63 protein-coding genes, 1 pseudogene and 1 riboswitch (2 of these 65 cut by a window edge) are annotated in these 54,032 nt (G+C 75.0%); of the genes and pseudogenes, 24 read left to right on the forward strand and 40 right to left on the reverse strand.

Annotated features, from left to right (window positions below; translation table 11 throughout):
* The 9 genes from HLA93_RS12155 to HLA93_RS12195 form a co-directional block, all read right to left on the reverse strand.
* Positions 1–41: the 5' end (the start) of an efflux RND transporter periplasmic adaptor subunit gene (locus HLA93_RS12155; RefSeq protein WP_222194631.1), read on the reverse strand. The gene continues 1,183 nt to the left of window position 1, outside the view; only the first 41 of its 1,224 coding nucleotides appear in the window; the start codon lies at positions 39–41; the stop codon falls past the left edge of the window.
* A gap of 98 nt (positions 42–139) precedes the next feature.
* Positions 140–811 (reverse strand): sigma factor-like helix-turn-helix DNA-binding protein, encoded by a 672-nt coding sequence (locus HLA93_RS21810; RefSeq protein WP_222194632.1) that lies wholly within the window; start codon positions 809–811, stop codon positions 140–142.
* Positions 808–1,296, reverse strand: a complete 489-nt coding sequence (locus tag HLA93_RS12165; protein ID WP_222194633.1) for a hypothetical protein — start codon at positions 1,294–1,296, stop codon at positions 808–810. Before HLA93_RS12165 ends, HLA93_RS21810 begins: the two co-directional genes overlap by 4 nt.
* A 4-nt stretch (positions 1,297–1,300) precedes the next feature.
* Positions 1,301–1,831, reverse strand: a complete 531-nt coding sequence (locus HLA93_RS12170; protein WP_222194634.1) for a gamma carbonic anhydrase family protein — start codon at positions 1,829–1,831, stop codon at positions 1,301–1,303.
* A gap of 55 nt (positions 1,832–1,886) precedes the next feature.
* A complete protein-coding gene (locus tag HLA93_RS12175; protein WP_222194635.1) occupies positions 1,887–2,213 on the reverse strand; it encodes a hypothetical protein in 327 nt (108 codons plus the stop codon).
* A gap of 31 nt (positions 2,214–2,244) precedes the next feature.
* Positions 2,245–2,442 (reverse strand): helix-turn-helix transcriptional regulator, encoded by a 198-nt coding sequence (locus tag HLA93_RS12180; RefSeq protein WP_222194636.1) that lies wholly within the window; start codon positions 2,440–2,442, stop codon positions 2,245–2,247.
* Between the two features lie 15 nt (positions 2,443–2,457).
* Positions 2,458–2,862, reverse strand: coding sequence for a hypothetical protein (locus tag HLA93_RS12185; RefSeq protein WP_222194637.1), 405 nt, complete (start codon positions 2,860–2,862; stop codon positions 2,458–2,460).
* 87 nt (positions 2,863–2,949) lie between these two features.
* Positions 2,950–3,840: an NAD(P)H-hydrate dehydratase gene (locus tag HLA93_RS12190; RefSeq protein WP_222194638.1), complete on the reverse strand. Its 891-nt coding sequence runs from the start codon at positions 3,838–3,840 to the stop codon at positions 2,950–2,952.
* Positions 3,821–4,573 carry a histidine phosphatase family protein gene (locus tag HLA93_RS12195; RefSeq protein ID WP_222194639.1) on the reverse strand — a complete coding sequence of 251 codons (753 nt, stop codon included), beginning with the start codon at positions 4,571–4,573 and terminating at the stop codon, positions 3,821–3,823. The genes HLA93_RS12190 and HLA93_RS12195 overlap by 20 nt, the downstream gene beginning before the upstream one ends.
* A 121-nt stretch (positions 4,574–4,694) precedes the next feature.
* Here HLA93_RS12195 and HLA93_RS12200 point away from each other — a divergent pair, with 121 nt between their 5' ends.
* Both HLA93_RS12200 and HLA93_RS12205 read left to right on the forward strand, forming a co-directional pair.
* Positions 4,695–5,276 carry a YdeI/OmpD-associated family protein gene (locus HLA93_RS12200; RefSeq protein ID WP_222194640.1) on the forward strand — a complete coding sequence of 194 codons (582 nt, stop codon included), beginning with the start codon at positions 4,695–4,697 and terminating at the stop codon, positions 5,274–5,276.
* 101 nt (positions 5,277–5,377) lie between these two features.
* Complete coding sequence (locus HLA93_RS12205) at positions 5,378–6,721, forward strand: FAD-binding oxidoreductase (protein ID WP_222194641.1); 1,344 nt, start codon at positions 5,378–5,380, stop codon at positions 6,719–6,721.
* A 33-nt stretch (positions 6,722–6,754) separates the two neighbouring features.
* Here the strand turns inward: HLA93_RS12205 and HLA93_RS12210 are convergent, their stop codons facing one another.
* The 5 genes from HLA93_RS12210 to HLA93_RS12230 all read right to left on the reverse strand — a co-directional run bounded on the left by HLA93_RS12210 (position 6,755) and on the right by HLA93_RS12230 (position 10,988).
* Complete coding sequence (locus tag HLA93_RS12210) at positions 6,755–7,759, reverse strand: C40 family peptidase (protein ID WP_222194642.1); 1,005 nt, start codon at positions 7,757–7,759, stop codon at positions 6,755–6,757.
* Positions 7,760–7,890: 131 nt separating this feature from the next.
* The gene (locus HLA93_RS12215; protein WP_246626412.1) at positions 7,891–8,370 is read right to left on the reverse strand and encodes a hypothetical protein; all 480 of its coding nucleotides are present in this window, start codon (positions 8,368–8,370) and stop codon (positions 7,891–7,893) included.
* 91 nt (positions 8,371–8,461) lie between these two features.
* Positions 8,462–8,767 carry a hypothetical protein gene (locus HLA93_RS12220; protein WP_222194643.1) on the reverse strand — a complete coding sequence of 102 codons (306 nt, stop codon included), beginning with the start codon at positions 8,765–8,767 and terminating at the stop codon, positions 8,462–8,464.
* A gap of 201 nt (positions 8,768–8,968) precedes the next feature.
* Complete coding sequence (locus tag HLA93_RS12225; RefSeq protein ID WP_222194644.1) at positions 8,969–10,411, reverse strand: glycine hydroxymethyltransferase; 1,443 nt, start codon at positions 10,409–10,411, stop codon at positions 8,969–8,971.
* 18 nt (positions 10,412–10,429) lie between these two features.
* A riboswitch (ZMP/ZTP riboswitch) is annotated at positions 10,430–10,511 on the reverse strand.
* Positions 10,512–10,601: 90 nt separating this feature from the next.
* A complete protein-coding gene (locus HLA93_RS12230; RefSeq protein ID WP_222194645.1) occupies positions 10,602–10,988 on the reverse strand; it encodes a hypothetical protein in 387 nt (128 codons plus the stop codon).
* A gap of 166 nt (positions 10,989–11,154) precedes the next feature.
* Here HLA93_RS12230 and HLA93_RS12235 point away from each other — a divergent pair, with 166 nt between their 5' ends.
* On the forward strand, positions 11,155–11,445 hold the full coding sequence (locus HLA93_RS12235; protein WP_246626413.1) for a hypothetical protein: 291 nt from the start codon (positions 11,155–11,157) through the stop codon (positions 11,443–11,445).
* A gap of 45 nt (positions 11,446–11,490) precedes the next feature.
* Here HLA93_RS12235 and HLA93_RS12240 read toward each other — a convergent pair whose 3' ends face one another.
* The 3 genes from HLA93_RS12240 to HLA93_RS12250 form a co-directional block, all read right to left on the reverse strand.
* Positions 11,491–12,879: a metallopeptidase TldD-related protein gene (locus HLA93_RS12240; protein WP_222194647.1), complete on the reverse strand. Its 1,389-nt coding sequence runs from the start codon at positions 12,877–12,879 to the stop codon at positions 11,491–11,493.
* A complete protein-coding gene (locus HLA93_RS12245; RefSeq protein ID WP_222194648.1) occupies positions 12,876–14,387 on the reverse strand; it encodes a TldD/PmbA family protein in 1,512 nt (503 codons plus the stop codon). The genes HLA93_RS12240 and HLA93_RS12245 overlap by 4 nt, the downstream gene beginning before the upstream one ends.
* An 81-nt stretch (positions 14,388–14,468) precedes the next feature.
* Positions 14,469–14,807 (reverse strand): UBP-type zinc finger domain-containing protein, encoded by a 339-nt coding sequence (locus HLA93_RS12250; protein ID WP_222194649.1) that lies wholly within the window; start codon positions 14,805–14,807, stop codon positions 14,469–14,471.
* Positions 14,808–14,985: 178 nt separating this feature from the next.
* Here HLA93_RS12250 and HLA93_RS12255 point away from each other — a divergent pair, with 178 nt between their 5' ends.
* The 3 genes from HLA93_RS12255 (at position 14,986) to HLA93_RS12265 (ending at position 16,828) form a co-directional block, all read left to right on the forward strand.
* A complete protein-coding gene (locus HLA93_RS12255; RefSeq protein WP_222194650.1) occupies positions 14,986–15,792 on the forward strand; it encodes an MBL fold metallo-hydrolase in 807 nt (268 codons plus the stop codon).
* Positions 15,793–15,914: 122 nt separating this feature from the next.
* The gene (locus tag HLA93_RS12260) at positions 15,915–16,394 is read left to right on the forward strand and encodes a hypothetical protein (RefSeq protein WP_222194651.1); all 480 of its coding nucleotides are present in this window, start codon (positions 15,915–15,917) and stop codon (positions 16,392–16,394) included.
* Positions 16,395–16,441: 47 nt separating this feature from the next.
* Entirely contained in the window at positions 16,442–16,828 is a 387-nt protein-coding gene (locus HLA93_RS12265) for a cupin domain-containing protein (RefSeq protein WP_222194652.1), read from the forward strand.
* 9 nt (positions 16,829–16,837) lie between these two features.
* On the opposite strand, the gene HLA93_RS12270 is transcribed toward HLA93_RS12265, so the two are convergent.
* A complete protein-coding gene (locus HLA93_RS12270; RefSeq protein ID WP_222194653.1) occupies positions 16,838–18,130 on the reverse strand; it encodes an amidohydrolase family protein in 1,293 nt (430 codons plus the stop codon).
* A gap of 71 nt (positions 18,131–18,201) precedes the next feature.
* Here HLA93_RS12270 and HLA93_RS12275 point away from each other — a divergent pair, with 71 nt between their 5' ends.
* The 3 genes from HLA93_RS12275 to HLA93_RS12285 are packed head-to-tail and all read left to right on the forward strand — an operon-like array spanning position 18,202 to position 20,179.
* Positions 18,202–18,879 carry a DedA family protein gene (locus HLA93_RS12275; RefSeq protein ID WP_222194654.1) on the forward strand — a complete coding sequence of 226 codons (678 nt, stop codon included), beginning with the start codon at positions 18,202–18,204 and terminating at the stop codon, positions 18,877–18,879.
* Positions 18,876–19,556 carry an HAD family hydrolase gene (locus HLA93_RS12280; protein WP_222194655.1) on the forward strand — a complete coding sequence of 227 codons (681 nt, stop codon included), beginning with the start codon at positions 18,876–18,878 and terminating at the stop codon, positions 19,554–19,556. Before HLA93_RS12275 ends, HLA93_RS12280 begins: the two co-directional genes overlap by 4 nt.
* The gene (locus HLA93_RS12285) at positions 19,553–20,179 is read left to right on the forward strand and encodes an alpha/beta hydrolase family protein (protein WP_222194656.1); all 627 of its coding nucleotides are present in this window, start codon (positions 19,553–19,555) and stop codon (positions 20,177–20,179) included. The genes HLA93_RS12280 and HLA93_RS12285 overlap by 4 nt, the downstream gene beginning before the upstream one ends.
* 76 nt (positions 20,180–20,255) lie before the next feature.
* On the opposite strand, the gene HLA93_RS12290 is transcribed toward HLA93_RS12285, so the two are convergent.
* The 5 genes from HLA93_RS12290 to HLA93_RS12310 form a co-directional block, all read right to left on the reverse strand.
* Entirely contained in the window at positions 20,256–21,539 is a 1,284-nt protein-coding gene (locus tag HLA93_RS12290) for an SRPBCC family protein (RefSeq protein WP_222194657.1), read from the reverse strand.
* A gap of 212 nt (positions 21,540–21,751) precedes the next feature.
* Positions 21,752–22,609 carry an FAD binding domain-containing protein gene (locus HLA93_RS22040; protein ID WP_222194658.1) on the reverse strand — a complete coding sequence of 286 codons (858 nt, stop codon included), beginning with the start codon at positions 22,607–22,609 and terminating at the stop codon, positions 21,752–21,754.
* On the reverse strand, positions 22,606–25,113 hold the full coding sequence (locus tag HLA93_RS12300; protein ID WP_246626414.1) for a xanthine dehydrogenase family protein molybdopterin-binding subunit: 2,508 nt from the start codon (positions 25,111–25,113) through the stop codon (positions 22,606–22,608). Before HLA93_RS12300 ends, HLA93_RS22040 begins: the two co-directional genes overlap by 4 nt.
* Positions 25,110–25,664 carry a (2Fe-2S)-binding protein gene (locus HLA93_RS12305; RefSeq protein ID WP_222194659.1) on the reverse strand — a complete coding sequence of 185 codons (555 nt, stop codon included), beginning with the start codon at positions 25,662–25,664 and terminating at the stop codon, positions 25,110–25,112. Before HLA93_RS12305 ends, HLA93_RS12300 begins: the two co-directional genes overlap by 4 nt.
* 249 nt (positions 25,665–25,913) lie before the next feature.
* Positions 25,914–27,131 (reverse strand): MFS transporter, encoded by a 1,218-nt coding sequence (locus HLA93_RS12310; protein ID WP_308128087.1) that lies wholly within the window; start codon positions 27,129–27,131, stop codon positions 25,914–25,916.
* Positions 27,132–27,232: 101 nt separating this feature from the next.
* Between HLA93_RS12310 and HLA93_RS12315 the strand changes: the two genes are divergently transcribed.
* Positions 27,233–28,027: a hypothetical protein gene (locus tag HLA93_RS12315; RefSeq protein ID WP_222194661.1), complete on the forward strand. Its 795-nt coding sequence runs from the start codon at positions 27,233–27,235 to the stop codon at positions 28,025–28,027.
* Between the two features lie 6 nt (positions 28,028–28,033).
* On the opposite strand, the gene HLA93_RS12320 is transcribed toward HLA93_RS12315, so the two are convergent.
* Positions 28,034–28,909, reverse strand: coding sequence for an ABC transporter permease (locus HLA93_RS12320; RefSeq protein ID WP_222194662.1), 876 nt, complete (start codon positions 28,907–28,909; stop codon positions 28,034–28,036).
* On the reverse strand, positions 28,906–29,895 hold the full coding sequence (locus tag HLA93_RS12325) for an ATP-binding cassette domain-containing protein (RefSeq protein WP_222194663.1): 990 nt from the start codon (positions 29,893–29,895) through the stop codon (positions 28,906–28,908). The genes HLA93_RS12320 and HLA93_RS12325 overlap by 4 nt, the downstream gene beginning before the upstream one ends.
* A 38-nt stretch (positions 29,896–29,933) precedes the next feature.
* Between HLA93_RS12325 and HLA93_RS12330 the strand changes: the two genes are divergently transcribed.
* Positions 29,934–30,596, forward strand: a complete 663-nt coding sequence (locus HLA93_RS12330) for a TetR/AcrR family transcriptional regulator C-terminal domain-containing protein (protein ID WP_222194664.1) — start codon at positions 29,934–29,936, stop codon at positions 30,594–30,596.
* Positions 30,597–30,616: 20 nt separating this feature from the next.
* Here the strand turns inward: HLA93_RS12330 and HLA93_RS12335 are convergent, their stop codons facing one another.
* The 4 genes from HLA93_RS12335 to HLA93_RS12350 are packed head-to-tail and all read right to left on the reverse strand — an operon-like array spanning position 30,617 to position 35,564.
* Positions 30,617–31,921: a multidrug effflux MFS transporter gene (locus HLA93_RS12335; protein WP_222194665.1), complete on the reverse strand. Its 1,305-nt coding sequence runs from the start codon at positions 31,919–31,921 to the stop codon at positions 30,617–30,619.
* A gap of 45 nt (positions 31,922–31,966) precedes the next feature.
* The gene (gene mftF / locus HLA93_RS12340) at positions 31,967–33,526 is read right to left on the reverse strand and encodes a mycofactocin biosynthesis glycosyltransferase MftF (protein WP_222194666.1); all 1,560 of its coding nucleotides are present in this window, start codon (positions 33,524–33,526) and stop codon (positions 31,967–31,969) included.
* Positions 33,523–34,089, reverse strand: a complete 567-nt coding sequence (locus HLA93_RS12345) for a cysteine hydrolase family protein (protein WP_308128088.1) — start codon at positions 34,087–34,089, stop codon at positions 33,523–33,525. The genes mftF and HLA93_RS12345 overlap by 4 nt, the downstream gene beginning before the upstream one ends.
* On the reverse strand, positions 34,086–35,564 hold the full coding sequence (locus HLA93_RS12350; RefSeq protein ID WP_222194667.1) for a purine-cytosine permease family protein: 1,479 nt from the start codon (positions 35,562–35,564) through the stop codon (positions 34,086–34,088). The genes HLA93_RS12345 and HLA93_RS12350 overlap by 4 nt, the downstream gene beginning before the upstream one ends.
* 136 nt (positions 35,565–35,700) lie before the next feature.
* On the opposite strand from HLA93_RS12350, the gene HLA93_RS12355 reads away from it, so the two are divergent.
* A complete protein-coding gene (locus tag HLA93_RS12355; protein ID WP_222194668.1) occupies positions 35,701–36,027 on the forward strand; it encodes a PadR family transcriptional regulator in 327 nt (108 codons plus the stop codon).
* Positions 36,024–37,016, forward strand: a complete 993-nt coding sequence (locus HLA93_RS12360) for a hypothetical protein (RefSeq protein WP_222194669.1) — start codon at positions 36,024–36,026, stop codon at positions 37,014–37,016. Before HLA93_RS12355 ends, HLA93_RS12360 begins: the two co-directional genes overlap by 4 nt.
* A 71-nt stretch (positions 37,017–37,087) precedes the next feature.
* Here HLA93_RS12360 and HLA93_RS12365 read toward each other — a convergent pair whose 3' ends face one another.
* Positions 37,088–37,339, reverse strand: coding sequence for a type B 50S ribosomal protein L31 (locus tag HLA93_RS12365; protein WP_222194670.1), 252 nt, complete (start codon positions 37,337–37,339; stop codon positions 37,088–37,090).
* Positions 37,340–37,517: 178 nt separating this feature from the next.
* Here HLA93_RS12365 and HLA93_RS12370 point away from each other — a divergent pair, with 178 nt between their 5' ends.
* Positions 37,518–38,519 (forward strand): ABC transporter substrate-binding protein, encoded by a 1,002-nt coding sequence (locus HLA93_RS12370; RefSeq protein WP_222194671.1) that lies wholly within the window; start codon positions 37,518–37,520, stop codon positions 38,517–38,519.
* A gap of 55 nt (positions 38,520–38,574) precedes the next feature.
* Here HLA93_RS12370 and mftE read toward each other — a convergent pair whose 3' ends face one another.
* The 6 genes from mftE to mftA all read right to left on the reverse strand — a co-directional run bounded on the left by mftE (position 38,575) and on the right by mftA (position 43,340).
* Positions 38,575–39,270, reverse strand: coding sequence for a mycofactocin biosynthesis peptidyl-dipeptidase MftE (gene mftE / locus HLA93_RS12375; RefSeq protein WP_308128089.1), 696 nt, complete (start codon positions 39,268–39,270; stop codon positions 38,575–38,577).
* A 71-nt stretch (positions 39,271–39,341) separates the two neighbouring features.
* Positions 39,342–40,034 (reverse strand): potassium channel family protein, encoded by a 693-nt coding sequence (locus HLA93_RS12380; protein ID WP_246626415.1) that lies wholly within the window; start codon positions 40,032–40,034, stop codon positions 39,342–39,344.
* Positions 40,027–41,430 carry a TrkH family potassium uptake protein gene (locus HLA93_RS12385; RefSeq protein WP_222194673.1) on the reverse strand — a complete coding sequence of 468 codons (1,404 nt, stop codon included), beginning with the start codon at positions 41,428–41,430 and terminating at the stop codon, positions 40,027–40,029. Before HLA93_RS12385 ends, HLA93_RS12380 begins: the two co-directional genes overlap by 8 nt.
* A 250-nt stretch (positions 41,431–41,680) precedes the next feature.
* Positions 41,681–42,916, reverse strand: coding sequence for a mycofactocin radical SAM maturase (gene mftC / locus HLA93_RS12390; protein WP_222194674.1), 1,236 nt, complete (start codon positions 42,914–42,916; stop codon positions 41,681–41,683).
* A complete protein-coding gene (mftB, locus tag HLA93_RS12395) occupies positions 42,913–43,218 on the reverse strand; it encodes a mycofactocin biosynthesis chaperone MftB (RefSeq protein ID WP_222194675.1) in 306 nt (101 codons plus the stop codon). Before mftB ends, mftC begins: the two co-directional genes overlap by 4 nt.
* Before the next feature lie 8 nt (positions 43,219–43,226).
* On the reverse strand, positions 43,227–43,340 hold the full coding sequence (gene mftA / locus HLA93_RS22045) for a mycofactocin precursor MftA (protein WP_222194676.1): 114 nt from the start codon (positions 43,338–43,340) through the stop codon (positions 43,227–43,229).
* Positions 43,341–43,463: 123 nt separating this feature from the next.
* Here mftA and mftR point away from each other — a divergent pair, with 123 nt between their 5' ends.
* Together mftR and HLA93_RS12410 are read left to right on the forward strand one after the other, a co-directional pair.
* Positions 43,464–44,057, forward strand: coding sequence for a mycofactocin system transcriptional regulator (gene mftR / locus HLA93_RS12405; protein WP_308128090.1), 594 nt, complete (start codon positions 43,464–43,466; stop codon positions 44,055–44,057).
* 91 nt (positions 44,058–44,148) lie between these two features.
* Positions 44,149–45,300 carry a GGDEF domain-containing protein gene (locus HLA93_RS12410; RefSeq protein WP_308128091.1) on the forward strand — a complete coding sequence of 384 codons (1,152 nt, stop codon included), beginning with the start codon at positions 44,149–44,151 and terminating at the stop codon, positions 45,298–45,300.
* An 18-nt stretch (positions 45,301–45,318) separates the two neighbouring features.
* Here the strand turns inward: HLA93_RS12410 and HLA93_RS12415 are convergent, their stop codons facing one another.
* Complete coding sequence (locus HLA93_RS12415; RefSeq protein ID WP_308128092.1) at positions 45,319–45,918, reverse strand: hypothetical protein; 600 nt, start codon at positions 45,916–45,918, stop codon at positions 45,319–45,321.
* Between the two features lie 86 nt (positions 45,919–46,004).
* Between HLA93_RS12415 and HLA93_RS12420 the strand changes: the two genes are divergently transcribed.
* The 4 genes and pseudogenes from HLA93_RS12420 to HLA93_RS21000 all read left to right on the forward strand — a co-directional run.
* Positions 46,005–46,727 (forward strand): mycothiol-dependent nitroreductase Rv2466c family protein, encoded by a 723-nt coding sequence (locus HLA93_RS12420; RefSeq protein ID WP_222194678.1) that lies wholly within the window; start codon positions 46,005–46,007, stop codon positions 46,725–46,727.
* A gap of 11 nt (positions 46,728–46,738) precedes the next feature.
* Entirely contained in the window at positions 46,739–47,203 is a 465-nt protein-coding gene (locus tag HLA93_RS12425) for an SRPBCC family protein (protein ID WP_222194679.1), read from the forward strand.
* A gap of 43 nt (positions 47,204–47,246) precedes the next feature.
* Entirely contained in the window at positions 47,247–47,825 is a 579-nt protein-coding gene (locus HLA93_RS12430) for a winged helix-turn-helix domain-containing protein (RefSeq protein WP_222194680.1), read from the forward strand.
* Positions 47,825–48,958, forward strand: a pseudogene (locus HLA93_RS21000) (MFS transporter); the annotation flags it as partial. The gene HLA93_RS12430 and the pseudogene HLA93_RS21000, both read left to right, overlap by 1 nt.
* Positions 48,959–48,991: 33 nt before the next feature.
* Here the strand turns inward: HLA93_RS21000 and HLA93_RS12435 are convergent.
* Positions 48,992–50,194 (reverse strand): cysteine desulfurase-like protein, encoded by a 1,203-nt coding sequence (locus HLA93_RS12435; RefSeq protein ID WP_222194681.1) that lies wholly within the window; start codon positions 50,192–50,194, stop codon positions 48,992–48,994.
* Positions 50,195–50,286: 92 nt separating this feature from the next.
* Here HLA93_RS12435 and HLA93_RS12440 point away from each other — a divergent pair, with 92 nt between their 5' ends.
* The 3 genes from HLA93_RS12440 (at position 50,287) to HLA93_RS12450 (ending at position 51,657) form a co-directional block, all read left to right on the forward strand.
* Positions 50,287–50,517, forward strand: coding sequence for a hypothetical protein (locus HLA93_RS12440; protein WP_222194682.1), 231 nt, complete (start codon positions 50,287–50,289; stop codon positions 50,515–50,517).
* A gap of 10 nt (positions 50,518–50,527) precedes the next feature.
* Entirely contained in the window at positions 50,528–51,052 is a 525-nt protein-coding gene (locus tag HLA93_RS12445; RefSeq protein ID WP_222194683.1) for a GNAT family N-acetyltransferase, read from the forward strand.
* 257 nt (positions 51,053–51,309) lie between these two features.
* On the forward strand, positions 51,310–51,657 hold the full coding sequence (locus HLA93_RS12450; RefSeq protein ID WP_222194684.1) for a hypothetical protein: 348 nt from the start codon (positions 51,310–51,312) through the stop codon (positions 51,655–51,657).
* Positions 51,658–51,699: 42 nt separating this feature from the next.
* Here HLA93_RS12450 and HLA93_RS12455 read toward each other — a convergent pair whose 3' ends face one another.
* Positions 51,700–53,100 (reverse strand): bifunctional 3-(3-hydroxy-phenyl)propionate/3-hydroxycinnamic acid hydroxylase, encoded by a 1,401-nt coding sequence (locus HLA93_RS12455; protein WP_222194685.1) that lies wholly within the window; start codon positions 53,098–53,100, stop codon positions 51,700–51,702.
* Positions 53,101–53,165: 65 nt separating this feature from the next.
* Between HLA93_RS12455 and HLA93_RS12460 the strand changes: the two genes are divergently transcribed.
* A complete protein-coding gene (locus HLA93_RS12460; protein WP_222194686.1) occupies positions 53,166–53,561 on the forward strand; it encodes a DUF3224 domain-containing protein in 396 nt (131 codons plus the stop codon).
* 35 nt (positions 53,562–53,596) lie between these two features.
* Here HLA93_RS12460 and HLA93_RS12465 read toward each other — a convergent pair whose 3' ends face one another.
* Positions 53,597–54,032, reverse strand: partial view of an L-lactate permease gene (locus HLA93_RS12465; protein ID WP_222194687.1) — the 3' portion only. The gene runs 1,451 nt beyond the window's last position; only the last 436 of its 1,887 coding nucleotides appear in the window; its start codon lies off the right edge, out of view — the gene reads right to left on this strand; it ends in the stop codon at positions 53,597–53,599.

Consider the following 54,032-nt stretch of genomic DNA (forward strand, 5'->3'; position numbering starts at 1 on the left):
AGCGTGGCGTTCAGGACCAGGGTTCGACGACTTCTGCGCACCGGGGCACCGTGCTGGGTGCTCGTGTGCTGCGCCCCAGGTGCGGATGTGCGTCAGCTGTCCTCGGCGGGCCCGCGACCGGCCCGTGGTGACCGCCGGTTCAGACGGTCGACGCCACGACCACCAGGACGGTGAGCACGAACGCCAGCGCGGCGAGCAGGCCGGCGCGGTGCCGGCGGCGGCCGCGGGCCCGGGCCCGGACCTGGTCGGCGAGGTCCGCCGGGACGCCGGCGACCTCGGCCGCCTGCACGGCGAGGTCGCGCCGCAGCCGGGCCTCGACGTCCCCGCCGTCCGTCTGCTCGGCGTAGCGGGCCAGGCCACGCTCGGCCGCCACGGCCACGTCCTGCACCGGGCGCGCCAGCTCGGTGGCGGCCTCCTCCGCCGACAGTCCCTCGCCGTACCGGAGCACCAGCACGGCGCGGGTCAGCGGTGGCAGCCGGGCCAGCGTCGCGGCGGTCGGCGAGCGCCGGGCCGGCGCCGCCGCGGCCAGACCGGGGAGGCCGGCCGTGCCGGACAGCAGCGGGCTGTCGGCCAGCGCCTCGCCCAGCTCCAGCCGGCGCCGCCAGCTCAGCTGCTCGGTGAGCAGCGCCCGCCGCGCCACCCGGGCCGCCTGCTCCGGCCCGGCCCACTGCCGCCGGGCGGCGTCCAGGGCGGTCAGCAGCAGGTCGTGCGCCTGCGCCGGGTCCCCGGTGAGCAGGTGCGCGGTGCGCAGCAGCCCGGTGGCCTGCGCCGCGACGAACGCCTGGAACGCCGCGTCGTCGCCGGCGCTCACGTGGTGGGCGCCGGGTCCGGCCAGCCGGCCAGGTGCCCGATCCAGGCCAGGGCCAGCCAGGCGCCGCTCAGCGACCCGGTCGTCGTCCCGTCGGTGACGGTCAGCCGCCACTCCGCCTCCGGGTGCCGGGGACGCGCCGAACCGGTGCCGGGGACGGCCGCCACCACCCGCCACGCCTCCACCGGCAGCCGGCGGGGCGGCCGCCCGGCCGGGGCAGCCCAGACGCCCTCCTGGGTCGCCTGCACCTGCTCGGCGGTCGCGTCCTCCGGCCAGCGCAGCCGGACGACGCCGAGGTCCAGGTACGCCGCCGGGTCGGCCGGCAGCGACCAGCTGACCCGGCGGGTGCCGAGTGCGGCGTCCGCGCCCAGGGTGACCACGGTGGAGACCGCGTGCAGCACCGAGCTCAGCGCGCGACCGGCCCGCACACCGGGCGCCGGGTCCTGCACCGTCCAGTCGACCCGGCGGCGCAGCTCGTCGGCGCTCATCCGATCACTGCACCCGGCGGACGGCGCGGTGCTGGTCGAGCCGGTCGGTGTAGCTCTTCGCGTTGAGCACGATCGCGGCGCGGTCGTCCTCGGTGGTCTCCCGCCGTACCTTGGCCGGCACCCCGGCCACCAGCGAGTTCGGCGGGATCTCCGCGCCCTGCATGACCACCGCGCCGGCGGCGACGATCGACCCGGAACCGATGTGCGCGCCGTTGAGCACGGTGCTGCCCATGCCGACCAGCACGTCGTCGTCCACCCGGGCGCCGTGCAGCACCACGTTGTGGCCCACGGTCACGCCGCGGCCGATCACCAGCGGGTGGCCGGGGTCGCTGTGCAGGGTGGAACCGTCCTGCACGTTGGAGTCGGCGCCGATCTCGATGACCTCCGAGTCGGCGCGGGCGATCGCGCCGTACCAGATGCTGGCGCGGGGGCCCAGGGTCACCTTGCCGACGACGACCGCCGTCGGGGCGACGAACGCCGTCTCGTCGATGTCCGGGGCACCGGAGTCGAGGGCTCCGATGTAGCTGTCAGCCACGTTGCTGCACTCCTCACCGAGGTCGCGGGCGGTTCCCGCTGCTGGGCGCAGCAGATCACACCGGCTCGTCGGCCCCCCACTCGGCGACGAAGTCGGCCGGGGACCGCTGCGCCAGCTCCCGCTGGACCTGGGCCAGCATGTCCCCGGGCACCGTCGGGTCGCCGGCGGGGACCCGCAGCAGCTCGGCACCGTCGACTCGCCGGGTCACCACCACGTCGTGCAGGGACGGCGAGGGGAGCAGCCCCCAGGCCAACTCGGCCGCGAAGGCCGCCGCCAGCCGGGCGCCGCGCAGCACCCGCCCACCGGGCCGGGGCTGCAGGGTCGCCTCGTACACGTCGGCGGCCCGGACGCCGTCCGTCGTCCCGCTCTCTGGGTCGGTCACCGGCCCAGCCTGGCCGAGCCGGGGCGCGGCGTCACTCCCCGTCCGGGTCGAACACGTCCTCGATCCGGCAGCCGAAGACCGCCGCGATCCGGAAGGCGAGCGGCAGGCTGGGGTCGAACCGGCCCTTCTCCAGCGAGATCACCGTCTGCCGGGAGACGCCCAGCTCCTCCGCCAGCCGGCCCTGCGACCAGCCCCGGGACTGGCGCCGGTCGGCCAGGTCGTTGCGCACTCCGGCCGCCCGCGGTCAGGCGGCGCGGCGGCGCAGCACGGTGAGCCGCACCGCGACGTCGGCGAAGGCGAACAGGATCAGCCACGCCAGCACCGATGAGGCCGCCAGCTCCAGGCCGGAGACCGCCAGGGCGGCCGACCCCAGGCCGGCGACGAGGATCAGGTCGAGGAAGGAGGCCGACGCGCTGCGCTGCCACCACTGGTGCTCGACCGTGTCCTCCACGTGCTCCGGCGGGTCCTCCCCGGTCACCCCGGAGAGGAAGACCAGCCAGCCGAGGCCGTATGCCGGCCCGGCCGTGCAGCAGGCGAAGACGACGGCGCGCAGCCAGAACTCGTCGGGCTCGAAGAGCCCCGCGAGCAGACCGATCCCGCCGGCGACCAGCAGGCCGGTGAGCGCCGCGGCGACGTGGCGAGCGAGCATGGACGACCCCCGAGTGACAAGCGTGCTTGACAGGAGGTGCAGCTCACCAGCCGCTGGACACCCTGTCAAGCACGGTTGACCCGAACGTCAGAGATCGACCTCGGCGATCACCCGCGGGATCTCCGGCGGCAGCTCCCGGGCCAGGAAGCCCAGCCGGCCGACCCGGGCGGCCAGCCGCTCACCGGCGCGGCCGTGCAGGTGAGCCGCCCACACCGCGGCCTGCTCCGGTGCCGCGCCGCGGGCCAGCAGCCCGGCCACCACCCCGGCGCGCACGTCCCCCGACCCGGAGACGCCGAGCCCCGCGCCGCCGCTCTCGTCCTCCCAGAGCCGGCCGTCGGAGCCGGCCACCCAGCTGGTCACCCCGCCGAGGCCGACCGTTGCCTGCGCCTGCTCGGCGAGCCGCTGGGCCGCACCGGCCGGGTCGTCGTCCACCTCGTCGTGTTCCACGTGCAACGCGATGGCGAGCTCGGTCGGGTTGGGCGTGAGCACGACCCGGCCGCCCAGGTGGTGCAGGCAGCTGGGGTCTGCGGTGACCGCCGCCAGGCCCAGTGCGTCCAGCGCGACCGGTCCGTCCAGCTCGGGCAGCAGCCGCTCCACCAGCTCCCGGGTCTCCGGTTCGTCGGCCATCCCCGGCCCGATCAGCACCGCCGAGGCGCTCTGCGCCAGGTCCAGGAACAGCTCGGCCGAGTTGCCCCGGATCGCGCCGGCCTCGGTGGACGGGACACCCCGGACCAGCGCTTCCGGCAGCGAGATGGAGACGTGCGGGGCGACCTTCGACGGGACGACGACCTGCAGCTTCCCCGCCCCCGACCGCAGTGCGGCCTCGGCGGCCAGCAGCACGGCGCCGACCGTCTCGGTGCTGCCCCCGACCACCAGGATCGAGCCGCGGGCCTCCTTGCCACCGGTCGGCTCGGGCAGCCGCCAGCCCCGGAGGACCTGGGGGGTGACGAGCGTGCTGTCACGCTGGGGACGGGGCATCGGTCTCCTCGGTCACGGGCGCACCGGAGTCCCGGTCGCCGGTCAGGTGGTGGACGTCGTTGAAGCCGAGGAGGGCGTAGCGCCCGTCCCCGGTGAGCTCGTAGCGGGTGACCGAGGTGTTGGCGACCTGCTCGGTGCGGTCGATCTCCAGCAGCTGCTGCTCGGTGAGCTCCTCGAGCACGTACCGGAACACCATGATCACCGCCTGGTGGGCGACGCAGAGCAGCCGGTCGCCGTCGTGCCGCAGCGCCTCGGTGGCCAGCAGGCTGCGCACCCGCAGCGCCACGTCCGCCCAGCTCTCCCCGCCCGGCGGCCGGTAGTAGAACTTGCCCAGCAGCTCCCGGCGCTCGGCCTCCTCCGGGTGCTCCTCCCGGATCCCCGTCCGGGTCATCCCGTCGAACACCCCGAAGTCGCGCTCCCGCAGCCGCTCGTCGTGCCGGATGGTCAGGTCCAGCCCGCCCGCCGCGACCGCCCGCTCGGCGGTGTCCAGCGCGCGGGCGAACGGCGAGCTCAGCACCGTCGTCGGCCGCTCGTCCACCGGCAGGCTCCCCAGCCAGGCGCCGAGTGCGTCGGCCTGCTGCTGCCCGGTCTCCGACAGCGGGACGTCGGGGTCGCGGACGTCGAGCTCCAGCCGCCCCGAGCCGGTCTCGTGCGCCTGCGCGTCGGCCAGGTTGCCCAGGCTCTCGCCGTGTCGCACCAGCCAGAGCGCGTGCGGCCCGGGTGCCTGTGCCATCGCCGTCCCGTCTCTCGTGCGGCGCTCCTGGGCAGCGCCGTCCGGTCAGCGGTAGCCGACCACCTCCCCGACCAAACCGCGACCTCTGGACGCCGCCCGGCGGACTGCGCACGATGACCGGGTGGCCGACGAGAGCACGTTCGAGACCCGGGCGTTCGCCACCGCAGCGGAGTTCGACGACTGGCTGGCCGCCGAGCACGACCGGGCGCCGGGGCTGTTCCTGCGGATCGCCAAGAAGTCCTCGGGGATCCCCTCGCTCACCGCCGCCGAGGCGGTGGAGGTCGCGCTGTGCCACGGCTGGATCGACGGCCGGGCCAACCGGGTGGACGACGACTGGTTCACCGTCCGGTACACACCGCGGCGGCCGAAGAGCGTCTGGTCGCAGAAGAACGTGACGACGGTCGGCCGGCTGATCGCCGAGGGCCGGATGCGCCCGGCCGGGCTGGCCGCGGTGGAGGCCGCCCAGGCCGACGGCCGGTGGGACCGCGCCTACGCCGGCCCGGCGACGATCACCGTGCCCGACGACCTCGCCGCCGCCCTGGCCGCGGAGCCCGCCGCGCAGGAGGCGTTCGCCGGGCTGGACGGGGGCAACCGGTACGCCGTCCTCTGGCGGGTGCACACCGCTGCCACGCCCCAGACGCGCGCCAAGCGGATCGCGGCCTGTGTCCAGCTGCTGGCAGAGGGTCGCCGCATCCACGGGTGACTGCGTGTCCCCCGGACCCGGCGGCGCGACCCCTTCCCCCGGCCTGCACCGGGCGGTAGGACGGCCCGGACCCACCGTGAGACCCCATGAAGGGACCTGTCGTGACCGCCACGACCACCGAGCTCACCGGCACCGTCCACCGCCCCGGCGACCCCGGGTACGCCACCGCCGTCGGCGGCTTCAACCTGACCGTGGTGCACCAGCCGGCGGTCGTCGTCGAGGCGCGCTCCCCCGCCGACGTCGCCGCCGCCGTGCGGTACGCCGCGCGGGCGTCGCTCCGGGTGACCGTGCAGAACACCGGCCACGGGGCCCGCCGCCCGGCCGGCCCCGACACCCTGCTGCTGCGCACCGGCGCCCTGGACTCGGTCTCCCTCGACCCGGCCGGCCGCACGGCCACCCTCGGGGCAGGGGTCACCGCCGGTCCGCTCATCGCGGCCGCGGCCGAGCACGGCCTGGCTCCGGTGACCGGTGCCGCACCGAGCGTGGGTCTGGTCGGCCTGTCCGCCGGCGGCGGCATCGGCCCGCTGGCCCGGGCGCTCGGCTTCGCCGCCGACCGGGTCCGCAGCCTGGAGGTGGTCACCGCCGACGGGGAACAGCGGCACGTGGACGGCGCCACCGAGCCCGACCTGTTCTTCGCCCTGCGCGGCGGCGGCGGTGGCGTCGCCGTGGTCACGTCGATGACCGTGGAGCTGGTCGAGCTGGCCGGGTTCTGGGGCGGCGCCGTCTTCTTCCCCGGCGCCGACGCCGCGGCGGTGCTGCACGCGTGGCGCAGCTGGGCGCCGACGCTGCCACCGGAGGTCACGACGTCGATCGCGTTGCTCCGGCTGCCTCCGCTGCCTCAGCTGCCCGAGCCGCTGCGGGGGCAGTTCGTGGTCCACCTGCGCATCGCCTCGACCGGGTCGCCCGAGGAGGGGGCAGCGCTTCTCGCCCCGATGCTGCGGGTCGCCGAACCGCTGCTGGACACCGTGGCGTCGCTGCCCTGCACCGCGCTGGCCTCGGTGCACATGGACCCCACCGACCCGGCGCCCGTCACGGAGGCCGGCTGCCTGCTGGGCGAGTTCACCGCCGAGGCCGCCGACGCCCTGCTCGCCGAGGCAGGACCCGGCACGCAGACGCCGCTGGTCCTGGCCGAGGTGCGGGCCCTCGGCGGTGCGATGGCGACGGAGCCGGCGGTGCCTAACGCGGTGGGTGGACGGGACGCCCGGTGGTCGCTCTACACGGTCGGTTTCGCCGCTCCCCCGGTCGCCGGCGCGGCGTCCGCGGCTGCGCTCGGACTGGTCGAGGCGATGCGACCGTGGCGCTCAGGCGTCCAGTACAACCTGGCCGGCGGCCGCGACCTGGTGGAGGCGTGGCCGGCCGACGTCCTGGCCCGGTTGCAGCAGATCACCCGCGACCGCGACCCGCAGCGCCTCCTCGCCCCGGCCCAGCCGGTCCCGCTGCCCTGAACGCGGCTCCGGTGACCTGGCCCGGCGCCCGGGTCAGCCGGTGACGCGGCGGGCGCTGACGTAGCCGCCCTTGTCCACGCTGGTCACCGCGACCGGCTTGCCGGTGACGCTGGCGTGCACCATCTGGCCGTTGCCGATGTACATGCCCACGTGGCTGATCGGGGAGTAGAAGAAGACCAGGTCGCCGGGCTGCAGCTCGGCGCGGGAGACCGCGACGCCGATGCCGGACTGGGCGCGGCTGGAGTGCGGCAGCGAGATGCCCGCCGCGGCGTAGGCGTACTGGGTGAGGCCGGAGCAGTCGAACCGGTCCGGGCCGCTGCCGCCGGGCAGGTACATGTCGCCGACTTGGGCGAGCGCGGTCCGCACGGCGACGCCGGCCGCCTCGGTCGGTGCGGGGGCGGGGGCAGCGGTGACGTCGGGGCCGGAGAGCACGTTGTGCACCCGCACCTGGTCGGTGACCGAGAGCCGGGCGAAGTCGGCCTCGTAGCCGGCCAGCTCGTCCTCCAGCTGCTCCTTCTGGTTCTCCAGGTCGGCAGCGGCGGCGTCCGCCGCGGCGGCCGCGGCGGTGGCGTCGGCCTGCGCCTGCTCGGCGGCAGCACGAGCGGCGGCCGCCTGCGCGACCACGGCGTCGGCGTGCGAGGCGAGCTGGTCGAGCGTGCTCATCTGCGCGATGAGGTCGTCGGCCGACCCGCTGGTCAGGAAGGCGGCGAGCCGGCCACGGGTGGTGCCCACCATCCCGGTCTGCGCGATGGACCGCAGCTGCGGCTCCAGCGCGTCCAGCTCCGCCTGCGCCTGGGCGGCGGCACCGGCCGCGGCGGCGGCTGCGGCCTGCTGCTGCTCGGCGGTCGCGGTCGCCTGGTGCACCTGCTCGTCGAGCGCACTGAGCTTCTGCCCGGTCTCGGTGACCGCCTGCCGTGCCTGCGCGGCGGTCGTGGGGGCGGCCGAGGCCGTGGACGGGAGCAGTGCGACGCAGGCCCCGGCGCTCAGCGCGAGCGCGGCAGCACGGGTCCACCCCCGTCGCGTGGTCGTGCGAGTCATCGGACCTCCGAGTGCGCGCGTCGCGCCCGGGGAGGGGCGACACGTCCCGCGCGCGTCGGAACCGAACGTAAGGAGACGGCTGCGACGCGATGTGACCGCCGCGCCGGGGGACGATCGGTCCGCTGACCTGCTCAGTCCCAGAGGCCCCGTGCGCCACTCCCGCCCCGCGCGTTGCCGATGATCCGGTCGGCGACCGCACCGGTGGCGAAGGAGTAGACCGCCTTGTGCAGCACGTCGACGACCTGGTCCCGGCGCGACCACGTCCACGGCGGCGCCCCGACCCCGGTGACGTTCTCCAGCGTCTGGTCGACGGCCAGCCGCACCGAGGTGTGCCAGGCCGAGGCCCGCACCCCGCGCAGGCCGGCGGCGGACCAGACGCCGCGCAACGCCCCGACGGCCGCACCGGTGCCCCAGTGCATGAGGTGGTTGCGCACCGGCGGACGGGCCGACTCGGGCAGCCGCCGCCCGGTGGCGAGCGCCGTCAGCGTCCGGGCCGGCACGTAGGAGTCCGGCCGGCCGGTGAGCTGCTGCTCCAGCTTCTCCCCCGCGGTCATCACCGCCACGCCCGCCAGCCCCGCCACCGCGCCACGCACCGCTGCTCGTCGCCACATGCGCTGCGACCTACCCCCGGGGCGCGCCCGGCAAAGACGACGAGCCGCCCACCGGTTCCCCGGTGGACGGCTCGTCCCGTGCTGGTGGCGGTCAGCCCGCGGCGGGCTCCGAGGACTCGAGCGCCTCGACCGCGGCCACGTCGCGCAGGATCGCGGCGAGCTCGGCCGACGTCCACGCCTCGCAGCAGTCGCAGGTGCCCGTGGTGGAGAAGCTGCGCAGCCCGAGGCTGCCGCCGGCCTGGTCCTCGGCGAGGGCGAGCTGACCGTCCTCGGGGTTCCGGTGGCACCGGCACGACGAGGCACACATGCCCAGGCCCCAGCCCGAGACGATCACGGCCGGGCCGTTCTCGTGCACCCGCCCCAGCTGGAAGATGGAGGGCTTCTGGCGGTACGTCATGTCGGTCTCCCCTCGCCGTCCTGCCGTGGAGGCAGGGGGTCGTGTTCGGCGTTCGGGGAGAAGTAGACAGGAACCAGGTTTCATGTCCGCGTCACCGGGGCATGAAACGCGGTTCGGCGAATCGGTCGTACACAATCGCACCACCGGTCGCGCCAGCTCCACCGGTCCCGCCTGCACCTCCCACCCCGGGTGCGTCGCGGTTCAGCCCTGTCGGCCCAGGTCGAGGGTGACCTCCGGGTACAGCGGGTGGGCGTCGACCAGCTCGGTCGCCCGGGCCCGCACCCGCTCGGCCACGGTGGCGTCGAGCCGGTAGCGGACCTTCGAGTCACCCTCGGGCCGGGTGGCGGTGAGGACGTCGACCAGCAGGTCGCCCACCTCGGCCAGCTCGGCCTCCCGCAGGCCCCGGGTGGTCAGCGCCGGGGTGCCCAGCCGGATGCCGCTGGTGTACCAGGGGCCGTTCGGGTCGGCCGGCACGGAGTTCCGGTTGGTGACCAGTCCGGCGTCCAGCAGGGCCGCCTCCGCCTGCCGCCCGGTCAGCCCGAAACCGCCGACGTCCACGAGCACCAGGTGGTTGTCGGTGCCGCCGGTGACCAGCCGGGCGCCGCGGCGCAACAGCTGGTCGGCCAGTGCCCGGGCGTTGGCCACGACCTGCTCGGCGTAGCCGGCGAACTCCGGACGGCGGGCCTCGGCCAGCGCCACCGCCTTCGCGGCCATCACCTGCGGCAGCGGGCCGCCGAGCACCATCGGGCAGCCCCGGTCGACCGACGGTGCGTACTCCTCGGTGCACAGCACCATGCCGCCGCGCGGACCGCGCAGCGACTTGTGCGTGGTGGTGGTGACCACGTCGGCGTGCGGCACCGGGTCGAAGTCCCCGGTGAGCACCTTCCCGGCGACCAGCCCGGCGAAGTGCGCCATGTCCACCAGCAGCGTGGCGCCCACCTCGTCGGCGATCTCCCGCATGGCGGCGAAGTCGACCCGGCGTGGGTAGGCGGAGTAGCCGGCGACCAGGACCAGCGGCCGGAACTCGCGGGCCCGCTCACGCAGCGCGGCGTAGTCGATCAGCCCGGTCGCCGGGTCGGTGCCGTAGCTGGACTGCTCGAACATCTTCCCGGAGATGTTCGGCCGGAAGCCGTGGGTGAGGTGGCCGCCGGCGTCCAGCGACATGCCCAGCATCCGCTGGTCGCCCAGCACCCGGCGCAGCCGCGCCCAGTCGGCGTCGGTGAGCGCGTCGACGTTCTTGACCCCGGCCTCGGCCAGGGCCGGCGTCTCCACCCGGTGGGCCAGGATCGACCAGAAGGCGACCAGGTTCGCGTCGATGCCCGAGTGCGGCTGCACGTAGGCGTGGTCGGCACCGAACAGCTCGCGGGCGTGCTCGGCGGCCAGCCGCTCGACGGTGTCGACGTTCTGGCAGGCGGCGTAGAACCGGCGTCCGGGCGTGCCCTCGGCGTACTTGTCGCTGAACCAGTTGCCCATCGCCAGCAGCACGGCCGGCGAGGCGTAGTTCTCGCTGGCGATGAGCTTCAGACTGGAGCGCTGGTCGGCGAGCTCCTGCCCGATCGCCTCGGCGACCCGGGGCTCGACCTGGGCGATGACGTCCAGGGCGTTGGCGAAGGCGGCGGTCTCGCGGGTGACGGTGCTGGTCACAGGGGTCTCCTCGATCGCGACGGGAGCCCAGGCGCGCGGCGTTCTGCGGAGCCGCTCCCCGGTGGTGGCCCACCTGTCAGCGCCAGTCACGGCCCGCGGGGAGCCTAGCGACTGGGAGCAGCGCGCGGCACACGCCCCGTAGGTGGCCGCCGTCGGTGGCCGCCGCGATCCGCGGCCCCGGAGTCGCGGCTCACGAGAGCAGCGAGCGCAGCCAGGTGACGAGTCCCAGGAAGAGTCCGCTCGTGACCATGAGCACCAACAGGGCCTCGATCGTCACGTAACTGCGTTCGTCGAAGCCACCGCGCCGCCTTCCCCTCCTGCCCAGCCAGACGACGACGCAGAGCGCTACAAGGCCGAGGGCGACCGTGATGGCGATGGGGCGAATGGCCGGTCGCGCTACGTAGCCGCCCCCGATGGCGAACAGGAAGCCGAAGAAGACGGTCAACAAGCCAGCGATCGTGCGAGTGGCCACGTCACGCCAGAAGGCGCTGTCCCGGACCCATTCCCGTGGCCAGTGCCACGGCTTGCTGGATGGCTTGGTGGACGCCCCGGTAGTCGTCTCGTCGCGCGAAGTCACACGACGATCATGTGCCGCTGCTCTCCCCGGTCGCGTCACCACAACGCGAAATGCCGTTGTGATCGGCCGACTCCGCCAACTGAGGCCCCTCACACCACACCCGCCACGCACGAAGGCCACGGGATGTGGACGTCGGCGTCTGGGCGGGTAGGGGTGGCGCATGTCGATGAGCGCACCGTTCGACCCGGTCCAGCCCAGCAACGACGACCAGGGCATCCCCGCCGCGGATGCCGGCCAGGGAGCCCCGCCGCCCGCCGAGGGGTTCGGCATCGGCGGGGAGGAGCCGGACACCCCGGAACAGACCGGCGCCGACTCACCTGCCGCACCGCAGAGCGACACCCCGTTCCAGACCCCTGACCCCGATGAGGTCGGGCCCGAGGCGACCGGCAACCCGGTCGACCCGGCGGTGGCCACGAACTCCCCGGACCCCGGGCAGACCGGCCGCGACCAGCGCTGACCCGGTGGGCGGTCGGGGCGCCCAGCCGGTCGCCCCGACCGCCGCTCAGCTGGCCGGGCTGACCGAGCTCATGTTGAAGTCGGGCACCCGCAGCATCGGCATGGCCGCGCGGGTGAACCAGTCGTTCCACTCCCGCGGCAGCGTCCGCTCGGTGCGGCTGGCCTCGGTGGCGCGGCCCAGCAGGTCTACCGGCGACTCGTTGAAGCGGAAGTTGTTGACCGCGCCGGTGACCTCGCCGTTCTCGACCAGGAAGACGCCGTCCCGGGTCAGGCCGGTGACCAGCAGGGTCTGCGGGTCGACCTCGCGGATGTACCAGAGCGTGGTCAGCAGCAGACCGCGCTCGGTGCGGGCGACCGTCTCCGCCTGCGTGGCGGTGGCGTTCGGGTCCTCGAGCACCAGGTTGTCCAGTGCGGCCGTGGCCGGCGCGGTGGTCTTCAGGGCCCACGCGCGCGGCCGGATCAGGTTGGTGAGCACCCCGCCCGAGATCCAGTCGACCGCCGGGGTGGCCATGCCGTTGTCGAACACCGAGGCGCTGCCCGACGAGCCGCCGACCACCTGGAACGGCGAGGTCTCCAGCCCGGGGGCGTGCGGGTCGCTGCGCAGCGTCAGCGGCAGCTGGGCCAGCCGCTCGCCGATCCGGTTGCCGCCGCCGGCCTTGGCGTAGACGCTGCGGCCCTCGTCGGCGTCCCGGGCCTCCATCGACCAGTAGGCGACGATCATCAGGTCGCTGACCGTGGACGGCGGCAGCAGCGTCTCGTACCGCCCGGCAGGCAGCTCGATGCGCCGCTGCGACCAGGCCAGCTTCTGCTGCACCTCGGCGGCGAGGTCGGCCACCGAGACGTCGGTGAAGTCGCGGGTGCCGACGCCGGCCCAGACCGAACGGCCGAAGTCGGCGCTCTTGCCGTTGAGCTCCACCCGGCCGGTGGGCTGGTCGTGCCGCAGCCGCAGCCCGGTCGAGGTGCCCAGCCAGGTGGTGGCCATCTGGTGCTCGGCGAAGCCGAACAGCAGCTGGTCGCGGCTGCGGGCGTCGCCGAAGGCCTCACCGAGGGCGGGGGAGAAGTCGCGGAAGACGTCGATCGAGGTGGTCGCGGCCGGGGCGTCCCAGTCACCGGAGCCCGGCGGCGCCTCGCTGATCAGCGGCATGGCGTCCTCGGCCGGCCCGGCGTCCCGGGCGGCATGCTCGCTGGCGGCGACGAGCTCGGCGATGTCCGGGGTCCCGGTACGGGCCACGGTGCCACTGGCCATCCCCGCGCCGCCGTCGACGAAGGAGATGACGACGACCTGCCGGGAGCGCATCGCGCCGTTGGTGGTCAGGCTGTTGCTCGCCCAGCGGAGGTTGGCCTCCGAGCTGTCGGTGACGTAGACGACTGCGCCGTCCGCCCGCGACGCCGCCAGCGCCTGCTCGACGATCTCCTGCGGGGACATGGCGCTCATCGCCCACCCTCCTGCTTCGTGTTGAGGATGGTCGTGTTCTCGAACAGCGCGGTCGGGCAGCCGTGGCTGACCGGGGCCACCTGGCCGGGCTGCGCCTTGCCGCAGTTGAAGGCCCCACCGAGCACGTAGGTCTGCGGGCCACCGACCGCGGTCATCGAGCCCCAGAAGTCGGTGGTGGTCGCCTGGTAGGCGACGTCGCGGAGCTGACCGGCCAGCTTGCCGCCCTCGATCTTGTAGAACCGCTGCCCGGTGAACTGGAAGTTGTAGCGCTGCATGTCGATCGACCAGCTGTTGTCACCGAGGACGTAGACGCCGCGCTCGACCCCGCCGATGATCTCCTCGGTCGAGGGGCCGTCGGGCACCGGCTGCAGCGACACGTTCGCCATCCGCTGCACCGGCACGTGGGCGGCGGAGTCGGCGAACGCGCAGCCGTTGGAGCGCTCCACCCCGCGCAGCCGGGCCATGTTCCGGTCGACCTGGTAGCCGACCAGCACCCCGTCGCGGACCAGGTCCCACTGCTGGCCGGCGACGCCCTCGTCGTCCCAGCCGACGGTGGACAGGCCGTGCTCGGCGGTGCGGTCACCGGTGACGTTCATCAGCGGCGACCCGTACTGCAGGGTGCCCAGCTTGTCCACGGTCGCGAAGGACGTGCCGGCGTAGGCGGCCTCGTAGCCCAGCGCGCGGTCGAGCTCGGTGGCGTGGCCGACCGACTCGTGGATGGTCAGCCACAGGTTGGAGGGGTCGACCACCAGGTCGTAGCGGCCGGGGTCGACCGAGGGGGCCTTGACCTTCTCGCGCAGCAGCTCGGGCAGCTCGGCCAGCTCGCCGCGCCAGTCCCAGCCGGCGCCGGTGAGGTACTCCCAGCCGCGGCCCACCGGCGGGGCGAGCGTGCGCATCGACTCGAAGCTGCCGGTGGCGCGGTCGACGGTGAGCGCGGTGAACTCCGGGTTCACCCGGACGCGCTGCTGCCGGGTGCGGGTGCCGGCCGTGTCGGCGTAGAACTTCTGCTCCTTGACCTGCATGACGCTGGACTGCACGTGCTCGACCCCGTCTGCGGCCAGCAGCTGCTCGGAGAGCTCGACCAGCAGCGCGGTCTTCTCCGCGTCCGGGACGGCGAACGGGTCGACCTCGTAGGCCGACACCCACTCCCCGTCGTACGCCGGCTCGGGGGCCAGCTCGACCCGGTCGGTGTTCATCGCCGCGGACACCTGGGCGACGGCGACGGCCTCCTCGGCCAGCCGGACCGCCTCGGCCGCGGTGAGCACGACGCCGGCCGCGAAGCCCCAGGTGCCCTCGTGCACGACACGGACGGCGAGGCCGAGGTCCTCGCCGTCGGCCAGGGCCTCCAGCCGGGCGTCGCGCAGCCGTACGGTCTGGGTGCGGATCCGCTCGACCCGGAGGTCGGCGTGCTCGCAGCCCAGGTCGACCGCGCGGGTCAGCGCCGCGTCGGCGAGCGCGGAGAGCGGGAGGGCGAGGAAGGACTCGTCGACGGAACGGGGCTGTGCCACGGGTGCGTGTCTACCAGCCCGGTCCGACCGGACGCACCGGAGTTGGTGAGCCGCGCTACAGATCGCTGCCCCGAGACTGCGTCAGTGCAGGTGCCGCTGCCAGTCGGCCGGCACCCGGCCGGCGGGGCCGGGGACCGGCTGGCCGTCCGGGTGCGCGTGCGGCGGGGCGAGCACCGGCCCGGCACCGAACTGCTCGGCGCCGTAGTCCCAGAACCAGTCCTCGCCCGGCTCGTAGCTCTGCGCGATGCGGTGACCGGTCTCCGCGGCGTGGTGCGACGCGTGCTGGGACGGTGACGAGTCGCAGCACCCGACGTGCCCACAGGCGGCGCAGCGGCGCAGGTGCAGCCACCAGCTGCCGCTGCCGTCGCACTCGAGGCACCCGGTACCGCTCGGCGGCACGGTCGGGTCGATCTGGTCCATCGGGGCTCCTCGGGTCCGGCGTCCGGGCGCCGTGATCGTGCCCTGCCCGGGACGGCCGGGGCAACGACGGCCGGCACCGCCGCCGCTGTGCGCCTACCGCTGGTCGCGACGCGGCGGACCGACGATGCGCGCACACCGGCCGGTTGCAGACCCGCGGCCGAGGGGTAACCCGGCCGGCATGACCGCACCCGGGGACGACGACGTCACGCTCACCTTCGGCGGCACCGCCACGACGCTGCTGCGGATCGGGCCGTTCACCCTGCTGACCGACCCGAACTTCCTGCACCGCGGCCAGTGGGCGCACCTGGGCTACGGGCTGCGCAGCAGGCGGCTGACCGACCCGGCGCTCGTGCCGGCGCAGCTGCCGGCACTGGACGCCGTCCTGCTCAGCCACATGCACGGCGACCACTGGGACCGGGTCGCCACGAAGGCGCTGCCCAAGGAGACCCCGGTGGTCACCACGCCCGAGGCCGCCGGCTGCCTGGCGAAGCGGGGGTTCACCGACACGTCGGACCTGCGGCCGTGGCAGACCCACGAGCTCACCCGGGGCGACACCACCCTGCGGATCACCAGCGTCCCGGGCGTCCACGGGCCCGGCCCGTTGGCCCGGCTGCTGCCCCAGGTGATGGGCAGCGTGCTGGAGCTGGTCCGCGGCGGGCAGGTGACCTGGCGCGGCTACGTCAGCGGCGACACCCTGTTCCGGCCGGTGCTCGGTGAGGTGCTGCAGCGGTGCGGGCCGCTGGACGTGCTGATCCCGCACCTGGGCGGCACCAAGGTCGCCGGCATCACGGTGACGATGGACGCCCGGCAGGGCGCCGACCTGGTCGAGCTGCTGCGGCCGCCGGTCACCGTGCCCGTCCACTACGACGACTACGGCCTCTTCAAGAGCCCGCTGGGCGACTTCGTCGCCGAGGTCGCCGCCCGCCGGGCCCCCGGCGAGGTGCGCACCGTCGGCCGCGGCCAGACGATCTCGCTGCGCGCCTGATCCACCCCGGGGATGAGCCGCTGAGCTGGGCAGATCACCCCACCGGCCGACGCCCGCTGACGGCGTCCGGCCCGACGCTGGTCCGGCCACCGACCGGTGGCGGGAACGAGCGGAGGCACCCGGTGGTCAGCACGAAGAAGGTCGTCCTCGGCGCGGTGACGGCGCTGATCGGCGTGATCGGGGCGGGCGCTGCCGCGCTCGCGGTCACCATGCCCTCCGGCGTACACGGGCCGGGGGCGGTGCTCGCCGAGCTGCAGGGGCACACCGACACCTCCGACCACGCCACCGCCGAGGCCGCGCCCCGCGCCGACGTGCCGGGCTGGACCCGGGACCTGGGCACCGACGTCGTCGTGGTGCGGCCCGGCGAGGCCGCCGGCTTCGACGATGGCAACGTGCGGACCGACATGACGCTGCCCGGCGGGACGACGCTGCCGGCCGACTGCACTGCGCTGGACCAGGTCGGGATGCCCTGGGACGGCGGTGGCCGGTGGCCCGACCTCGGTGGCACCGCCCAGCTGTGCGACGGCTGGGTCACCGTCGTGCTGGACGACCACCTCTACGCCTGGACCGCCGACGACCTGCTGGCCGAGGCCCGCGGCTGACCCCGGCTGTCGTGCATGGCCGGGCGGATCCCGGGCACGACCGGACGATGGAACCCGTGGTCCGCGACAGTGCGGAGGTCGACGCCGAGACCTGGGACGACCCGGTGCGGGGCAGGGTGTCCTTCCGGGTGCTGTTCAGCCAGGACCGGACGCCGACGGCCGCCCTCTACACCGGGCTGACCGAGCTGCCCCCCGACGGCTGGCTGGGCCTGCACCGGCACACCGCCACCGAGGTCTACCACCTGATCGAAGGCACCGGCGTCGTCGTCCTGGACGGCGTGGAGCACCCGGTCGCCGCCGGCTCGGCGGTGTTCATCCCCGGCGACGCCGAGCACGGCATCCGCAACACCGGCGAGGGTCCGCTGCGGTTCGTCTACGCCTTCCCGACCGACTCCTTCGACGACGTGCGTTACCGCTTCTCCGCGGAGGAGTGACGCCCGGCCTCAGCGGCCGGCGAGCCGCATCGCCCGGGTCTGCACGTCGGCGCGCAGCTCCGCCTCGTCGACCGTGGTCGACCCCCCGTCGGCGACGACCCGCCGCCCGCCGACCCAGGTGTCGCGCACGTGCCGGGAGCCCACCGACCAGACCAGGTGGGTCAGCAGGTCGGTGACCTCACCGACCGGCACGAACGCGATGTCCTCGGTGTCCACGTGCACCAGGTCCGCGCGGCGCCCGGCGGTCAGCTGGCCGAGGTCGTCGCGGCCGATCGCCGCGGCCGCCCCTCCGGTGGCCAGCCAGAACGCCTCCGGCGCGGTGAGCGCGGTGGCGTCCCGCTCGCGCAGCCGGGCCAGCTGAGCGGCCAGCCGGAGGTCCTCGAACAGGTCGAGGTTGTCGTTGGACGCCGGGCCGTCGGTGCCCATGCCCACCCGGATGCCCAGGTCGAGCATGTCGCGCAGCCGGGCGGTGCCGCTGGCCAGCTTGGTGTTGCTGCCCGGGCAGTGCGCCACCGCGACGTCGTACTCCCGCCACAGCTCCAGGTCGCCGTCGTCCATGTGCACGCAGTGGGCGCCCAGCACCCGGCCGCCGAGCACGTCGTGGGCGGCCAGCAGCTGCGGCACGCTCTGCCCGTGCCGCGCCAGCAGGTCGGCGCCCTCGGTGGAGGTCTCCGCGACGTGGGTGGTCAGCAGCATCCCGTGCTCGCGGGCCACCTCGGCGGCCTGGGTGAGCACCGGCAGCGGCACGGTGTAGGCCGAGTGCGGGCCGATGCCCCACTCGACCTGGTCGTCGCCGGTGCCGGCGGAGGCGGCGGCACGGGCGAGCTGCTCGTCGAAGCTGCCGAACCCGGGCAGCCCGATCAGCGCGTGGGTGATCAGCCCGCGCGCCCCGGTGCGCCGCACGGCCGCGGCCATCCGGTCGGGGTGGAAGTACATCTCCACGCTGGTGGTGACGCCGTGCCGCAGCATCTCCGCCGAAGCCGCGGTCATCGCGACCTCGACGTCCTCGGGGGTGAGCCGGGCCTCCCGGGGCCACATGACCTCGTTGAGCCAGCGGTCCAGCGGCAGCCCCTCGCCCTGACCGCGGAACAGCACCATCGGCGCGTGCGAGTGGGTGTTGACCATGCCGGGGGTGAGCACCCCGGGCAGCGCGGTGACCTCGGCGTCCGGGGCCTCCGGCGCCTCGGCGGCCGGGCCGACCCAGGTGATCAGACCGCCCTCGACGTCCAGCACGGCGTCGGGGAAGACGGTGCCGGCGCGGTCCCCGACCACGACGGCGCGGGCCGTGAAGCGCTGCACCATGGCTGCAGACCCTACGGTCGCCCCGGCCCGGCAGCAGCACGGCACACAGCCTGCGCCGTTACCGTGGGCGCATGTCCGTCCTCGCCGCTGCCGCGTCCGACGAAGGCGGGATCACCGGCTTCCTGCTCGACATCATCGACAAGCTGGGGGCGGTGGGCGTCGGCCTGACCATCCTCATCGAGACGGTCATCCCGCCGATCCCCAGCGAGGCGGTGCTCGGTGCCGCCGGGGTGCTGATCAACGACGGCCGGATGTCGATCGTCCCGGTGATCATCTGGGCGACCGTCGGTTCGGTGCTCGGCGCCACGATCCTGTACTGGGTGGGGCGGCTGCTCGGTCCCCGCCGGTCACACGCCTTCCTCGACCGGCTGCCGCTGGTCGAGACCGCCGACGTCGACCGCACCTTCGAGTGGTTCGCCCGCCACGGGCGGGGCGCGGTGTTCTTCGGCCGGATGGTGCCCATCGTGCGCAGCTTCGTCTCGGTGCCCGCCGGCGTGGTGAAGATGCCGTTCTGGCAGTTCCTGCTGTTCACCACCGGCGGGAGCCTGCTCTGGAACTGCCTGCTCATCGGGCTGGGCGTGGCCGCCGGCGACTTCGTGCAGGCCAACCTGCAGTACCTGGACTACGCGGTGGTGGTCGTCGTCATCGCGGCGGTGGCCTGGTTCGTCTACAAGAAGGTGACCGGGCGGTACCGCCGCCCGGCGGACGCGGGCCAGGACCTGCCCCTGGAGCACGAGGACCGGGCGTGACCGGCCCCCGGACCCGGCCGGACGTCGTCGCCTTCGACGTCAACGAGACACTGCTCGACCTCGCCCCGGTCGGCGCGGCCCTGGCCGAGCAGGGCAGCTCCGCCGACCAGCTGCCCGCGGTGTTCTCCCAGGCGCTGCTCACCGGTTTCGCCGCCACCACGGCCGGCACCTGGTTCCCCTTCCGGGCCGCGTTCGAGACCTCGGTCGCGCAGGTGACCGGGCTGCCGTCGTCCGCCTGCTCGGCGGTGGCCGACGCGTTCCTGGAGATGTCCCCGCACCCGGACGTCGAGCCGGCGTTCCGGCGGCTGACCGACGCCGGGGTGCGCGTGGTGACGCTCAGCCACGGGTCGCCCGGGGTCGCCGAGGCGGGGCTCACCCGCGGCGGGCTGACGGCGCTGGTGGAGCGCACGCTGACCTCGGAGTCCATCCGTGCCTGGAAGCCCGCCCGGGAGGCCTACCTGTGGGCGGCCGGGGTCTGCGGGGTGGCGCCGGAGCGGATGGCGCTGGTGGCGGCGCACTCGTGGGACGTGCTCGGCGCGGGCCGCGCCGGCCTGACCACCGGCTTCACCTCCGGCCGCTCGGAGCAGGTGTTCGCCGAGGTGTACGACCCGCCGCACGTGCAGGGCAGCTCGCTCGTCGAGGTGGTCGAGGCGCTGCTCGCGCTGCCGCCGGCGTGACGACCCAGGACGTCCCCACCCCGCTGGGCCCGGCCCGGGTGCACCGCAGCGAGCCGGACGGCGACGTGCGCGGCACCCTGCTGCTGGGCCACGGCGCCGGTGCCGGCAGCGGCACCGCCGACCTGCTGGCCGTCGCGGACGCCGCCTGCGCGGCCGGCTGGGCGGTGCTGCGGGTCGACCAGCCGTGGGTGGTGGCCGGCCGGCGGATCGCCCCGGCCCCGGCCCGGCTGGACGAGGGCTGGACGGCGGTGCTCGCCCAGCTGCGCGCCGACGGCCGGCTCACCGGGCCGGTGGTGTTCGGCGGCCGCAGCGCCGGGGCCCGGGTGGCCTGCCGCACCGCCGTCTCCCTCGACGCCGCCGGGGTGCTGGCGCTGGCCTTCCCGCTGCACCCGCCGGGCAAGCCGGAGAAGAGCCGCGCCGACGAGCTGCGGCAGGTCGAGGTCCCGCTGCTGGTGGTGCAGGGGGAGGGCGACGCGTTCGGGCGGCCCGCCGAGGTGGCGGCCGCACTCGCGGGTCACCCCGGGCGGGTGCAGGCCGTCCTCGGCGACCACGGGCTGAAGAAGGACCCTGCCGCCGTCGCCACCGCCGTCGTCGGCTGGCTGCGCACGCTCGCTCCGACCTGACCGCGGGGCGTCCCCGCGGCGGAGCCGGCCCCCGCACCGGTGTCGGCACAGGGGGACCGACGCCGGGCCGGCGGGGTCAGCGCTTGCGGCGGCGGCGCACCAGCAGGGCGAGCAGGAGCGCGACGACGGTGACCCCGGCGGCCGGGGCCGCGTAGCGGGTCAGCGCGGCCGACCCGGCCACCTCGAGCAGGTCGATCGGCTCGGGCTCGGCCGCCGGCTGGGGGCGCGGGCCGGACGACGGGGTGCTCTTGGCCGGGCCGCCGCCCGCCGGGCGGTTCGGCGGGGCGGTGGTGCGCACCGGCGGCCGGCTCGGCGCCTTCTTGGCGGGGACTCCGGCCGACGTGTCGGGCGCCGTCGTCGACGCGGGCTCGGCGGCGATCGCCTGGTCCTCGACCGTGCCGGTGCCGGAGAACGGCGCGGCGCTGCCGGCGGCAGGCGCGGTGTCGCCGGCGGCGGGCGCGGCGTCCCCCGCGGCGGGCGCGGTGTCCCCGGCGGGCGAGCCGGCGGCCGGGGCGCTCTTCGCCGGCGGGGCCAGCGGGTCGGGCACCCGGGCGGTGGTCGCCTTGCCCGGCGTCGCCTTGGCCGGCGCGGCGGCCTTCGCCGGCGCGCTCTTGGCGGGCGCGCTCTTGGCGGGTGCGGCCTTCTTCGCCGCCTTGGCCGGGGTGGCGGCCTGCTCGGCGTCGGCGGCCTTGTCCGCAGCCGCGGCGGCGGTCTTCTTCGCCGCCGCGCCGGCCTTCTTGGCCGCAGCGGCCGCGGGGGTGTCGCCAGCCGCGCCCTCGACGGACATGGCGGCCTCCTCGACGACGCCGGCGGTGGTCGCGGCCGCCTTGGCCGCCGCAGCGGTGGCCTTCGCCGCCACCGTCGGCTCCTGCGATCCGGCTGCCGCCGCGGCCCGGGCGGCGTCACCCTGGGCGTCGCCGCTGGCCAGCTGGGCGGAGAGCTTGTCGGCGAACTGGCCGAGCAGCTTGTTGCCCACGTCGGTCATGACGCCGCGGCCGAACTGGGCCGGGCGGCCGGTGATGTTCAGGTCGGTGAGGACGTCGACGCGGGTGGTCTTGCCCTCGGCGGCCAGCGTCGCGGTGATCACGGCCGCGGCCGTGCCGTTGCCGCGCTGGTCCTTGCCGCGGGCGTCGATGACGGCGCGGTGCGCGGTCTCGTCCTTCTCCACGAACTCGGCCCTGCCCTGGTAGGTCAGGTTGATCGGGCCGAGCTTGACCTTGACCCGGCCGGTGAACTCGTCGCCGGTCACCGAGTCCAGGGCCGCCCCGGGCATGCACGGTGCGATGCGCTCGATGTCCAGCAGCACCCGCCAGGCCTCGTCGATGGGCACCGGGACGGTGAACGCGTTCTCCAGCTGCACTGCAGGACCTCCGAGTGTGGACAGCCCGGGCGGGAGGCGACGAGTCGGCGACAGCCCGTCCGGGTCGTGCGGTGATCACGGCGAGACGGCGACGCTACCGCGCCGCGTCGCGCCCGTTGCCGACATCCGATCACGACCGGCGGCACGGCGCAGGTGGGAGGCGGGCGGCGCGCCGGACCGGCCGTGACGGACCGGTCCGGCGCACCCAGCAGCTACAGCCCCGCCGCGGCCGCCACCGCCCGCCGGGTCAGCACCTGGGCCAGGTGCTGCCGGTAGTCGGCCTGCGCGTTGAGGTCGTTGCTGGGGCTGGTGCCCTCGGCCGCCTGGGCGGCCGCCGCGGTCACCGTCTCCATGCTCACGTCCACCCCGACCAGCGCCGCCTCGGTGGCCCGGGCCCGCAGCGGGGTGGGCCCCATGTTGGTCAGCCCGATGCGCGCCTCCGCGATCCGGCCGCCTTCCCGGCGCACCGCGGCCGCCACGGCGACGATCGACCACGCCTGGGCCACCCGGTTGAACTTCTCGTACCGCACACCCCAGTCCTCGCCGAGCTTGGGCAGCCGGATCTCGACGAGCAGCTCCCCCTCCTCCAGCGCAGTGGTGAGGTAGTCGACGAAGAAGTCGGCCGCGGCGACGGTCCGCCGCCCCCCGGGTCCGACGACCACGAACTCGGCGTCCAGCGCGAGGGCGACCGCGGGCAGGTCACCGGCCGGGTCGGCGTGGGCGAGGGCACCGCCGAAGGTGCCGCGCCGGCGGACCTGCCGGTCGGCCACCGTCTCGGTCGCCTGCACCACGAGCTGCCCGTACCGGGCCAGCAGCGGGTCGGCCAGCACGTCGGCGTGGGTGGTCATCGCCCCCACGACCAGCTGGTCGCCCTCCTCCCGCACCCCGCGCAGCCCCTCCACGCGGGTCAGGTCGACCACGGTCTCCGGCGCGGCCAGCCGCAGCCGCATGACCGGGATCAGCGACTGCCCGCCGGCGAGGACCTTGACGTCCTCACCGCCGTCGGCGATCGCCTGCAGCGCCTCGTCCACCGTGGTCGGGCGGGCGTAGGCGAAGGGTGCGGGAATCACAGGTGACCTCCGGTGGACGACGGGTCGGTGGACGCGGCGGCGGCCTCGCCGGACGAGGCGCCCTGGGCGTTGGAACCGGCGGCGGCCCGGTCGCCGCCGTCCCCGCCCTGGTGGACGGCCCGCCAGACCCGCTCGGGGGTCAGCGGCATCCGGATGTCGGTGACGCCCAGGTGCCGGACGGCGTCCAGCGCCGCGTTGACCACCGCCGGGGTGCTGGCGATGCAGCCGGCCTCTCCCACGCCCTTGGCGCCCAGCGGGTTGCTGGTGGCCGCGTGCACGGTGTTGCCGGTGTCGAAGTGCGGCAGGTCGGAGGCGGCCGGGACCAGGTAGTCGACGAAGCTGCCGGTGGTCAGGTTGCCGTCGGCGTCGTAGATCGCCTCCTCGTACAGCGCCTGCGCGATGCCCTGGGCCAGGCCGCCGTGCACCTGCCCCTCGACGATCAGCGGGTTGACGATCGTGCCGACGTCGTCCACGCAGGCGTACTTGCGGATCTTCACGGAACCGGTCTCGGTGTCGACCTCCATCGCGCAGATGTGCGTGCCGTGCGGGAAGGAGAAGTTCTCCGGGTCGAAGGTGGCCTCGGCGTCGATGGTCGGCTCGACGCCCTCGGGGTAGTCGTGCGCGGCGAAGATCGCCAGGGCGACCTCCTGGATGCCGATCCCGGCGCCCGGCGTCCCCCGGACGGTGAACTTCCCGCCGGTGAACTCCAGGTCGTCCTCGCTGGCCTCGAGCAGGTGGGCGGCGATCACCCGGGCCTTCTGCACGACCTTCTCCGCGGCCTTCACCACGGCGGTGCCGCCGACCACGAGCGAGCGGGAGCCGTAGGTGTCCAGCCCGCGGGAGGAGATCGAGGTGTCGCCGTGCAGCACCTCGACGTCCTCGAAGGGCACACCGAGCTGGTCGGCGACGATCTGGCTCCACGCCGTCTCGTGGCCCTGCCCGTGCGGCGTGGAGCCGGTGACCACCTCGACCTTGCCGGTGGGCAGCATCCGGATCGACGCCTGCTCCCAGCCGCCGGCGCCGAAGGCCAGCGAGCCGAGCACCCGGGACGGCGCCAGGCCGCACATCTCGGTGAAGGTGGAGAAGCCGATGCCCAGCTGGACCGGGTCGTTCGCCTCCCGGCGCCGCTGCTGCTCGGCGCGCAGCTCGTCGTAGCCGATCAGCTGCAGGGCCTGCTCGGTGGCCTGGTGGTAGTCACCGGAGTCGTACTCCAGCCCGGCGACGGTGGTGAAGGGGAACTCCTCCGCCCCGATCCAGTTCTTCCGGCGCAGCTCGAGCGGGTCCATGTCCAGCTCGACGGCGAGCTCGTCCATGATCCGTTCGATGGCGAAGGTCGCCTCGGGCCGGCCGGCGCCGCGGTAGGCGTCGGTGGGCACCTTGTTGGTGAACACGCCGTCGCACTCGAACCGGTAGGCCGGGAACTTGTAGATGCCGGGGAACATGAACGCCCCCAGCGCCGGCACGCCGGGGGTGATCAGCCGCAGGTAGGCGCCCATGTCGGCCAGCAGCCGCACCCGCAGGCCGCGCACCGTGCCGTCGCGGTCGGCGGCGATGTCGATGAACTGCACCTGGTCGCGGCCGTGGTGGGCGGTCATCAGCGACTCGCTGCGCGTCTCGGTCCACTTGACCGGCTTGCCCAGCCGCCGGGCGATCAGCAGGCAGAGGATCTCCTCCGGGTTGACCTGCAGCTTCCCGCCGAAGCCACCGCCGACGTCGGGGGCGATCACCCGCAGCTTGTGCTCGGGGATGCCGGTGACCATGGCCGCCATCACCCGCAGGATGTGCGGGATCTGGGTGGCCGACCACATCGTGTAGTTGTCCCCGGAGGGCTGGACGACGACCGACCGGGGCTCCATGAACGCCGGGATGAGCCGCTGCTGGACGAAGCGGCGGCTGACGGTGACCTCGGCGTCGGCGAACGCCTGGTCGGTGTCGGCCCCGGTGCCGGCCTCCCCGGCGTCGAAGACGAAGTGGTAGCTGGTGTTCGAGCTGGTGGAGTCGTGCACCAGGGGCGAGCCCTCCTGCACGGCCTGCTCCATGTCCAGCACCACCGGCAGCGGTTCGTAGTCGACGTCGATGGCCTCCAGGGCGTCGGCGGCGGCCGTGCGGCTGCGGGCGACCACCACGGCGACGGCCTCGCCGACGTGGTTGACCTGGTCGACGGCGATCGAGGGGTGCCCGGGGTTGACCATGTCCGGGGTGACCGGCCAGGCACACGGCAGCGAGCCCTGCTCCTCGGCCAGGTCGCGGCCGGTGTAGACGGCGACGACGTTCGGCCGCTCCTTCGCCGCGCTGACGTCCAGGTGGGTGATCCGGCCGTGCGCCACCGGGCTGCGCAGCACCGCCAGGTGCAGCATCCCGGGCAGCACCATGTTGTCGGTCCACGTCGTCTTCCCGGTGATCAGCCGGGCGTCCTCCTTGCGGCGGCGCGCCTGCCCGACCTCCTTGGCCGGAGCCAGGTCGACGGGGGCGTCCGGGACGGCCGGGTCGTCGGTGACGGTCATGCCTGCACCGCCACGTGCTCGGCGGCCGCGGTGTCGACGACGGCGGGGGAGGCCTCCGGGTCGTCGGCGGCCTGACCGCTCATCTCGGCGGCGGCCTGGCGCACCGCCCGGACGATGTTCTGGTAGCCGGTGCAGCGGCAGAGGTTGCCCTCGATGCCCTCCCGGACCTCCTCGTCGCTGGGGTCGGGGTTCTCCTTGAGCAGGTCGATCGAGGCCATGATCATCCCCGGGGTGCAGAAGCCGCACTGCAGGCCGTGCATCTCGTGGAAGGCCCGCTGGACCGGGTGCAGGGTCGCGGTCGGGCCCTCGCCGGTGGCGACGCCCTCGATGGTCGTGACCTGGCAGCCGTCGGCCTGGACGGCGAGCACCGTGCACGACTTCACCGCGTTGCCGTCCAGGTGGACGGTGCAGGCGCCGCAGTTGCTCGTGTCGCAGCCGACCACCGTGCCGACCTTGCCGAGCTGCTCCCTCAGGTAGTGGACCAGCAGGGTCCGGGGTTCGACGTCGTCCTGGTAGGACGCCCCGTCGACCCGCACGTTGATCTGGGTCACCGAGTCCTCCGCTCCGTTGCAGGGCAGGTGTGGCCGGCATCACCCCGGCCTCGGCGTGAGTGTGTCAGCGGACACACTCTGCACGCCATACCGAGCCGGACGGCGGCCCCGACGACGGCCGAGGGCCGGGGACGCGACGGCGTCCCCGGCCCTCGTCGTGCCCGCGCGCAGGTCAGGGGTCTGCACACCAGGCCACCGCAACGGACGACGTCGGCGCGACCGCCGGTGCCCGTCCGCGGTGCGGTCGGGTCAGGCGGCGGCGAGCTCCCGCCGGCGCAGCACGGCGGAGGCCAGCAGGAAGCCCAGCCCCAGCACCGCCAGGCCCACGCCGACCGCGCTGGGGGCCCGGTAGCCGTAGCCGGCCGCGATGACCAGGCCGCCCAGCCAGGCGCCGAGGGCATTGGCCGCGTTCAGCGCCGAGTGGTTGAGCGCGGCGCCCAGCATCTGCGCGTCGCCGGCGACCTCCATCAGCCGCAGCTGGAGCAGCACGACCATGGTGGAGGCCGCCGCCGCGATGGTGAACACCGTGGCGGTCAGCGTGAACGCGTTGCCGGCGGCGACGACCATGACGGCCAGCAGCACGCCGGTGGCGAGGGTGGCCCCGACCAGGGAACGGAACAGCGCCCGGTCGGCGAGCTTGCCGCCCAGCACCGTCCCGAGCACGCCGCCGACGCCGAAGGCCAGCAGCACCACCGGCACGAAGCTCGCCGGTCGCCCGGCGACCTCGGTGACGATCGGCGCGATGTAGCTGTACATGGCGAACATGCCACCGAAGCCCACGGTGGCCACCCCGAGGGTCAGGATGACCTGCGGCCGCTTGAGCGCACCCAGCTCGGACCGGATGCTCGCCTCCGACCGCCCCGGCACCGACGGGACGACGGTGAGCACGGCCAGCACCGTCAGCGCCCCGATCAGCACCACGGCCCAGTACGCCGACCGCCAGCCCAGGTGCTGGCCCAGCCAGGTGCCGGCCGGCACCCCGGCGACGTTGGCCACGGCCAGGCCCAGCATCACCGAGCTGACCGCCCGGCCGCGCAGGTGCGCCGGCACCAGGGAGGCGGCGATCAGCGAGGCCACCCCGAAGTAGGCGCCGTGCGGCAGGCCGGCCACGAACCGGGCGGCCACCAGGCTGCCGTAGCCGGAGGCCAGTGCGCTCAGTGCGTTGCCGACCACGAACGCCGTCATCAGCGCCATGGCCAGCGCCCGGCGGGGCAGCCGGGCGCCGAGCGAGGCGATCACCGGGGCGCCGACCACGACCCCGAGCGCGTAGGCGGAGATCAGGTGCCCGGCGGAGGGGATGCTGGCGTCGATGCCCGCAGCGATGTCGGGCAGCAGGCCCATGGTCACGAACTCGGTGGTGCCGATGGCGAAGCCCCCGAGGCCGAGCGCCACCGTCGCCAGCACCGCGGTCCGGGCGGAGGGGAGGGGCGGGGCCTGCGTCGTTCCGACGGCGGGGGGTGCGCTCACAGCTGGGGCCAAGACCGTGCCCGCGCGCGGCATTCCCGCGTTCGCGCCCCCTTCGGGCGTTTCGGCACAAGTACCGGGGCCTGGCTGCCGATGGTCAACCGATGACCGTCACGCGGGCCGCCACGGCCGACCAGCGACGACGCCCGGCGGGGAGCCGTCCCGCCGGGCCGCGGCGCGCCCCGGCCCGCCGCCGGCGCGACCACACGCGCTGGCTGGTCCCGCTGCTCGCGGCCACCGTCGGCGCGGTCGTACTGGCCCCGCAGGTGACCCCCGCGCTGGTCGACCTCACCGCGTCGACCGAGACCGTCGCCCCGGCCCCGGAACCCGGGACGCCGGCCGAAGCGACCCCGACCCCGACGCCGGCACCGGTGCTGGCCCAGGCGCAGGGCGTCGACACGCTGGACGACGTCGCGGAGTCCCGCGCCTCGGCGGCCTCTCGCGCCTCGGTCGCGGCCGAGGGCGGCCTGGCCGTCCCGCAGCCGCCCCGCCCCGGGCGGATCACGATCATGCCGAACGCCGCCGTCGGCCGGGCGCCGGAGTACGAGCGACGGCCGGACCCCTGCGGCGGGGCCGGCACCACACCCCGCCGGATCGTCCCCGGCGTCGTGCCCGGCCCGGGCTCGGCCACGCTGGACTGGATGTCCGACCCGCGGCCCGAGGTGCTCGGCTACCGCGTGCAGGCGGTCAGCCAGCGGCTGGTCGGCGGTGTGCAGCCGCCGCCGGTCGTGCAGGCAGTCGCCCAGGTCGAGGGCTGCGTGCCGATGGCCGTGACGATCGCCGGCCTGACCCCCGGCGTCCCCTACGTCTTCTGGTTTGAGGAGCAGGTGACCAGCGCCAGCACCGGGGTGACCCGGATGGTGCAGGTCGGCACCACCGAGGCCGTCGTGATCGACTGACAGTGCTCACTCGGTGCTGGCGAACAGCCGGGCGGCGAGGCCGACGAGGCCTGCCGTGATCACCGCGACGGTGAGCAGCTGGACCCCCACCGGCACCTCCCAGCCGGCCCAGGTGAGCGCCGGCAGCAGCCGCGCCTGCTCGGCCGCGCTCAGGTCCAGGTGCTGCAGCACCAGGTGCCGCATCGGCTGGACGACGTAGGTGAGCGGGTTGAGCCGGGTGACGACGCTGAGCCAGACCGGCAGGCCCCCCAGCGGGAAGAGCGACCCGGACAGGAACATCATCGGCGTGATCAGCAGCTGCAGCATGGGCATCGCGCCCTGGATCGTCGTGATCCGGGTGGAGAGCAGCACGCCCAGCGCGGTCAGGAACAGCGAGCCGAGGAACAGGCAGCCGGTCAGCTGGAGCAGGAGCACCGGGTCGTAGGGGATGCCGACCGTGCCGACCAGCGCCAGCAGCACCAGGCTCTGGCCGGTGGCCACGATGGCCCCGCCCAGGCACTTGCCGCAGATGATCGAGGCCCGGGAGATCGGCGCGACCATCATCTCGCGGAGGAAGCCGAACTCCCGGTCCCAGACCAGGGACACCCCGGCGAAGGCGGCGGTGAACAGCACCGAGGTGGCCAGCACGCCGGGGAAGAGGAAGGTCTGGAAGCTCAGGTCGCCGCCGGTGTCGACGATGGTGCCCAGCCCGACGCCCATCACGAAGATGAACAGCAGCGGCTGCAGCAGCATCGAGGCCATCCGGGCGCGGTCGCTTCGGAAGCGCAGCAGCTCCCGCCGGGTGACCACCCAGGTCGCCCGGGCCTGGTGGGCCAGGTCGCTGCGCACCTCGCCGAGCGGCTCGGGTCCGGAGGTGCGGGTCGCCGCCTGGTCGGTGCTCATCGGGTCATCACCCTCCCGGCGCCCGCCCGGGCACCCTCGGAGTCGCGGATCGTCCGGCCGGTGTAGGTCAGGAAGACGTCGTCCAGGCTCGGCCGAGTCACGGTCACCGAGCGGATGTGCACGTCGAGCTCGGTGAACAGCCGCGGGACGACCGAGGCGCCGTCGGGGACGGCGAGGGTCACCTGGCCCTCGTGGACGCCGGCCTCGACGCCCAGCCGCTCGCGGATCCGGGCGATGGCGAGCTCGTCGTCGTCGGTGCGCAGCGCGATCCGGTCGGTGCCGATGCCGGACTTCAGCGCCTCCGGCGTGCCCTCCACCACGATCTCGCCGTGGTCCATGATCCCGATCCGGTCGCAGTGCTCCGCCTCGTCCATGTAGTGCGTGGTGACGAACACGGTGATCTCGGTGCGCCGTCGGAGGTCGTGCAGGTAGTCCCAGATGGCGGCGCGGGTCTGCGGGTCCAGCCCGATCGTCGGCTCGTCGAGGAAGAGCACCTTCGGGGCGTGTACCAGGCCGCGGGCGATCTCCAGCCGCCGTTTCATGCCGCCGGAGAACCTCAGCACGGTGTCCGCGCGCCGGTCGGCGAGGGCGACCATCTCCAGCACCTCGCCGATCCGCCTGTCGGCCTCGGCGCGCGGCAGCCCGTACAGGTCGGCGTGGAACCGCAGGTTCTGCTCCGCGGTGAGCTGCTGGTCCAGGGTCTGCTGCTGGAAGACCAACCCGATCCGCCGGCGCACCTCGGTGCGCTCCCGGACGACGTCGAAGCCGGCGACCCGGGCGGTGCCCGACGTCGGGTTCCGGATCGTGCACAGCATCTCGATGGTGGTGGACTTCCCCGCCCCGTTGGGCCCGAGGAAGCCGTAGGTCTGCCCGGCCTCGACCCGCAGGTCGATGCCCCGGACCGCCTCGACGGGGGCATCGCCGCCGGGGTAGCTCTTCGTCAGCCCGACGACCTCGATCGCGGGCTCTCTAACACCGTCAGACACGGCGGGAAGCGTTCTCTCACACCGTTAGAGTGTCAAGCGTGATCCCCGAGCGCCCCGGCGTCACCCGCGCCGCCGTGGTGACCGCGGCCCTGGAGCTGCTCGCCGAGGGCGGCCTCGAGGCGGTGTCCTTCCGCCGGATCGCCGGGAGGCTCGGGGTCTCCGCGCCGACGCTCTACTGGCACGTGGAGAGCAAGCGGCAGCTGATGGACCTGATGGCCGACGAGCTGGCCGGCCGCGCCCGCCGCGGGCCACTGGAGCCCGCGCCCGGTGAGCCCTGGTGGTCCTGGTTGCGCACCCACGCGCAGCAGATGTTCGACGCCCTGGTCGAGGTCCGGGACGCGCCCCGCGTGCTGGCCGGGAACCGCCCGGTCCCGGAGTCGTTCCCCGCCGTCGAAGGCACCCTGGGCGTGCTGGTGGACGCCGGCCTGACCCCGGGGGACGCCCAGCAGGCGCTGTTCGCGATCGGCGCCTACGTGATCGGCAGCGCCACCGAGTGGCAGGCCGAGGCCGAGCGGGCCGCCACCCGGCCGCTGCCGGACCCGGACGACTCCGAGCTGGACGCCGGCCGGGCGGAGGTGCTGGCCGAGCAGCCGCTGCTGCTGGCGGCGATGAGGGAGATCCTCCACCGCCCGCACACGGCGGCCTTCGAGTTCGGACTGGACCTGCTCATCGACGGACTGCGGGCCCGGGTCACCCGCTGACCGGACCCAGCCCGCCGAGGTCAGTGCGCGGGGACCGGGGCGTCCGTGGTGTCGACGTCGGTCAGCTGCCAGGGCCGGACGACGGTGACCAGCACGACGATCGCCAGCCCCAGCGACCCGACGATCACGATGCCCATCGCCACGGCGTCGTTGCCGAGCAGGCCGACCAGCGGCGAGACGGCCGCGCCGACGCCGAACTGGACCGCGCCGAGCAGCGCCGCCGCGGTGCCGGCGGACTCGCCGTGCCGGGACAGCGCCAGGGCCGGGGCGTTCGGCAGCGCCAGGCCGCAGGCGAAGAGCACCGCCCACAGCGGGATCGCCACCGCGAACAGCCCACCGGTGCCGGTGGCGGCCAGCGCCAGCAGGACCAGGCCGGCGAGCGCTCCGGCGACGGTGCCGGCGACCAGCACCTGCGCCGGGGAGAACCGGCGCAGCAGCACCGGGTTGAGCTGGGTGGCCGCGATCAGCCAGAAGGCACCGGCGCCGAAGAGCAGTCCGAACTGCTGCTCGTCCAGGCCGAACTGGTCCTGGTAGACGAAGGAGGAGCCGGAGACGTAGGCGAACAGGCCGGCCATGGTCAGCCCGGCGACCAGCACCAGCCCGACGTAGGCACGGTCACCGAACAGCGACCGGTAGCTGCGCAGCGTGCCGGCGACCCCCGCGGTGCTGCGCCGCTCGGGCGGCAGGGTCTCGCGGATCAGGAAGAAGCCGATGACCAGCAGCGCCAGCCCGTAGAGCGCGAGGATCACGAACACCCCGCGCCAGGAGGTGAAGCGGAGCACCTCGCCGCCGATGGTCGGCGCGAGCACCGGTGCCGCGCCGAGCACCAGGAACAGCCGGGAGAGCATGGTGGCGGCCGCGCGGCCGTCGAACAGGTCGCGGACGACGGCGATGGCGATCACCGCGCCGGCGGCGGTGCCCACGCCCTGCAGCACCCGCAGCGCACCCAGGACGGCGATGTTCGGCGCGAGCAGCACCAGCAGCGACGCGACGACGTGCACCGCGGTACCGGCCAGCAGCGGGCGACGGCGGCCGAACCGGTCGGACAGCGGGCCGAGCACCAGCTGGCCCAGCGCCAGGCCGATGAGCGTGCCGGTGAGCGTGAGCTGCACCGCCGCGGACGTCGTCTCCAGCTCGGTGGCGATCGTCGGCAGGGCCGGCAGGTACATGTCGATGGTGAGCGGCCCGAGCGCGACGAAGGCACCCAGGGTCAGCGCGAGTCGCGCGGTGCGCGGCTTCTCGATCGTCGGGTCCGGGAGCTGGGCACCGGTCGGCGTCGCTGGGACGGGAGCTGATCTCGTCGTGCGGTCCTGCGTGGCGGTCATCGGGTCCCCCTGGTCGGTGCTGTGCTCACGCAGGACCCACGCTGGTCACGTTCGCAGTACGCGGGTGAGAAGGCTGCACGGTGCAACTGCATTCCGCCGACGGCGAAGTTCACCCCACCGTTGCCGCGCCGTTGCCCGCAGCCGGGGCGGCGGGGGGCCGACCGGCTCCGGTGCGGCAGGGAGCAGCGCCCGCACCGAGCGCGCCCGCAGCGCACCGGCCCACAGCCCGGCGCCGTAGCCGAGGTCCTCCAGCCGGCGCCCGGCGGCGAAGGCGGCGAGGTCGATCTCCCGGCGGTGCGGCCACCAGGCCAGGACGGCGTCCCCGGCGGCGACCGCTGCGACGGTCCACCGCGCCCGGCGGGAGACCACCGCCGCAGCCAGGGCCAGCGGCCAGTGGTGCCGGGTGACCGTGCGGGCCAGCGCGCGCCCGGAGGACGCCGTCCCCCGCACGACCAGCGTCGCCGCCCAGCCGATCGGGGGCCGCTGCCCGGGGGCGGCGACCCGCTGGGCCAGCAGCACGCTCGCCCGGCCCAGCACGCCGACCGCACCGACGACGCCGAGCCGGCCGCCGAGCACCGGCAGCGCCCACGCGGCCAGCGACCACGGCGAGATGACCAGCGGGGCGACCAGCGGGCCGTGCCGCTGGGCGAGCAGCGCCGCTCCGGTGCCGTAGAACGCCCGCCGCCGCAGCCAGTCGCCCAGGGCGACCCGGTGGTCGTGCGCCACCCGGGCGGCCGGCTCGTAGCGCACCCGCCACCCGGCGCCGGTCAGCCGCCAGACCAGGTCGACGTCCTCGGCGACCGGCATGCCCTCGTCGAAGCCGGTGCCCAGCGCCGCCCGGCGGGCCAGCAGCGCCGCGCTGGGCACGTAGGAGACGGCGGTGCCCGGCGCCACCCGCGCCGCCGCCGGCCCCATGTCCAGTGCGCTGGTCAGCGCCTCGTAACGGGCCACCCAGCCGGGCTGCGCCGGCTCCAGCGCGGTGCCCTCGCGCGCCGGGTCCAGCGCGGTGATCCGCGGCGCGACCAGCGCCAGCCGCGGGTCGGCCAGGTGCCCGGCGAGGACGGCCAGCCACCCGGGTTCCGGCACGCAGTCGGAGTCGACGAACGCGACCAGCGGGGTGCCGGCCGCCCGGAGCCCGGCGTTGCGGGCAGCTGCCGGGCCGCGGGCGGTGTCGTGCCGGACCACCCGGGCGTCGCCGGCCGCGGCGACGACCCCGGACGGTTCCGCGGAACCGTCGTCGACCACCACGACCGGGCGGCCGGCGGTGCCCGGGTCGGCGCGCAGCGCGGCGAGCAGCCGGGCGAGCCCGTCGGTGCGGTCCCGCACCGGGACGACGACGGTCACGTCCGGCCGGGGCACCGGGCGCACCTCGGGGTCGGCGACCCCGGCGTCCAGCAGCCGCGCTGCGAGCGCGGCGGACCGGCCGTCGGTGACCACCAGCCGGTCGCCGGCCAGCAGCTCACGGGCGGCCGGGGCGAGCCGCAGCAGCCGGGCCGGGGAGCCGCCGAGCAGCGCCGTCCCGCCGTCCCGCCACTGCACGCCCGGGGCCAGCCGGACGGCGGACCCGTCGGGCAGCCGGTCGCCGGGCGGCGCGGGCAGGCTCATCGGCCGGCGAGGACCGCGTCGGTGGTGGTGAGCGTGATCAGCGGCGCGTACAGCGCCATCGCGGCCAGTGCCCGCTCGTGGTCGGCGTCGGAGGCCCCGGCGCAGGCGTCGGTGACCACGTGCACCGGCACCCCGGCGTCCGCGGCCGGCAGGGCGGTGGAGAGCACGCAGCAGTCGGTGGAGACGCCGGCGAGCACCAGCGGCCCCTCCCCGACCAGGGCGGCGAGCTCCGGGCCCCACTTGCCGAACGTGGTCGCGGTCAGCACCGGGGCCTGGCCCGGGTCGTCGACCAGCGTGTACAGCGGGGCGTCCGGGGAGGTGAGGGCGAACGGGAACTCGGCGTAGTAGGGCGCCCACGCCCCGGCCGGCTCGGCCGGCGCGACGAACCGGGTGTGCACCACCCGCCCGGCGAAGGCCGCCGTGAGCCGGCGGATCGCCGGGTGCACCTCGGCGAACCGCGGAGCACCCCAGGGCGAACCGCGGTCGGCGAAGACGTGCTGCACGTCGACCACCACCAGGACGCCGCCGGTCACCGGTGCCTCGGTCACACGCCCCTCGGTCACCGGGCCTCCTGCTGCCGGACCGCCCCGCGCCGCAGCAGGATCGTGCCGGCGAAGCCGACGGCCAGCGCGACCAGGACGCCGAGGTTGGCGAAGGCCCAGTCGCCGTCCTTGCCGCCCAGGCCCAGCGGGCCGAGCAGGTAGCCCTGCCACTGCAGCCACCCGGCGTAGGTGTTGGTGACCAGCCCCCAGCCGAGCACCGTGCCGGCGGCCAGCAGCGCCAGCGGGACCGCCGGGACGGCGCCGTACCGCCCGCTCGGGTCGTAGAGCGCGGCCTCGTCGTAGTCGCGACGGCGCAGCAGCAGGTCGGCCAGGACGATGCCGCACCAGGCGGCGACCGGCACCCCGAGGGTGATCAGGAAGCCCTGGAACTGGGTGAAGAAGTCGCCCTCGGCGAGGAAGACCACCCAGACGGTGCCGAGCACCATGAGGGCGCCGTCGATCGAGGCGGCGACCGGGCGCCGGATGCGGACCCCGGCGGCGAGCAGGGCCAGGCCGGAGGAGTAGATGTCCAGCAGCGCGCCGCCGATCAGGCCGAGCACGGCGACGACGGCGAAGGGCACCAGGAACCAGGTGGGCAGCAGGGTGGCCAGCGCCCCGATCGGGTCACCGCCGATCGCCCCGGCCAGCTCCGGCGAGGAGCCGGCCAGCAGCAGCCCGACCACCAGCAGCACCGCCGGGGCGAGCGCGGAGCCGAACGTCGTCCAGCCGACGACGCCGCGGGTGGCGGCGGTGCGCGGCAGGTAGCGGGAGTAGTCGGCGGCGGCGTTGACCCAGCCGAAGCCGTAGCCGGTCATCACGAACACGAGCGCCCCGATGAACGCGGCGGTCGACCCGGACGGGACGTCGCTGACCGCGGACCAGTCGATCTCGTCGGCGACCAGCAGCAGGTAGACCACGGTGAGCACCCCGGTGACCACGGTGATCACCGCCTGCATGCGCATGATCAGGTCGAACCCGAGGACTCCCCCGGCGACGACCAGCGCGGCCACCACCACCAGCGCGACCAGCTGGGTGGCCGTGCCACCGCCCCAGCCCAGCTCGGTGAAGACCGTCGCGGTGGCCAGGGTGGCCAGCGAGCAGAGCACCGTCTCCCAGCCGACGGTCAGCACCCAGGACAGGACGGCGGGCACCCGGCCGCCGGTGACCCCGAACGCCGAGCGGCTGAGCACCAGGGTGGGCGCCGAGCCGCGCTTGCCGGCGATGGCGACCAGGCCGCAGAGGGCGAAACTGGCCACGATGCCGACCAGGCCGGCGACGACCGCCTGCCGGAACGAGATGCCGAAGCTGAGCACGAAGGCGCCGTAGGCCAGGCCCAGCACGCTGACGTTGGCGCCGAACCAGGGCCAGAAGAGCTGCCGGGGCGTGCCCTTGCGCTCTTCCTCGGCGATCACGTTGATGCCGTTGGTCTCCACCGCCACCCGCGGGGTGGGGGCCACCACCGGCACGCCCGTCTCCCCCGCCGCCTGGTGCGCCATCGGTGCTCCGTCCTCGCCGGCGGGGTGCTGGCGCCCCGCTCCCGGGCGGGACCCTAACCGCGTCCACCGACACCACCCTCGCGCTCCGCGACCCGATGCATCGACATCCGATGCATCGAGCCGCTAGCGTCCCGGCATGGACGCCCGCCCGCTCACCGAACCGACGTTCCTCGTGCTCGCCGCGCTCGCCGACCGCCCCCGGCACGGCTACGGGGTGATCGGCGAGGTCGAGGAGCTGTCCGGCGGCCGGGTCACGCTGCGGGTGGGCACCCTCTACGGCGTCCTCGACCGGCTGGTCGCCGAGGGGCGGGTCGAACCCGACCGCGAGGAGGTGCACGCCGGCCGGGTGCGCCGCTACCACCGGCTCACCGCGGCCGGCCGGCAGGCACTGGAAGCCGAGCTGGCCCGACAGGAGTCCAACGCCCGCGCCGTCCGGGCCCGGCTCGCGGTGCGGCCGGCATGAGCCCGCTGGAGCAGCGTTACCGGCGGCTGCTGACCTGGCTGCCCGAGCCGGCCCGCTCCCGGTGGGCCGACGACATGACCGAGACCTGGCTCGAGGCCACGACCGCCGACGACCCGGAGTACGCCGAGTTCGGCAGCCCGTCGCTCGCCGACCGGCTCGACGTCGCCCGGCTGGCGCTGCGGCTGCGACTGGGGGCACCGGGCGCGTCGGTGCGGGCGGTGGCGACCGGCCGGACGGTGCGGCTGGTGGCGGTGGCCGGCACGGTGGCGCTGGCGTCGATGGCCCTGATGGGGCTGGTGACGACCGCGTGGCTGCACGGCGTGCTGCCGCTGGTCGACGCCCCCGACCTCGGCCCCGTGCGCTGGGGGCCCTGGGACGCCGTGGGCGCGGTCAGCAGCGGGCTCACCGTGGCCCTGGGCGTCTGCGCGCTGCGCGGGCTGGCGGCCACCCGCCCGCTGGCCCTGGCGGTGCTGGTCGCCCTGCTCGTCGAGGTGGCGATGGGGGTGGGCGGACCAGGGCTGCTCATGAGCCTGCCGACCCAGCTGACCGTCGCCGTGCCGCTGGTCGCCGCCGTCCTCGCCCCGACCGGCCCACCGGTGCGCCGCCCGTGGTGGCCCGTCTGGCTCGGCCTGCTGGTCGTCGCACCGTGGGCGGTCGGCGCCCTGCTGCTGACGCTCTTCCCCGCCGATCCGCCCGGCGGGCTGCTCCCACTGAGCGACCCGTTCGTCCAGTTGGGGATCGCACTGGTGGCCACCGCCGGGGTGCTGCTCGTCCGCCGGCGGCCGGAGCGGGGGGCCGCCGAGCTGGCCACCGCCGTCCTGGGCGTGGCCCTGCTGCCTGCCCTGGTGAGCCGGCTGCCGTACGACACCCCCGCCGGCTACACCCCGACCGTGCTGGCGGCCACCCTCGGCGTGCTGCTGTCGGCGGCGGCCACCGGGGCGGTGGGCATGCGCGCGCTGCGCACCCTGCCCGCCGACGTCCCGGCCTGACCGCACCCGCAGACGCCGACGCCGCCGGGCCCACGCGGGGCCCGGCGGCGTCGATCAGGTGGTGCAGGCGCTCAGCCGCGGGTGCGGGCGCCGTAGCGCTGGTTGAACTTCTCGACCCGGCCGGCGGTGTCCAGCACGCGCTGGTTGCCGGTCCAGAACGGGTGGGAGGACGCGCTGATCTCGACCGGGACCACGGGCAGCGTCTCGCCGTCCAGCTCGATCGTCCGGGTCGTCTCGACCGTCGAGCGGGTCCGGAAGGTCTCGCCCGTCGAGGTGTCCTGGAACACGACGGTGCGGTACTCGGGGTGGATGCCGTTTCGCATGGTGGTCTCCTCGGTCTGCGCGGGACGTCCACCCCCGGTGGGGCGGGCTGATCGCGACTGTCCTGGTCAACCGCCGTGGGTCATCACCTGTTCCCCGCGCACCCCGGCCGGACGGTGACCGGACCGTGACCTCCTTGTGGTTAGGTCAGGCTCACCTCACCACCTCGAAGGAGCTCGCATGTCCCGCCTCCCCCTCCGCGGTGCCGCCCTCGTGGCGACCGCACTCGTCGTCACCAGCTGCGGCGGCACCGACGCCAGCGACGACACCGGCGCCGAGGGCGGTGGCAGCACCAGCAGCTCCTCGGGCGCCTTCCCGGTCACCGTCAGCACCGCCTTCGGCGATGTCGAGGTCCCCGAGGAGCCGACCCGCGTGGTCGCCCTCGGCTGGGGCGACGCGGAGATCGCGCTCGCGCTGGGCGTGCAGCCGGTCGGCGCCAGCGACTGGCTCGGCTTCGGCGGCGAGGGCGTCGGCCCGTGGGCCGAGGGCGAGTACGACGAGGCCCCGGAGATCATCGAGACGCTGGAGCCCAGCATCGAGGCGATCGCGGCGCTGGACCCCGACCTGATCCTGGACACCAAGTCCCCGGCGACCCAGGAGCGGTACGACGCGCTGAGCGACATCGCCCCGACGATCAGCCAGCCCGAGGACACCGACCCCTACGTCGTCTCCCTCGACCAGCAGCTCGACCTGATCGGCCAGGCCCTGGCCAAGACCGAGGAGGCCGAGGCGATCGAGGACGAGATCGACCAGGCGTTCGCCGACGCGGCCGAGGCGCACCCGGAGTTCGACGGCACCGAGGTCGCCGTCGCCGCCTACACCTCCGACGGGTTCGGCGCCTACGTGCGCGGCGACTCCCGGGTGGACTTCATGGAGCAGCTCGGGTTCACCAACGCCCCGGCGATCCAGGACCTGGCCGGCGAGAGCTTCTACGTCTCGGTCAGCGAGGAGCAGCTGCCGCTGCTGGACGCCGACCTGACCGTCGCCTTCCCGATCTTCGTCGAGGCCAGTGAGATCACCGGCAACCCGCTGTGGCAGGCGATCCCGTCGGTGCAGGCCGGCAACGCGGTGGTGCTGGACGACGAGACGCTGACCAGCGCCTTCTCGATCGGCACCCCGCAGGGCATCCAGTACGCCCTCGACAACGCCGTCCCGCTGTTCGCCGACGCGCTGGCGGACTGAGTACCCGCACTCCCCGCACGACCGCACCACCGGCGCCGCCGGGTGCGCACCTGGGTCAGCCCAGGAGCCGCCCGGCGGCGTCGGCGTCCCAGCCCCGGACGGCGGCGACCAGCCGGCCGACCAGGGCGGCGAGCATCGCCGACCCCTCCGCCGCCGAGGCGCCCGACGGGTCGCCGAGCACGCCGAGCGGGCTGACCGCGCGCACCCCCTCGGCCCGCAGCCGGGGCAGCAGCTCGGCGATCGGCGTGGTCTCCCCCGCCTCGGCCAGCTCCGCGCGCACCGCAGCAGGTTCCACGTGCAACACCAGTGACGTCTCGGTCCGCCCGGCGTGCGCGTCGCCGCCGGGGACGCCGCAGGGGAACCAGGCGACGTCCCGCCCCTCCTGCCGGAGCCGGGGGACGGCGGTGCGCAGCGCCTCGAGGTTGCCGCCGTGCCCGTTGACCACCAGCAGCCGGCCCGCCCAGCGGCCCACCGAGCGCCCGTACTCGACCAGCAGCGCGGCGAGCGCCTCGGTGCCGATCGAGATGGTGCCGGGGAAGTCCTCGTGCTCACCGCTGGCGCCGTAGGCCAGCGCCGGCGCGAGCACCGCGTCGTCCAGCTCGGGGACGGCCGCCTCGGCCACGGCCTGCGCGATCACCGTGTCGGTGGTCAGCGGCAGGTGCCGGCCGTGCTGCTCCACCGACCCCAGGGCGACGACGACCAGCGGCGACCGCCCGTCCAGGTCCGGCCAGGTGGCCTGCTGCAACCTCACGACCGTGGACCCTGTCAGACGGGGTGTCACCGTCGACGAGGCCGACCCGGCCATCCCCATCGGAGCTGAGGTCAGTGGAGGCGGCTGAAGCGTTCGGCGAGCTTGGTGCGGCCGGCGACCAGGATCATGTCGTCGGCCTCGACGACGGTGTCCGCGGTGGCGTAGCTGAAGCCCTCGCCGCGGCGGTGCACGGCCACGATGGTCACCCCGTACCTGGTGCGCACCCCGGTGTCGCCCAGCCGGCGGCCCAGGATCTCCGTCGGAGGCCGGGTCTTGACCATGGCGAAGTCGTCCTCGAACTGGATGTAGTCCAGCACCGTCCCGCGCACCAGGTGGGCCACCCGGCGTCCCATGTCGTGCTCGGGGAAGACGACGTGGCCGACGCCGAGCTGCTGGAGGATGCGGCCGTGCGGCTCGCTGAGCGCCTTGGCCCACACGTTGCGGATCTCGAAGTTGAGCAGCAGCGAGGTGGTCAGGATGCTCGCCTCCACGTTGGTCCCGATCCCCACGACGGCGAAGTCGAAGTCGGGCACCGAGAGCTGGCGCAGCACCTCCTCCTTCGTGCTGTCGGCCCGTACGACCTGGGTCAGCCGTCCGTTGAGGCCCTGGACGATGTCCGGGTCGTCGTCGATGCCCAGCACCTCGGTGCCCGCGGCCATCAGCTCCAGGGCCAGCGCCGAGCCGAACCGGCCGAGGCCGATCACGACCACGGCGTTGGAGTCGGCGCGTTCCTGCGGGCGGTGGCGGGTCAGCCAGTCAGCCAATGACGGGTCGCTCCTTCGGCAGTTCGTACAGCTGGGTGTGCTGCCGCAGCGCGAGCGCCGAGGCCAGCGTGATGGGGCCGAGCCGGCCGATGAACATGAGCGCCACCAACAGCAGCTGGCCGGCCACCGGCAGGTCGGCGGTGATGCCGGTGGACAGGCCGACGGTGGCGAAGGCGGAGACCACCTCGAACAGCACCTGGTCGAGCGTGAACGGGGTGATCACCAGCAGCACGATCGTCGGCCCCATCACCGCGGCCAGCGACAGCAGGGCCACCGTCGTCGCCTGCCGGTGCACCGACCGCGGGAGCCGCTTGCCGAAGACGTTGACGGCGCCCTCGCCGCGCACCTCGGTGTAGATGATGAAGAACAGCACCAGGAACGTGGTGACCTTGATGCCGCCCGCCGTCCCGGCCGGCCCGCCGCCGATGAACATCAGCAGGTCCATGCCCAGCCAGCTGGCCGGCTCCATCGCGGCGATGTCGAGGTTGTTGAAGCCGGCGGTGCGCGGCATGACCGCGGCGGTGAACCCGGCGAGCAGCTTGCCCGGCACGCTGAGCGGGCCGAGCGTGTCCGGGTTGCGCCACTCCAGCGCGGTGAGGAACACCGTGCCGAGCAGCAGCAGCGCCGCGGTCCCGGCCAGCACCAGCCGGGTGTTCATCGTCCAGGTGCGTGGGGTGCGGAACTCGCGCCGCAGCTGCAGCAGCACCGGGAACCCGAGTCCGCCGGCGATCACCGCGCCCACGATGGGCAGGCAGATCCACGGGTCGGTGACGAAGGACATCAGGCTGTCGCTGTAGAGCGCGAAGCCGGCGTTGTTGAACGCCGACACCGAGTGGAAGACGCCCAGCCACAGCGCCCGGGGCAGCGGCTCGTCGTAGCCGAGGGCGAAGCGCGCGGTCAGCAGCACGGCGACCACCGACTCGAACAGCAGGCTGGCCTTGGCGACCCCGATCAGCAGCTGCCGGATGTCACCGACCCCGAGGCTCTTGGTCTCCGCCGCGGCGTTCAGCCGGGCGCGCAGCCCGAGGCGGCGGGCCAGCAGCAGCGCCAGCACCGAGGCCAGGGTCATGATCCCGAAGCCACCCACCTGGATGAGCCCGAGGATGACCGCCTGCCCGAACCCGCTCCAGTAGGTCGGGGTGTCCACGGTGATCAGCCCGGTCACGCAGACCGACGAGGTGGCGGTGAACAGCGCCTCCATGAACCCGGCGCGCGCCGGGCCGGCGGTCGCTCCCGGCAGGGAGAGCAGCCCGGTGCCGACGGCCACCGCCGCGGCGAAGGCGGCGACCACCGCCTGCGCGGGGTGCCGGAACCGCACGTGCAGTCCGCGCAGCCGGCGGCTGCCGGCCGTGTCGCTGGACGGGCGCGACCGGGTGCTCCCACCGCTCCGCGCCACGCCGGAACCCTAGGTCAGCGGGGAGCCGGCCGCCGGGACGACCGGGGACCGACGCGCAGCGGGCTCACAGCCGACACCCGGACGACGTCCAGGAGGGCGGCCGACAGTGGGTGACCCGACCACCTGTGGAGGTGCCCGATGCTCACCGTCGCCGTGCTCGTCGTCTTCTTCGCCCTGCTCGCCTTCGCCGACCTGCTGCCCGGCCAGGCCGCCGCCCCCGGCCTGGTCGCCCCGCTCCGCTGACCGCCGGTCAGGCCATCCCGGCCAGCGGCGACTCGTTGCAGGGCCGGGTGGGCGGTGCGGCCGGCGGCCCAGCCGGGATCGACGGCATCCCGAGCAGGGTGGGCTGACCGCGGACCGGGCCGGTGTGCGAGTGGTCCAGGTGGCTCTTCGGCGTGACCGTCGCTGCGTCGCGGGCGGCCAGCGCCGCCTCCCCGTACCCCTGCACGCACTCGGGGTCGGGGCCGTCCAGCGGCAGGCCGGTGAAGAACTTTGCCGCCATGCACCCGCCCCGGCAGGCGTCGAAGTGCGCGCACTTCGTGCAGGCCCCGCCGGTCTGCGGGCTGCGCAGGTCGGCGAACAGCTCCGAGTGCTGCCACACCTGCTGGAACCCACCGGGTGAGCGGACGTTGCCGGCCAGGAACTGCTCGTGGATGGCGAACGGGCAGGCGTACACGTCGCCGACCGGGTCGATCAGGCAGACCACCCGCCCGGCGCCGCACAGGTTCAGCCCGGGCAGCGCCTCACCGAACGCGGACAGGTGGAAGAACGAGTCGCCGGTGAGCACCTGCTCGCCGTTGGCCAGCAGCCAGGAGTAGAGGTCGCGCTGCTGGGCCATCGTGGGGTGCAGCTGGTCCCAGACGTCGGCACCCCGGCCGGACGGTCGCAGCCGGGTGATCCGCAGCTGGGCGCCGTAGCGGTCGGTGAGCTCCTTGAACTCGTCGAGCTGGCCGGCGTTCTCCCGGGTGACGACGACCGAGACCTTGAAGTCGCGCATCCCGGCCTCGGCCAGGTTCTCCAGCGCCCGGGTCGCGGTGGCGAACGAGCCGGCCCCGCGCACCCGGTCGTTGACCTCGGCCGTGGCGCCGTCCAGGGAGATCTGCACGTCGACGTAGTCGGTGCGGGCCAGCTGCTGGGCCCGGGCCCGGTCCAGCTTGACGCCGTTGGTGGAGAACTTGACCCCGACGTCGTGGCCGACGGCGTAGTCGAGCAGGTGCCAGAAGTCGGGCCGCACGGTCGGCTCGCCGCCGCCGACGTTGACGTAGAAGACCTGCATCCGCTGCAGCTCGTCGATCACCGCCTCGGCCTCGGCGGTGCTCAGCTCGCGGGGGTCCCGCCGTCCGGAGGAGGACAGGCAGTGCACGCACGCCAGGTTGCAGGCGTAGGTGAGCTCCCAGGTCAGGCAGATCGGGGCGTCCAGCCCGTACTCGAACTGGTCGATGAGCCGCCCGCCCGTGGGGCGGGGAGAAGGCAGGACGGCGGTCACGCGGGCTCCTCGGTGCGGCATTCGAGCATCTGCGAACGCGCCAGGTCGGCCAGCGCGCGGACATAGGCGGGGCGCTGGGCCTCGGGGACGCCGCACGCCACGAGGGTGGCGGTCGCCGTCGGGTGGTCGGCCAGGGCGGTGACGACCTCGACCAGCAGCTGGGACTTCAGGAAGGACAGCTTCCGGGTGCCGAAGTGGTAGACCAGCGCACCGAAGGGCTCCGGCCGCAGCGCCACCGACCGGGCACGCCGCCAGGGCCGCTCCGGGTCGAACAGCGCGGCCGCCGGCGCGGTCGAGGTCATCGTCGAACTCAGTAGACGCCGCACATGCCGTCGATGGAGACCTCCTCGACGAGGGACTCCTCAACGAGCTCGTCCTCCACGATCGTCGGGGTCTGCGTCTCGTCCTGCGTCGTCTCGGCCACGCTGCCTCCGGGTGAGCTGGGTCACGGGTGGGACGACGCCGACCGTAGTGACACCGAGTGCCACCGGCAAGACCACCGCGTGGGGCCGGTGCACGGCGACGCCGGGGTAGCAGGATGGCGGCCGTGACCGAGATCGTGGTCCCCACCGACGCGCGCGAGGAGACCCGCGCGCGGATCGAGCAGGCGGCGCTGGACCTGTTCACGGCGCAGGGGTTCGAGGCGGTGACCATCGACGAGGTCGCCGACGCGGCCGGGATCAGCCGCCGGACCTTCTTCCGCTACTTCGGCACCAAGGCCGACGCCGTGTGGGGCGACTTCGACGGCCACGTCGTCCGGCTGGAGGCGATGCTCGCGGCGACCGCCGGGAGCCAGTCGGTGCTCGCCTCGATCTGCGCCGCCTACGTGGAGGTCAACGACTACGACGACGCCGCGCTGCCGACGCTGCGCCAGCGGATGCGGCTGATCCTCACCGAGCCGGCGCTGCTGGCCCACTCCCAGGTGCGCTACGGCGACGTCGACCGGGTGGTCGCCGCGCACGTGGCCCGGCGCACCGGCGTCCCGCCGGACGCGCTGGTGCCGCGGCTGGTCGCCACCAGCACCCGGGCGGCGGCGACGACGGCGTTCGAGATGTGGCTCGCCGACGTCCGGCTGCCGCTGGCCCGCGCGCTGCACGACGCCTTCGACGAGCTGGCCGCCGGCTTCCCCAGCCTGCGCTGACCACCAGGGGATCGTCCCGCGGGCACCCCCTCCGGGGGACGTGACCGGCGAGACCGTGCAGTTCCGTTGAGCGCCGTCCGTTGTCCCTGGGGTGACCCGCTCCGCTCCCTCGGGCCTGCCCTGGCCCGACGGACCACTCCCCGACGCCGTGCGCGCCGACGTGCGCGCCCGCGCCCGGACGTCCGCGCTGCTCGTCTGCGCCGTGGCGGCGGTCGGCTACCCGGCCTGGGCGGTGCTCGACCTCGCGCTCGAGCCCGGCGCCGCTGACCGGCTGATCGCGGTCCGGGCCGCCGGGACGGCGGTGATCGCGGCGCTGCTCTGGCTGCTGTGGCGGCACCCGGTCGGCCGCCGGGCGCCGGCTGCGCTCGCCTTCGGCGTCCTGGCAGTCGTGCAGGTCACCACCGCCTGGATGCTCACCGACGTCAGCCACGTCGAGTTCTACCTGCTCGGGTCGTCCCTGGCCCTGCACGGCAGCGGCGTGCTGCTGGCGGTCCGGCCCCGGTGGACCGTCCTGCTCGTCGCCACCACCTGGACCGCCCTGACCCTCGCCCTGGTCGTCGACCCGACCCCGCTGCGCCCCCGGCTGGTCGCGGCGGTGGCCGTCTTCCTGGCCATCACCTCACTGGTGGCGTCGCTGGCCCACTGGCGGCGGGCGCAGCTCGCCGTGAGCGCACTCATCAGCCGGCTCTGGCTGGAGGAGGAACAGCGCCGGACCCGGGAACTGCTGGTACAGCTGGAGCGGCTCAGCCTGGAGGACCCGCTGACCGGCGTGGCCAACCGCCGCAGGTGGGACGCCGACCTGGCCGAGGCGTGCGCCCGGGCACGCGCGGACGGCGGCCGGCTGGCCGTGGCGCTCGTCGACGTCGACCACTTCAAGCAGGTCAACGACCGGTACGGCCACGCCGCCGGGGACGCCGCGCTCCGCGAGGTCGCCACCGTCCTGCGGGAGCACGTCCGGGAGGGCGACCTGGTCGCCCGCCTCGGCGGTGACGAGCTCGCCGTCCTGCTGCCCGGCGCCGACGCGCAGGTCGCCGTGCGGATCGCCGAGCGGATGCGCGCCCGCTCGCTGGAGCTGCGCCCCGAGGGCTTCGCGGAGCCGGGCGTCAGCCTGTCGATCGGGATCGCCGCGGCCGGCGGCGGGGGTGCGGTTCCCCGGGAGCTGCTGGCCGAGGCCGACGCCCAGCTCTACCTGGCCAAGGCCAGCCGCAACGCCGTCCGGGCCCTGCGGCCGGCCGTCGGCTGACGGCCGGCCGCGACCGCGTCAGGCCGTCGGCTTCGCGGAGGTGCCGCGCAGCACCTCGGACGGGCGCTGCTGCTCACCGGCGTAGGAGCTGATGACGACGAGCGTGCCGGTGATGGCCGGGATGACCCACTGCAGCTGGTCCAGGCGCGCCTGGGCGGCCGCGACCTCGCCCTTGGCCCGCTTGGAGGCCTTGGTGCCCCGCTTCGACGGCGTCGCGCCGTTGGCGGAGACGATCTGCCCCAGCACTCGGCTGTAGGCGGTGACGCCCAGGGCGGCAGCGGTGAGCACGGTCTTCGCCGTCGACATCGCGCCGACGCCCTGCTGCTGCGCGACGCGCTGCTTGTTCGCGGCGAGCTGGCCGACGCTGCCGATCAGGTGCGCACCGATGGCGGCGGCGTTGACCGGGGTCCAGCGGTCCCAGCCGGCGTTGGCGACGGCGCCGGTGGCCCGGTCGCTGCCGGCCTCGCCGGCGGCGGCGTTGAGCGAGACCGCATTGGCGAGCGTGCCGCCGAACCAGGCGGCCAGGCCGACGTCGTGCAGGGAACGGGAGAGGGTGCTGCGGGCCATGGTGGCGCTCCAGAGGTCGTGGGACGGGGCAGCGACCGGTGGGCGCTGCACATGAGCAGGCTGGTACCCGCCGGTCTCGGTTCCATCCCTCCTGCCGGCAACGAGCCGGACCGGTCCGTCGGTGGCAGCCTCGGGGCATGGCCGATGCCGACGTCCACTTCTACTTCGACCCGGTGTGCCCGTTCGCCTGGATGACCAGCAAGTGGGTGCGGCTGGTCATGGACCAGCGCGATTACACGGTCGACTGGCGGTTCATCTCGCTGCGGCTCGTCAACGCCCACGTCGACTACGCCGCCCAGTTCCCGCCGGAGTACGAGGGCGGGCACACCGCCGGCCTGCGGCTGCTGCGGGTCGCCGCGCGCACCCGCGCCGAGCACGGCCCGGCGGCGGTCGGCACGCTCTACGAGGCGCTGGGACGGCGCATCTTCGACACCCCGCCCGACCCCGGCGCGACCGGCGGCGACCGGGGCACCCGCACCTACCTGGAGCCGGTGCTGGCCGGCGCCGGGCTGCCGGCCGAGCTGGCCGACGCGCTGGAGGACACCTCGCAGGACCAGCTGATCCAGGCCGAGACCGACGAGGCGCTGGCGCTGACCGGCAAGGACGTCGGGACGCCGATCCTGCACTTCCAGCCGCCGGCCGGGGTGGCGTTCTTCGGCCCGGTGATCAGCCGGCTGCCCGCCGAGGACGAGGCCGTCGCACTGTGGGACCACGTGGTCGGCCTGGCGGGCTTCCCCGGTTTCGCCGAGCTCAAGCGCAGCCTGCGGGAGCTGCCCCAGCTGCGCGGGCTCGGCGTCGAACCGGACCAGGTCGGCGCGCAGGAGGACTGGCACGGCGGCAGCCGCCGGCAGCACAGGTAGAGACTGCCCCGGTGACCGAGAGCCTGACCCACGCCGGGTCGATCGTCGTCGCCACCTCCCCCGACGCCCTCTACGACCTGGTGTCGGACGTGACGCGCACCGGCGAGTGGAGCCCGATCTGCACCGCCTGCTGGTGGGACGAGGGGGCATCGGGCCAGGTGGGCGACTGGTTCACCGGCCGCAACGAGGTGCCCGGCCGGGTCTGGGAGACCCGCAGCCAGGTGGTCGCCGCCGAGCGCGGGAGCGAGTTCGCCTGGGCCGTGCGCGGCACGCTGGTGCGCTGGGGCTACACGCTAGAGCCGGTGGACGGCGGCACCCTGCTGACCGAGTCGTGGGAGTTCCTCCCCGCCGGGCTGGCCTTCTTCGCCGAGACCTACGGCGACCAGGCGCAGGCCCAGATCGAGAACCGCACCCGCGCGGCGCACGAGAGCATCCCCGCAACGCTGGTCGCGATCAAAGCAATCGCGGAAAGCTAAAGGACTCTTGCGCAAGACTTCTTGCGCATGCCACGCTCGCCGCATGACCGACGACGGACGTCGCCATGTCCGCGACCCCCAGGCGATCCGGGCGCTCGCCCACCCGGTGCGACTCGCCCTGCTCGAGGCCCTGTCCGGCGAGGGCACCGCGACGGCCACCCGGTGTGCCGAGCTGGTGGGCGAGAGCGTCGCCAGCTGCTCGTTCCACCTGCGCACCCTGGAGAAGCACGGCTTCATCGAGCGCGCACCCGGCACCGGCCGGGAGAAACCCTGGCGGCTGACCTCGACCACCCAGCTGATCGAGCCGGCGCCTGACGCGGAGGGCCGGGCCGTCGCCGCCGCGGTCGACGAGTTCCTCCTGGACCAGGAGGCCGGGCGGCTGCGCGCCTGGTGGGCGCGGCGCGACGCCGAGGACCCACCCTGGCGCGACGCCACCCAGATGTCGGGGTCGACGGCCTGGCTCACCGCCGAGGAGGTGGCCGAGCTGCACGAGGCGCTGGCCGCGGTCACCGAGCAGTTCTTCGTCCAGCGCGCCGGCGACCCGGCCGGCCGGCCCGACGGCGCCCGGCCGGTGCGGCTGTTCACCGCCACCAGCGTGGGCCTGAGCACCGGCACCGGCTGATGGGCGCCTTCGCCGAGCCGCGGTTCCGCCGGCTGTTCCTCGGCTGGTCACTGGGCAACTTCGGCGACAGCGCGCTGTACCTGACCCTGGCCATCTGGGCGAAGGAGCTGACCGGCAGCAACTCCGCCGCCGGGCTGGTCTTCCTGGCGATCCTGCTGCCCACCGCGGCCGCACCGGTGATCGGCCACCTGGTCGACCGGGTGCGCCGCCGCCCGCTGCTGATCGGAGTCGACCTCGCCGCCGGCGCGGGGGTGCTCTCCCTGCTCACCGTCCGAGGGCCCGACCAGTTGTGGCTGCTGTACGCGGTGGCGCTGGGCTACGGCCTGGTCGCGATCACGCACAGCGCGGCGCAGTCCGGGCTGCTCCGCGACCTGCTCCCCGACGCTCAGCTCGGCTCGGCCAACGCCGCGCTGTCGACCGTCGACCAGGGGCTCCGGCTGGTCAGCCCGCTGGTCGGCGCGGGCCTGTACGCGGGGTTCGGCGGCGGCTCGGTGGCGATGCTGACGGCCGGGACCTTCGCGGTCGCCGCCCTGGTGCTGACCACCGTGCGGGTGGCCGAGTCCGACCCGGCGGCGGTGGCCCGGGAGTCGTTCCGCCGGGAGTTCGCCGCCGGGTTCCGGCACCTGGGCGGTGACCCGGTGCTGCGGCAGATCGTGCTGGCCCTGGCGGCCGGGATGGGGGTGCTCGGCCTCCTGGACACGGTGGTCTTCGCGGTCATCGACGAGGGTCTCGGCCAGCCGGCCGCGTTCTTCGGGGTGCTGACCAGCGTGCAGGGCGGTGGCAGCGTCGTCGGCGGGCTCACCGCCGCCTGGCTGCTGCGCCGGGTCGGCGAGGGCCGCGCGGTCGGGGTGGCGCTGGCCGCCTTCGCCGTGGCGCTGACCCCGATGGCGTTCGGCTCCACGGCGCTGGTGCTGGCCGGGTCGGCGCTGGCCGGGGCGGCGATCCCCTGGTTCGTCGTCGCCTGGGTCACCGCTCGGCAGAAGCGGACACCCCGCCACCTGCAGGGGCGGGTGGCGGGCGCCGGCATGGTGGCGATGAACGGCGCGCAGACCGTCTCCTCCGGGCTGGGCGCGCTGCTGGTCGGCCTGGTCGACTTCCGGCTGCTGATCGCCGTCGCCGTCGTCGTGCTCGCCGTCACCGGTGGGCGGCTGGCCGCCCGGCCGGCATCAGGCGGACAGCCACTCCCGGAGGCCGGCGAGCAGGCGGTCGACGTCGGACTCGTCGCTGTAGGGGGCGAGACCGACCCGCAGGCCACCGGTGTCGCCCAGCCCCAGGTGGCGGCTCGCCTCGAGGGCGTAGAAGGAGCCGGCGGGGGCGTTGACGCCCCGCTCGGCCAGGGCCCGATGGGCGTCGGCCGCGTCCCGGCCGTCGAAGGTGAGCAGCAGGGTGGGGGTGCGCAGGGCCGCCCGTGACCACAGGGTCACGCCGGGCAGGTCGCGGACGCCGTCCTCGACCCGCTCGCGCAGCCGGTCCTCGTGCTGCTCGATCGCGGCCATCGCGGCGACCAGCCGGCTGCGGCGGTCGCCCTCGTCGCCGGCCTGCGCGGCCAGCAGGTCGATCGCCGCGGTGGTGCCGGCCAGCAGCTCGTAGGGCAGCGTGCCCAGCTCGAACCGCTCCGGGACGGCGTTGCTGGAGGGCAGCAGCTTGTCCGGGTGCAGCGTCTCCAGCAGCTCCGGCGCGGCGACGAGGCAGCCGCAGTGCGGGCCGAGGAACTTGTACGGCGAGCAGACGAAGAAGTCCGCGCCCAGGGCGGTGACGTCCACCGGCGCGTGCGCGGTGAGGTGCACGCCGTCGACCCAGGTCAGCGCGCCGGCCTCGTGCGCGAGCGTGGTGATCGCGGCGACGTCCGGGCGGGTGCCGATCAGGTTGGAGGCGCCGGTGAGGGCGACCAGCCGGGTGCGCTCGGACAGCAGCGCCCCGACGGTCGCCGGGTCGAGCTCACCGGTGGCCGGGTCGAAGTCGGCCCACCGGACCGTCGCCCCGCACGCCTCCGCCGCCTGCACCCAGGGCCGGATGTTGGCGTCGTGGTCCAGCCGGGTGACCACCACCTCGTCGCCGGCGCCCCAGCCGGCGCTCAGCGTGCGGGCGAACTCGTAGGTCAGCGCGGTGGCGCTGCGCCCGAAGACGACGCCGCCGGCGTGCCCGCCGGTCAGGTCGGCGACCGCCTGCCGGGCCTCGACGACCACCGCGTCGGCGTTCCGCTCGGCCTGGGTGACCGAGCCGCGGTTGGCCATCGGCCGGGTCATCGTGGCGGCCACCGCCTGCGCGACGACGTCCGGGGTCTGCGAGCCGCCCGGGCCGTCGAAGTGCGCGGCCCCGTCGGTCAGGGCGGGGAAGTGGGCGCGGAGTGCTGCGACGTCGAAGCTCACCCCGGTCACGCTAGCCGCGGGGGAGGCCAGCACGCCGGGGGCGCTGGACCGTCGACGACCCGGGCGCCCGCGGGTGGTTCGAGGAGACGGCGGTGGAGCTCCTCCAGATCAGCACCGGCTACCTCGACCTGCTGGACCGGTACGGGGTGCCGTGGGTGGAGCTGCGCACCACCGCCCGGGCGGATCCTCTACGAGGACGACGTCCGGGCCGGTACGACACCGTTCCTCCACCACCTCGATCGGCACCGCACGTCCGGGGCAGCCGGCGTCCGCACGGAGCTGCCCGGTCGACAACCGTCGTGCGGGACGATGCCCCCGTGTGACGATGCCACCGTGTCGGGAGTCGAGCCGGTCGTCCGCGTCGCCGAGCCGGATGACGTCCCGGCCATCTGCCGATTCGGTGCGGAGCACGTGCCGCCGCACTACACGCCGCTGATCGGCGCAGAGGCCGCGGCCGGCCAGGTCCGCGACTGGTGGGACGAGACGTCCATCGGCGCCGCCGTGGCCGCGGGCCTGGTGATCATCGCCGAGGCCGGTGCGCAGCTGGTCGGCGTCGCCCAGCGCGGGCGCTACGGCGACGACCACGTGGTCTGGAAGCTCTACGTCCACCCGGAGCACCGAAGCCGGGGGCTGGGCCGCCAGCTGCTCGACGCCGTCATCGGCCAGCTGCCGGACGACGCCGACCGGCTCTGCATCGAGCACTTCGCGGCCAACGAGCGCGCGGGCTCCTTCTACGAGCGTGAGGGCTTCCCCATCGAGCGCGTCGAGCCGAGCCGCACCGGGGACACCGCGCTCGCCGTGGTCTGGCGCGCCCGCCCCCTGGGCCGTCAGACCGCTCAGGCGCCCCGCCAGGTGTAGGTGCAGTCGGGTTCCCACTCCTCGTTGCCGCTGCCGTCGTCCTCGTCGACAGGGCGAAGCCGGCGGACTCGTAGCAGCGCCGCGCCCGGGTGTTCCGCTGGAAGACGCGCAGCGACAGCCCGTCGGGACCCCACCCGGACAGCCCCCGGCCAGGGTGGGGTCCCGGTGCGCTCGGTGGGCAGGAGATGTGCCGCTCGGATCAAGGACGTCACGCAACAGCCGATGGCAGGAGGGAGCAGTCACTCCCGGGAGGCGTCGTGTCGGTCAGTGCGGTGGGCAGCAGCAGTTCGGTGATCGCTGCAGCGTTCCGTCAGTCCCGGGCGGCTGACGCCCGCACCGGGGCACAGCGGACGCCCGGCGGAGCCGCCGAGGCCTCCCCCGAGGGCGGCGCCGCGGACGGCAGCACGCCGGCGATCAAGGCACTGAGACAGCAGCTCGCCGAGGCGCAGGAGGCGCTGCAGCGCCTCGTCGACGCCCGGGCGGACGAGCAGGCGATCCGGGCCGCCCAGCAGCGCGTGCACGCATGCGCCTCGGCGCTGGCGGCCGCCCTGACACAGCAGGCCCAGGCGGCCGAGCGGGCCTCGACTGGGCGGCAGTACGCCTAGGGCTCGACCGTCCGCGTGACCGACCGCCGGCGGAGGACGTGCTCACCGCCGGACGGCCGCCACGATCCGGTCCGGGCGGACCAGTACCGACCGGCCCCCGAGCCAGCGGACCAGCTCCGGTGAGCCGAGGCGGTCAGCCCGCAGCACCGGCCCCGGCCAGTCCTCAGGCACCGGCGCGCCGTCGGTCAGCACCGCCCAGCCGAGGCCGAGCAGGTCGTCCAGCCGGCCGGGGCCCGCGACCGGCGGCTGCGGCAGGAGCGCCCCGACCGGCGACCCGGGCGCGACGCGGGGCCGGCGCACCAGCGGTCCACGACGCAGCGGCGGCGTCCGGCTGGCGGCGGCGAAGGCGGCCAGCCGGGGCACGCGCTGCACCGCGGTCAGCGCGGCCCGCCGGGCCAGCACCGCCCGCTCACCCCCGCCGGTCATCAGCGCGCCGAGCAGCACGGCGACCCGGATCAGCGCCCGGGCGTGCGGCGCCCGCTCGGCCTGGTGGGTGTCCAGCAGGGCGTGGTCCGCGCCGTCCAGCACCGCGGCGAGCTTCCAGGTCAGCTGGTGCACGTCGCGCAGGCCCAGCCCCAGCCCCTGGCCGATGAACGGCGGGGTCAGGTGCGCGGCGTCGCCGCAGAGCAGCACCCGCCGGTCGCGCCAGCGGTCGGCCACCTGCGCGGCGTAGGTGTACTCCGCGGTGCGGACGACGGTGCAGTCCTCCGTGCCGAACCTCCCAAGCAGCTCCGACAGGTCCAGGTCGGCCGGCGACTCCCCCGGCGCCAGCCGGAACTCGGCGCGGTAGCGGTCGCCGGCGATCGGCATGAACGTCGCCGGGCGCACCGGGTCGCAGACCTGGTGCACGCCGGGCCAGACGTCCAGCGGCGCGTCGGCGGCCAGGTCGACCACCAGCCAGCGCTCGGACGGGCCGAGGTCGTGCATCCACGACCCGATCAGCCGGCGCACCGTGCTGTTCGCGCCGTCGCAGCCGAGCACCGCGTCGGCGGCCAGCACCTCCTCGGCGCCGGTGGCCCGGTCGCGGACGGTGAGACGGACGGGTCCCGGTTGTTCCACGTGCAACACCTCGACCCCGCCGCGCAGCTCGGCCCGCGGTTCGGCGGCCAGCGCCGCGCGGAGCACCGCCTCCAGGTCGGGCTGGCTGAACATCGAGGCCTGGGGCCAGCCGTGCTCGCCGTCGCCGCGGGGGAACTCGGCGAGCGTGCGGTGGGCGCCGTCCAGCAGGCGCAGCCCGGCCATCGGCCGGCTGACCGCAGCGAAGGCGTCGGCCACCCCGGCGGCCTGCAGCACCCGCAGCGACTCGTCGTCCAGGTGCACCGCGCGCGGCTGCGGGTAGGCGGCCGGGTGCCGGTCGAGCACCAGGACGTCGACGCCCCGGCGGGCCAGCAGCAGGGCAGCGGTCACCCCCACCGGGCCGGCACCGACCACCACCACCGTCACGCCGGCGAGTCTGCCCGGCGCCCGCACCCGGGACAGCGGGCGGGATCCGGGCCAGGATGCCCGGCATGGACCTGCACCTGAGCGCGCCGTTCACCATCGACACCTGGGACGCCGTCCCCGACCCGGCGCCTGCTGAGCCGGGCGGACCGGCCACCGGGCGGGTCGTGCTGGTGAAGACCTACGACGGCGAGGACCTCACCGGCTCGGCCACCGGCCACGCGCTCACCACCCAGGGCGAGCGCGGCGCCTCCTACGTGGCCCAGGAGCGGATCACCGGCGCCCTGGCCGGTCGTCGTGGCAGCTTCGTCCTCGAGCACGGCGCGGAGATGGGTGAGGGGGTGACCACCACCCAGTGGGCCCGGGTGGTCGCCGGGTCGGGCACCGCCGCGCTCGCCGGGATCACCGGGTCGGGCACGGTCGCCCACGAACTGCTCACCCTGGACGTCGTCCTGCCCGACTGACCCCCTGCACCGGACGGCGCAGGGGGTCAGTCCGGTCAGCGGTCGTCGCGGGTGCGGCTGGGGTCGACGACCATGTCGGTGTGCTCGCGCCCGTCACCGGGTGCCGAGCCGGTCGTGGCCCCACCCCCGGCGCCGACCAGCTCGTCGTTGTCCCGGCCCGGCGCCCGCCGGAGCGCGATGATCAGCGCCGCGAGCGCGACCAGCAGGACGGCGAGCCACAGCGTGCTCAGGTTGGCCCCGAAGCCGTAGATCGCCACCAGCGAGATCGCGCCGGCCATCAGGCAGTAGTAGATGGTCGGCAGGATCGTCTTGCGGATCAGGTCGCCCTCGCGGCCGATCAGCCCGACCGTCGCAGACGCCGCCACGATGTTGTGCACCGTGATCATGTTGCCCGCCGCGCCGCCGACCGCCTGGGTGGCGACGACGGTCTCCGGGGTGACGCCGATCTGCTCGCCGGTGGAGAACTGGAAC

Source organism: Modestobacter italicus, assembly GCF_019799965.1.
In the GTDB taxonomy this organism is placed as follows: domain Bacteria; phylum Actinomycetota; class Actinomycetes; order Mycobacteriales; family Geodermatophilaceae; genus Modestobacter; species Modestobacter italicus_A.

What these genes read in the sequence shown, in the direction of transcription:
- HLA93_RS12190 (WP_222194638.1), bottom strand. Translation starts at nt 3,840, where the DNA reads ATGCCCCGTCCCCAGCGTGACAGCACGCTCGTCACCCCCCAGGTCCTC.
- HLA93_RS12235 (WP_246626413.1), top strand. Translation starts at nt 11,155, where the DNA reads ATGAGCGCACCGTTCGACCCGGTCCAGCCCAGCAACGACGACCAGGGC.
- HLA93_RS12210 (WP_222194642.1), bottom strand. Translation starts at nt 7,759, where the DNA reads ATGACTCGCACGACCACGCGACGGGGGTGGACCCGTGCTGCCGCGCTC.
- HLA93_RS12420 (WP_222194678.1), top strand. Translation starts at nt 46,005, where the DNA reads ATGGCCGATGCCGACGTCCACTTCTACTTCGACCCGGTGTGCCCGTTC.
- HLA93_RS12300 (WP_246626414.1), bottom strand. Translation starts at nt 25,113, where the DNA reads ATGACCGTCACCGACGACCCGGCCGTCCCGGACGCCCCCGTCGACCTG.
- mftB (WP_222194675.1), bottom strand. Translation starts at nt 43,218, where the DNA reads ATGACCTCGACCGCGCCGGCGGCCGCGCTGTTCGACCCGGAGCGGCCC.
- HLA93_RS12240 (WP_222194647.1), bottom strand. Translation starts at nt 12,879, where the DNA reads ATGAGCGCCATGTCCCCGCAGGAGATCGTCGAGCAGGCGCTGGCGGCG.
- HLA93_RS12255 (WP_222194650.1), top strand. Translation starts at nt 14,986, where the DNA reads ATGACCGCACCCGGGGACGACGACGTCACGCTCACCTTCGGCGGCACC.
- HLA93_RS12185 (WP_222194637.1), bottom strand. Translation starts at nt 2,862, where the DNA reads ATGCTCGCTCGCCACGTCGCCGCGGCGCTCACCGGCCTGCTGGTCGCC.
- HLA93_RS12370 (WP_222194671.1), top strand. Translation starts at nt 37,518, where the DNA reads ATGTCCCGCCTCCCCCTCCGCGGTGCCGCCCTCGTGGCGACCGCACTC.
- HLA93_RS12365 (WP_222194670.1), bottom strand. Translation starts at nt 37,339, where the DNA reads ATGCGAAACGGCATCCACCCCGAGTACCGCACCGTCGTGTTCCAGGAC.
- HLA93_RS12315 (WP_222194661.1), top strand. Translation starts at nt 27,233, where the DNA reads ATGACCGTCACGCGGGCCGCCACGGCCGACCAGCGACGACGCCCGGCG.
- HLA93_RS12195 (WP_222194639.1), bottom strand. Translation starts at nt 4,573, where the DNA reads ATGGCACAGGCACCCGGGCCGCACGCGCTCTGGCTGGTGCGACACGGC.
- HLA93_RS12335 (WP_222194665.1), bottom strand. Translation starts at nt 31,921, where the DNA reads ATGACCGCCACGCAGGACCGCACGACGAGATCAGCTCCCGTCCCAGCG.
- HLA93_RS12220 (WP_222194643.1), bottom strand. Translation starts at nt 8,767, where the DNA reads ATGACGTACCGCCAGAAGCCCTCCATCTTCCAGCTGGGGCGGGTGCAC.
- HLA93_RS12360 (WP_222194669.1), top strand. Translation starts at nt 36,024, where the DNA reads ATGAGCCCGCTGGAGCAGCGTTACCGGCGGCTGCTGACCTGGCTGCCC.
- HLA93_RS12165 (WP_222194633.1), bottom strand. Translation starts at nt 1,296, where the DNA reads ATGAGCGCCGACGAGCTGCGCCGCCGGGTCGACTGGACGGTGCAGGAC.
- HLA93_RS12275 (WP_222194654.1), top strand. Translation starts at nt 18,202, where the DNA reads ATGTCCGTCCTCGCCGCTGCCGCGTCCGACGAAGGCGGGATCACCGGC.
- mftF (WP_222194666.1), bottom strand. Translation starts at nt 33,526, where the DNA reads ATGAGCCTGCCCGCGCCGCCCGGCGACCGGCTGCCCGACGGGTCCGCC.
- HLA93_RS12460 (WP_222194686.1), top strand. Translation starts at nt 53,166, where the DNA reads ATGGACCTGCACCTGAGCGCGCCGTTCACCATCGACACCTGGGACGCC.
- HLA93_RS12215 (WP_246626412.1), bottom strand. Translation starts at nt 8,370, where the DNA reads ATGTGGCGACGAGCAGCGGTGCGTGGCGCGGTGGCGGGGCTGGCGGGC.
- HLA93_RS12350 (WP_222194667.1), bottom strand. Translation starts at nt 35,564, where the DNA reads ATGGCGCACCAGGCGGCGGGGGAGACGGGCGTGCCGGTGGTGGCCCCC.
- HLA93_RS12320 (WP_222194662.1), bottom strand. Translation starts at nt 28,909, where the DNA reads ATGAGCACCGACCAGGCGGCGACCCGCACCTCCGGACCCGAGCCGCTC.
- HLA93_RS12265 (WP_222194652.1), top strand. Translation starts at nt 16,442, where the DNA reads ATGGAACCCGTGGTCCGCGACAGTGCGGAGGTCGACGCCGAGACCTGG.
- HLA93_RS12355 (WP_222194668.1), top strand. Translation starts at nt 35,701, where the DNA reads ATGGACGCCCGCCCGCTCACCGAACCGACGTTCCTCGTGCTCGCCGCG.
- HLA93_RS12250 (WP_222194649.1), bottom strand. Translation starts at nt 14,807, where the DNA reads ATGGACCAGATCGACCCGACCGTGCCGCCGAGCGGTACCGGGTGCCTC.
- HLA93_RS12430 (WP_222194680.1), top strand. Translation starts at nt 47,247, where the DNA reads ATGACCGACGACGGACGTCGCCATGTCCGCGACCCCCAGGCGATCCGG.
- HLA93_RS12270 (WP_222194653.1), bottom strand. Translation starts at nt 18,130, where the DNA reads ATGGTGCAGCGCTTCACGGCCCGCGCCGTCGTGGTCGGGGACCGCGCC.